General features: G+C 67.1%; 52 protein-coding genes and 1 tRNA gene (2 of these 53 only partly in view). 21 read left to right on the top strand and 32 right to left on the bottom strand.

Translation table 11 applies throughout. The annotated features are described in order from the left end of the window. On the bottom strand, positions 1–86 hold the beginning of the coding sequence (locus tag C5B90_RS07840; RefSeq protein ID WP_115880392.1) for a methyl-accepting chemotaxis protein. Its footprint begins 1,429 nt before the window's first position; 86 of the gene's 1,515 nt are visible here — the first part of the coding sequence; its start codon is at positions 84–86; the stop codon falls past the left edge of the window. Positions 87–229: 143 nt separating this feature from the next. Here C5B90_RS07840 and C5B90_RS07835 point away from each other — a divergent pair, with 143 nt between their 5' ends. Beyond that, the gene (locus tag C5B90_RS07835) at positions 230–1,969 is read left to right on the top strand and encodes an excinuclease ABC subunit C (RefSeq protein WP_115880390.1); all 1,740 of its coding nucleotides are present in this window, start codon (positions 230–232) and stop codon (positions 1,967–1,969) included. A 64-nt stretch (positions 1,970–2,033) separates the two neighbouring features. Here C5B90_RS07835 and mdh read toward each other — a convergent pair whose 3' ends face one another. Then, positions 2,034–2,948, bottom strand: a complete 915-nt coding sequence (gene mdh, locus C5B90_RS07830) for a malate dehydrogenase (protein ID WP_115880388.1) — start codon at positions 2,946–2,948, stop codon at positions 2,034–2,036. Positions 2,949–3,154: 206 nt separating this feature from the next. Between mdh and C5B90_RS07825 the strand changes: the two genes are divergently transcribed. After that, the gene (locus C5B90_RS07825) at positions 3,155–3,841 is read left to right on the top strand and encodes an Sjogren's syndrome/scleroderma autoantigen 1 family protein (RefSeq protein ID WP_115880386.1); all 687 of its coding nucleotides are present in this window, start codon (positions 3,155–3,157) and stop codon (positions 3,839–3,841) included. A 113-nt stretch (positions 3,842–3,954) separates the two neighbouring features. Here C5B90_RS07825 and C5B90_RS07820 read toward each other — a convergent pair whose 3' ends face one another. From C5B90_RS07820 to C5B90_RS07805, 4 genes are all read right to left on the bottom strand, one after another. Then, positions 3,955–6,558, bottom strand: coding sequence for a DEAD/DEAH box helicase (locus C5B90_RS07820; RefSeq protein ID WP_115880384.1), 2,604 nt, complete (start codon positions 6,556–6,558; stop codon positions 3,955–3,957). Between the two features lie 344 nt (positions 6,559–6,902). Further along, on the bottom strand, positions 6,903–7,901 hold the full coding sequence (locus tag C5B90_RS07815; RefSeq protein WP_115880382.1) for a Zn-ribbon containing protein: 999 nt from the start codon (positions 7,899–7,901) through the stop codon (positions 6,903–6,905). A gap of 48 nt (positions 7,902–7,949) precedes the next feature. Further along, entirely contained in the window at positions 7,950–8,342 is a 393-nt protein-coding gene (locus tag C5B90_RS07810; protein ID WP_004044951.1) for a DUF2073 domain-containing protein, read from the bottom strand. Positions 8,343–8,348: 6 nt separating this feature from the next. Then, entirely contained in the window at positions 8,349–8,990 is a 642-nt protein-coding gene (locus C5B90_RS07805) for an Era-like GTP-binding protein (protein WP_004974066.1), read from the bottom strand. A gap of 1,626 nt (positions 8,991–10,616) precedes the next feature. Between C5B90_RS07805 and C5B90_RS07800 the strand changes: the two genes are divergently transcribed. Then, on the top strand, positions 10,617–12,308 hold the full coding sequence (locus C5B90_RS07800; RefSeq protein WP_115880380.1) for a Cdc6/Cdc18 family protein: 1,692 nt from the start codon (positions 10,617–10,619) through the stop codon (positions 12,306–12,308). A 44-nt stretch (positions 12,309–12,352) separates the two neighbouring features. Here the strand turns inward: C5B90_RS07800 and C5B90_RS07795 are convergent, their stop codons facing one another. Further along, a complete protein-coding gene (locus C5B90_RS07795) occupies positions 12,353–13,288 on the bottom strand; it encodes a S26 family signal peptidase (protein ID WP_199517447.1) in 936 nt (311 codons plus the stop codon). Positions 13,289–13,366: 78 nt separating this feature from the next. Here C5B90_RS07795 and C5B90_RS07790 point away from each other — a divergent pair, with 78 nt between their 5' ends. Together C5B90_RS07790 and C5B90_RS07785 are read left to right on the top strand one after the other, a co-directional pair. Further along, entirely contained in the window at positions 13,367–14,959 is a 1,593-nt protein-coding gene (locus C5B90_RS07790; protein ID WP_115880378.1) for a DNA-directed DNA polymerase II small subunit, read from the top strand. A gap of 157 nt (positions 14,960–15,116) precedes the next feature. Then, positions 15,117–16,244 (top strand): NADH:flavin oxidoreductase, encoded by a 1,128-nt coding sequence (locus C5B90_RS07785; protein WP_115880376.1) that lies wholly within the window; start codon positions 15,117–15,119, stop codon positions 16,242–16,244. Between the two features lie 125 nt (positions 16,245–16,369). Here the strand turns inward: C5B90_RS07785 and C5B90_RS07780 are convergent, their stop codons facing one another. Together C5B90_RS07780 and C5B90_RS07775 are read right to left on the bottom strand one after the other, a co-directional pair. Next, complete coding sequence (locus C5B90_RS07780) at positions 16,370–17,179, bottom strand: ZIP family metal transporter (protein ID WP_115880627.1); 810 nt, start codon at positions 17,177–17,179, stop codon at positions 16,370–16,372. A gap of 153 nt (positions 17,180–17,332) precedes the next feature. After that, on the bottom strand, positions 17,333–17,761 hold the full coding sequence (locus C5B90_RS07775) for a hypothetical protein (RefSeq protein ID WP_115880375.1): 429 nt from the start codon (positions 17,759–17,761) through the stop codon (positions 17,333–17,335). A 187-nt stretch (positions 17,762–17,948) separates the two neighbouring features. Between C5B90_RS07775 and C5B90_RS07770 the strand changes: the two genes are divergently transcribed. After that, on the top strand, positions 17,949–19,127 hold the full coding sequence (locus C5B90_RS07770) for an aspartate kinase (RefSeq protein WP_115880373.1): 1,179 nt from the start codon (positions 17,949–17,951) through the stop codon (positions 19,125–19,127). Positions 19,128–19,373: 246 nt separating this feature from the next. Beyond that, positions 19,374–20,720 carry a tryptophanase gene (locus C5B90_RS07765; protein ID WP_115880371.1) on the top strand — a complete coding sequence of 449 codons (1,347 nt, stop codon included), beginning with the start codon at positions 19,374–19,376 and terminating at the stop codon, positions 20,718–20,720. A gap of 30 nt (positions 20,721–20,750) precedes the next feature. On the opposite strand, the gene C5B90_RS07760 is transcribed toward C5B90_RS07765, so the two are convergent. After that, positions 20,751–21,410: a metallophosphoesterase gene (locus C5B90_RS07760; RefSeq protein ID WP_115880369.1), complete on the bottom strand. Its 660-nt coding sequence runs from the start codon at positions 21,408–21,410 to the stop codon at positions 20,751–20,753. A 48-nt stretch (positions 21,411–21,458) separates the two neighbouring features. After that, on the bottom strand, positions 21,459–22,031 hold the full coding sequence (locus C5B90_RS07755; protein ID WP_115880367.1) for an IMP cyclohydrolase: 573 nt from the start codon (positions 22,029–22,031) through the stop codon (positions 21,459–21,461). A gap of 132 nt (positions 22,032–22,163) precedes the next feature. Here C5B90_RS07755 and C5B90_RS07750 point away from each other — a divergent pair. Beyond that, a tRNA-Gln gene (locus tag C5B90_RS07750) sits at positions 22,164–22,236 on the top strand. Positions 22,237–22,397: 161 nt separating this feature from the next. Here the strand turns inward: C5B90_RS07750 and cgi121 are convergent. Continuing rightward, positions 22,398–22,892: a KEOPS complex subunit Cgi121 gene (cgi121, locus tag C5B90_RS07745; protein ID WP_115880365.1), complete on the bottom strand. Its 495-nt coding sequence runs from the start codon at positions 22,890–22,892 to the stop codon at positions 22,398–22,400. Further along, positions 22,889–25,360: an ATP-dependent DNA helicase gene (locus C5B90_RS07740; protein ID WP_115880363.1), complete on the bottom strand. Its 2,472-nt coding sequence runs from the start codon at positions 25,358–25,360 to the stop codon at positions 22,889–22,891. The genes cgi121 and C5B90_RS07740 overlap by 4 nt, the downstream gene beginning before the upstream one ends. Before the next feature lie 160 nt (positions 25,361–25,520). Between C5B90_RS07740 and C5B90_RS07735 the strand changes: the two genes are divergently transcribed. Both C5B90_RS07735 and C5B90_RS07730 read left to right on the top strand, forming a co-directional pair. After that, the gene (locus C5B90_RS07735; protein ID WP_004968753.1) at positions 25,521–25,766 is read left to right on the top strand and encodes a ferredoxin; all 246 of its coding nucleotides are present in this window, start codon (positions 25,521–25,523) and stop codon (positions 25,764–25,766) included. A 253-nt stretch (positions 25,767–26,019) separates the two neighbouring features. After that, positions 26,020–26,874 carry a hypothetical protein gene (locus C5B90_RS07730; protein WP_115880361.1) on the top strand — a complete coding sequence of 285 codons (855 nt, stop codon included), beginning with the start codon at positions 26,020–26,022 and terminating at the stop codon, positions 26,872–26,874. A 31-nt stretch (positions 26,875–26,905) separates the two neighbouring features. On the opposite strand, the gene C5B90_RS07725 is transcribed toward C5B90_RS07730, so the two are convergent. Further along, a complete protein-coding gene (locus C5B90_RS07725; protein ID WP_050458408.1) occupies positions 26,906–27,484 on the bottom strand; it encodes an ATPase involved in flagella biogenesis in 579 nt (192 codons plus the stop codon). A 95-nt stretch (positions 27,485–27,579) separates the two neighbouring features. After that, positions 27,580–28,038 (bottom strand): DUF2391 family protein, encoded by a 459-nt coding sequence (locus C5B90_RS07720; protein ID WP_058568804.1) that lies wholly within the window; start codon positions 28,036–28,038, stop codon positions 27,580–27,582. Between the two features lie 125 nt (positions 28,039–28,163). Between C5B90_RS07720 and C5B90_RS07715 the strand changes: the two genes are divergently transcribed. Then, complete coding sequence (locus C5B90_RS07715) at positions 28,164–28,844, top strand: class I SAM-dependent methyltransferase (RefSeq protein ID WP_115880359.1); 681 nt, start codon at positions 28,164–28,166, stop codon at positions 28,842–28,844. Positions 28,845–28,872: 28 nt separating this feature from the next. Here the strand turns inward: C5B90_RS07715 and C5B90_RS07710 are convergent, their stop codons facing one another. From C5B90_RS07710 to C5B90_RS07700, 3 genes are all read right to left on the bottom strand, one after another. Continuing rightward, positions 28,873–30,009 (bottom strand): ABC transporter ATP-binding protein, encoded by a 1,137-nt coding sequence (locus C5B90_RS07710; RefSeq protein ID WP_115880357.1) that lies wholly within the window; start codon positions 30,007–30,009, stop codon positions 28,873–28,875. A gap of 94 nt (positions 30,010–30,103) precedes the next feature. Then, positions 30,104–31,819 carry an iron ABC transporter permease gene (locus C5B90_RS07705; RefSeq protein ID WP_115880355.1) on the bottom strand — a complete coding sequence of 572 codons (1,716 nt, stop codon included), beginning with the start codon at positions 31,817–31,819 and terminating at the stop codon, positions 30,104–30,106. Between the two features lie 9 nt (positions 31,820–31,828). After that, positions 31,829–32,968, bottom strand: a complete 1,140-nt coding sequence (locus C5B90_RS07700; protein WP_115880353.1) for a thiamine ABC transporter substrate binding subunit — start codon at positions 32,966–32,968, stop codon at positions 31,829–31,831. A gap of 129 nt (positions 32,969–33,097) precedes the next feature. Here C5B90_RS07700 and C5B90_RS07695 point away from each other — a divergent pair, with 129 nt between their 5' ends. Next, on the top strand, positions 33,098–34,153 hold the full coding sequence (locus tag C5B90_RS07695; protein WP_115880351.1) for an AI-2E family transporter: 1,056 nt from the start codon (positions 33,098–33,100) through the stop codon (positions 34,151–34,153). A gap of 9 nt (positions 34,154–34,162) precedes the next feature. On the opposite strand, the gene C5B90_RS07690 is transcribed toward C5B90_RS07695, so the two are convergent. Next, entirely contained in the window at positions 34,163–34,939 is a 777-nt protein-coding gene (locus C5B90_RS07690) for a sulfurtransferase (RefSeq protein ID WP_058568798.1), read from the bottom strand. Between the two features lie 251 nt (positions 34,940–35,190). On the opposite strand from C5B90_RS07690, the gene C5B90_RS07685 reads away from it, so the two are divergent. Further along, the gene (locus C5B90_RS07685; protein ID WP_004065861.1) at positions 35,191–36,051 is read left to right on the top strand and encodes a sulfurtransferase; all 861 of its coding nucleotides are present in this window, start codon (positions 35,191–35,193) and stop codon (positions 36,049–36,051) included. 53 nt (positions 36,052–36,104) lie between these two features. On the opposite strand, the gene C5B90_RS07680 is transcribed toward C5B90_RS07685, so the two are convergent. Further along, entirely contained in the window at positions 36,105–37,547 is a 1,443-nt protein-coding gene (locus C5B90_RS07680; RefSeq protein ID WP_115880349.1) for a short-chain fatty acid transporter, read from the bottom strand. A 184-nt stretch (positions 37,548–37,731) separates the two neighbouring features. On the opposite strand from C5B90_RS07680, the gene C5B90_RS07675 reads away from it, so the two are divergent. After that, positions 37,732–38,331 carry a transcription antitermination protein gene (locus C5B90_RS07675; protein ID WP_115880625.1) on the top strand — a complete coding sequence of 200 codons (600 nt, stop codon included), beginning with the start codon at positions 37,732–37,734 and terminating at the stop codon, positions 38,329–38,331. A 140-nt stretch (positions 38,332–38,471) separates the two neighbouring features. On the opposite strand, the gene C5B90_RS07670 is transcribed toward C5B90_RS07675, so the two are convergent. Next, complete coding sequence (locus C5B90_RS07670; protein WP_115880347.1) at positions 38,472–38,741, bottom strand: hypothetical protein; 270 nt, start codon at positions 38,739–38,741, stop codon at positions 38,472–38,474. Between the two features lie 88 nt (positions 38,742–38,829). On the opposite strand from C5B90_RS07670, the gene uvrB reads away from it, so the two are divergent. The 4 genes from uvrB (at position 38,830) to C5B90_RS07645 (ending at position 43,356) form a co-directional block, all read left to right on the top strand. After that, on the top strand, positions 38,830–40,932 hold the full coding sequence (gene uvrB, locus C5B90_RS07665) for an excinuclease ABC subunit UvrB (RefSeq protein ID WP_115880345.1): 2,103 nt from the start codon (positions 38,830–38,832) through the stop codon (positions 40,930–40,932). 6 nt (positions 40,933–40,938) lie between these two features. Continuing rightward, positions 40,939–41,358, top strand: coding sequence for an NUDIX hydrolase (locus tag C5B90_RS07660; protein WP_115880343.1), 420 nt, complete (start codon positions 40,939–40,941; stop codon positions 41,356–41,358). 408 nt (positions 41,359–41,766) lie between these two features. After that, positions 41,767–42,852: a sulfite exporter TauE/SafE family protein gene (locus tag C5B90_RS07650; RefSeq protein ID WP_115880341.1), complete on the top strand. Its 1,086-nt coding sequence runs from the start codon at positions 41,767–41,769 to the stop codon at positions 42,850–42,852. Between the two features lie 63 nt (positions 42,853–42,915). Continuing rightward, complete coding sequence (locus C5B90_RS07645; RefSeq protein WP_058827473.1) at positions 42,916–43,356, top strand: universal stress protein; 441 nt, start codon at positions 42,916–42,918, stop codon at positions 43,354–43,356. Positions 43,357–43,383: 27 nt separating this feature from the next. Here C5B90_RS07645 and C5B90_RS07640 read toward each other — a convergent pair whose 3' ends face one another. Both C5B90_RS07640 and C5B90_RS07635 read right to left on the bottom strand, forming a co-directional pair. After that, on the bottom strand, positions 43,384–43,878 hold the full coding sequence (locus C5B90_RS07640; RefSeq protein ID WP_004974008.1) for an acyl-CoA thioesterase: 495 nt from the start codon (positions 43,876–43,878) through the stop codon (positions 43,384–43,386). Between the two features lie 452 nt (positions 43,879–44,330). Continuing rightward, entirely contained in the window at positions 44,331–45,533 is a 1,203-nt protein-coding gene (locus C5B90_RS07635; protein ID WP_115880339.1) for an SPFH domain-containing protein, read from the bottom strand. 92 nt (positions 45,534–45,625) lie between these two features. On the opposite strand from C5B90_RS07635, the gene C5B90_RS07630 reads away from it, so the two are divergent. Both C5B90_RS07630 and C5B90_RS07625 read left to right on the top strand, forming a co-directional pair. After that, positions 45,626–45,820: a hypothetical protein gene (locus C5B90_RS07630; RefSeq protein ID WP_004974006.1), complete on the top strand. Its 195-nt coding sequence runs from the start codon at positions 45,626–45,628 to the stop codon at positions 45,818–45,820. A 57-nt stretch (positions 45,821–45,877) separates the two neighbouring features. Further along, positions 45,878–46,375, top strand: coding sequence for a 2'-5' RNA ligase family protein (locus tag C5B90_RS07625; protein ID WP_115880337.1), 498 nt, complete (start codon positions 45,878–45,880; stop codon positions 46,373–46,375). 80 nt (positions 46,376–46,455) lie between these two features. On the opposite strand, the gene C5B90_RS07620 is transcribed toward C5B90_RS07625, so the two are convergent. Both C5B90_RS07620 and C5B90_RS07615 read right to left on the bottom strand, forming a co-directional pair. After that, positions 46,456–47,832: a cytochrome P450 gene (locus tag C5B90_RS07620; protein ID WP_115880335.1), complete on the bottom strand. Its 1,377-nt coding sequence runs from the start codon at positions 47,830–47,832 to the stop codon at positions 46,456–46,458. A gap of 75 nt (positions 47,833–47,907) precedes the next feature. Next, positions 47,908–50,112, bottom strand: a complete 2,205-nt coding sequence (locus tag C5B90_RS07615; protein WP_115880333.1) for an ATP-dependent DNA helicase — start codon at positions 50,110–50,112, stop codon at positions 47,908–47,910. Positions 50,113–50,259: 147 nt separating this feature from the next. On the opposite strand from C5B90_RS07615, the gene C5B90_RS20530 reads away from it, so the two are divergent. Beyond that, positions 50,260–50,730 (top strand): DUF6789 family protein, encoded by a 471-nt coding sequence (locus C5B90_RS20530; RefSeq protein ID WP_158547217.1) that lies wholly within the window; start codon positions 50,260–50,262, stop codon positions 50,728–50,730. Between the two features lie 35 nt (positions 50,731–50,765). On the opposite strand, the gene argF is transcribed toward C5B90_RS20530, so the two are convergent. The 7 genes from argF to lysW all read right to left on the bottom strand — a co-directional run. Continuing rightward, entirely contained in the window at positions 50,766–51,665 is a 900-nt protein-coding gene (gene argF / locus C5B90_RS07610) for an ornithine carbamoyltransferase (RefSeq protein ID WP_115880331.1), read from the bottom strand. Between the two features lie 69 nt (positions 51,666–51,734). Then, a complete protein-coding gene (locus tag C5B90_RS07605; protein ID WP_115880329.1) occupies positions 51,735–52,874 on the bottom strand; it encodes a [LysW]-lysine hydrolase in 1,140 nt (379 codons plus the stop codon). After that, positions 52,871–54,007 (bottom strand): aspartate aminotransferase family protein, encoded by a 1,137-nt coding sequence (locus C5B90_RS07600; RefSeq protein WP_115880327.1) that lies wholly within the window; start codon positions 54,005–54,007, stop codon positions 52,871–52,873. Before C5B90_RS07600 ends, C5B90_RS07605 begins: the two co-directional genes overlap by 4 nt. Then, positions 54,004–54,936, bottom strand: coding sequence for an acetylglutamate/acetylaminoadipate kinase (locus C5B90_RS07595; protein ID WP_115880325.1), 933 nt, complete (start codon positions 54,934–54,936; stop codon positions 54,004–54,006). The genes C5B90_RS07600 and C5B90_RS07595 overlap by 4 nt, the downstream gene beginning before the upstream one ends. 54 nt (positions 54,937–54,990) lie before the next feature. Continuing rightward, entirely contained in the window at positions 54,991–56,034 is a 1,044-nt protein-coding gene (gene argC, locus C5B90_RS07590) for an N-acetyl-gamma-glutamyl-phosphate reductase (protein ID WP_058827975.1), read from the bottom strand. Further along, complete coding sequence (lysX, locus tag C5B90_RS07585; RefSeq protein WP_115880323.1) at positions 56,031–56,906, bottom strand: lysine biosynthesis protein LysX; 876 nt, start codon at positions 56,904–56,906, stop codon at positions 56,031–56,033. The genes argC and lysX overlap by 4 nt, the downstream gene beginning before the upstream one ends. A gap of 1 nt (position 56,907) precedes the next feature. Further along, on the bottom strand, positions 56,908–57,002 hold the 3' portion of the coding sequence (lysW, locus tag C5B90_RS07580; RefSeq protein ID WP_004045057.1) for a lysine biosynthesis protein LysW. It continues 85 nt past the right edge of the window; the window shows 95 of its 180 coding nt (coding positions 86–180); its start codon lies off the right edge, out of view — the gene reads right to left on this strand; the stop codon is at positions 56,908–56,910.

The following is a 57,002-nucleotide window of genomic DNA, read 5'->3' as shown; positions in this document are numbered from 1 at the left end:
GCGGAACCGGCGACGATTCCGCCGTCTGGTAACGGAGTCTCCTCACCGAACCACGAACGGACGCGGGATAGTATACCAAGTGACATTAGAGGCCACGTTTCAGAGCATCACAGGAGTATCTTTCGAGCAGATTATCAAGTTAGATAATGTCACGGCGGACGGGATGGCCGAGTCGGCCGTCCCGGTCGACGCGTCAGCCTCAAGCCCTTCGCGCGGTAAGCCACCCCAGATGGACCCTGCCGCGGTCAGCGAACGAGCCAGCGCGCTTCCGTCGGACCCCGGCGTGTACCAGTTCGTCGCCGGCGACGCGGTGCTCTACGTCGGGAAAGCGGTCGACATCCGCGCCCGCGTCCGGTCGTACGCGGACCCTCGCTCGGAGCGCATCTCCCGGATGGTCGACCGGGCGGAGGACATCGACTTCGCCGTTACCGACACTGAGACGCAGGCGCTCCTCCTCGAAGCCAACCTCATCAAGCGCCACCAACCGCGCTACAACGTCCGCCTGAAGGACGACAAGTCCTACCCGCTCGTCCAGCTGACGGCCCACGCGGTCCCGCGCATCGAGGTCACCCGCGACCCCGAGGACTCGGCGACCGTCTTCGGGCCGTACACCGACAAGGGCCGCGTCGAGACGGTCGTGAAGGCGATTCGAGAGACCTACGGCCTCCGCGGCTGTTCGGACCACAAGTACTCGAACCGCTCGCGGCCGTGTCTCGACTACGAGATGGGCCTGTGTACGGCCCCCTGTACCGGCGAAATCTCGGAGCGAGACTACCGCGAGGACGTGGAGTCGGCGGTCCGCTTCTTCGAGGGCGAGACGGGCGCCCTCGCCGACCCGCTCCGCCGAGAGATGGAAGCGGCCGCGCAGGACGCGGAGTTCGAGCGCGCCGCCAACCTCCGCGACCGACTGGAAGTCGTCGAGTCGTTCCACGGCGCGGGCGAAGACGCCGTCTCGTCGGAGTCCGACGAGCGCGCCATCGACGTGCTCGGCGTCTCGCTCCGCGGCGATTCGGCGACGGTCGCCAGACTCCACGCCGAGCGCGGGCAACTGGTCGACCGGACCCGCCACAACCTCGACGCACCGGAGGGCGAGGACCGCACGGCCGCCGTCCTCTCGGCGTTCCTCGCGCAGTTCTACGCCGAGCGCGAACTCCCCGACGCGGTCGTCCTCTCGGAGCATCCCGACGACGAGGACGTGGTCGCGTGGCTCGAATCGGAGGGCGTGGGCGTCCGCGTCCCCGGCGCGGGCCGCGAGGCGAAACTGGTCGAACTCGCGCTGAAGAACGCCCGCCGGCGCGCCGGCCGCGACGACGGCCTCGCCACGCTCGCCCGCGAACTCGACCTCGACGTGCGCCGCGTCTCCCGCATCGAGGGCTTCGACGTGAGCCACGCGCAGGGCAAGGCCGTCGTCGGCAGCGACGTGTGCTTCGTCGAGGGGAGCGCCGAGACCGCGGACTACCGCCGGCGGCGACTCCCCGAGCGCAACGACGACTACGCGAACATGCGCGAACTCGTCCGCTGGCGGGCGACCCGCGCGCTGGAAGGCCGCGACGACCGCCCGGACCCCGACTTACTCCTCATCGACGGCGGCAAGGGGCAGTTGAACGCCGCGCTCGACGCCCTCGACGAGACGGGTTGGGACGTGCCCGCCGTCGGCATCGCCAAGGACCGCGAACTGGTCGTCACGCCCGACCGGACGTTCGACTGGCCGGACGACGCGCCGCACCTGCACGTCCTCCAGCGCGTCCGCGACGAGGCCCACCGCTTCGCCGTCCAGTACCACCAGACGCTCCGCGACGAGGTGAAGACCGTCCTCGACGACGTGCCCGGCGTCGGCGAGAAGACCCGCCGGGCGCTCCTCACGCGGTTCGGGAGCGTCGACGGGGTGCGCGAGGCGTCGGTCGAGGACCTGACTGACGTGCCCGGCGTCGGCGAGAAGACGGCCGACGAACTGAAGCGGCGGCTCTGAGCGGCGTCAGATGCTCGGGTGAAAAAGACGGATTGGATTCGTCGCGCGAGCGAGCCGAAGCGGCTTACGCGATTTTGTTGTACTGGTCGCGGAGCTTCTCGGCCGCGTCGTCCATGAGGTCGGCCTCGTAGTCGTCGAGGTCCCACTCGACGACCTCTTCGATGCCGTTCGAGCCGAGTTTGACGGGGACGCCGAAGGCGGTGTCCTCGTAGCCGAACTCGCCGTCGAGGACGAGCGAACCGGGGAGCACTTCGCCGGTGTCGTGCAGGACGGCCTCGACCATGTGGGCGACGCCGGTCGCCGGGCCCCACTGGGTCGCGCCCTTGCGCTCGATGACGTCCATGGCGGACTCCTGGAGGTCGCCGAGAATCTCTTCTTTCTCGTCGGCGGAGAAGTCGGGGTCGTTGCCGTCGACGCGGACCTTCGAGAAGACCGGAACCTGCGCGTCGCCGTGCTCGCCGAGGATGGTCGCGTCGACGTTCTTGACCGGCACGTCGAAGCGCTGGCTCAGCACGTAGCGGAAGCGGGCGGAGTCGAGGCGGCCGCCGAAGCCGATGACTTTGTGGCGGTCGCGGTCGCCCGTCTCGTAGAGGTGACGGTTGAGCAGGTCCACGGGGTTCGACGTGGTGATGGAGACGAAGTCGTCGTTGTGCTCCGCGAGCGAGGAGCCGATATCGTCCATGATGGGGGCGTTGTCGCCCGCGAGGTCGATACGGGTCTGTCCCGGCTGCCGCGGGATGCCCGCCGTGATGACGACCACGTCGGAGCCGGCGGTGTCCTCGTAGCCGCCCTGCGTCACGACCGTGTTGGAGTCGTACGCGATGCCGTGGTTCGTGTCCGCCGCCTGTCCGACCGTCTTGTCTTCCATCTTCGGGATGTCGACGAACACGAGTTCGTCACAGACATCGCGAAGCGCGAGGTTGTACCCAGCCGCGGCGCCGACCGTCCCGGCCGCACCAATCACGCTAACTTTCGTCATACCACATTAACCAGGCTGTGGATTCCGAGTAAACGTTTCGGAACGGACACCGAAGCGCCGTCTGTCGATTATCTGTTCGTCAGTCGTCGAATTTCGACCGACAGCGGCGGGGTGGCGTCGGGCGCGAGAGCCGGTGAAACCGCCGGTGACGGAACCACCCGAACGACGCCGTGGGGTTTTTCGACGCACGTCGCGTCCACACGCACATGAGCGACTTCGATAAGGAAGCAGAGCGGCAGCGACTTCGCGAGAAGTACGAGCGAGACGAGAAGAAGCGCCAGTCGACCCAGCGCATGAGCGAGTTGCTCCTCAAGGGCGCGACGATGACGAACAAGCACTGCGACAACTGCGGCGACCCCCTGTTCCGCTACGAGGACCAGGTGTTCTGCCCGACCTGTCAGGCCGAGGGGCAGGTTGCGTCGAACGCGGACCAAGACGCCGAGCAGGCCGCCGAGGCGGCCGTCGAAGCCGATGCGAGCGAGGCCGGGGTCGAGGCCTCGTCTGGCAGGGCAACCGAGTCCGCAGAAACGGCCGACGCAGCCGACGCGACGAGCGCCGACGCCGGAACACCGGGAACTGAGCGACCGCAGGCCGGAGCGCGGCAACCGGAGCAGGTCGGAGGAAACCGCGTCGCCGACGAGGCACGCCACGACCCCACCGGAACGAACGGACGCGCCGCAGCACCACAGTCCCGAACTTCGGGCGAGCAGGGGACCGAGCGGCGTGCGCGCCGTGAGGTCGCCGGCGACGTCACCGACGCGCGCGAGTCGCTCGTGCGGACGCTGACGTGGGCCGCCGAGCGCGCCGAGTCGACCGACGACCCGCGCCGTGCGACCGAGTATCTGACCGCCGCGCGCGAAGCCGCCGAGGCTATCTCCGCGCTCGACCGATAAGCGACCGGCGACCGGCGACCGGCGACCGGCGTACCGCCATCGCTCTCGGCGGTGAAACTCGCCACACTGCGGCCCCTCTGTTTTGAGGCGGCGCACTCGTTCTCATCGGCGCTTCAGCGGTACTCCGAGCCGACGACCTCGCGGATTCGCTCGGCGGTGACTTGACCGACGCCGCGGACCTCTTTGAGGTCGTCCTCGTTGGCAGTCATCACCGCCTCGACGCTCCCGAACGCTTCGAGCAGCGTCCGCGCCGTGACCGGGCCGATGTCCGCGATGGCGGAGACGACGTACTCCTGTTGTTCGTCGAGCGTCTTCGCGCTCTTGCCGCCGTGGACGCTCACGGTGCGCTCGCGGTCCGTCTGCTCGCGGGTGGCGATGGTCGCCAGCATCTCCGCGGTGTCGTCTTCGTCCTCGGTGAACAGCACGCTCACGTTGAAATCGACCGCGACCGACGACAGCGCCCCACGAATCGCGCCGGGGTGGATGTTGCGCTCCTCGTAGAGGTCGCGGCCCTCGATGATGAGAAGCGGCCGGGCGTAGTGGCGCGTGAGGTCCGCGACCTGTTCGAATATCGAACGGTCGCCGCCCGTGAGCGTGTCGAGGAAGTCGGAGACGCTCTTTCGCTCGACCGCGACGCGGTCCGAGAGGACGTAGTCGCCGACCGCGAGCGTCTCCAGTCTGGTCGTCAGGTCCTCGCGCTTCGAGAGGGTGCGGGCGATGTTGGAATCGAGTTCGCGCTGGTCGACGACGATTTCGACGGTGTCCTCGTCGTCCGTTCCCGCCGTGGCGATGGTCGCCGGTTCGCCCGTCTCGTCACCTTCGGATGCCGACGAGGGGTCCGCATCCGAATCGGCCACCCCGTCTCCATCAGCGGACTCCTCGTCGCCGTCTCCATCAGCGGACCCCTCGTCGCCGTCCTCCGCCCGCGCCAACTCCTCGTCCGAGGGACCGAAGTCGGCGAGGCCGGACTGCCCGTCCGAGTCGGTCGTCGCGGCGGCCGCGGTCTGTCCGTTCGAGGCGGACGACGCGGCGGCCGATGTCCCGTTTGCACCGTTCTCGGTCGCGGCGTCAACCCCCTCGTTTCCGGTGGAACTCCCCGCGTTGCCGGCGGAACTGCCGTCGTCTCCCGCGAACGCCGAGAGGTCGCGCTGGGAGGGGTCGAGTTCGGCTTCGAGGTCGTCGGCCGCGCCCTTGAGGTCGCGAAGTTCGTTTTGCATCGTCTTCTCGCGGCGGCGCGATATCCAGAAATACGCCTCGTCGCGGGTGTCCTCCGCGAGGAGGACGACCACCCGGCCGTCGGCCTGCCGGCCGGTCCGCCCCTTCCGCTGGATGGACCGGATGGCGGTCGGCACGGGTTCGAAAAAGAGCACGAGGTCGACCTCGGGCACGTCGAGTCCCTCCTCCGCGACGGAAGTCGAGACCAACACCTCGAACTCGCCGTTTCGGAACTTGTCGAGGGTCTCCTGCTGTTCGTTCTGGGTCATCCCGTCGGAGCCCTCGCGGTCGCCCTGTCCGACGAACCGCCGGACGGAGAAGCTCTCCGAGAGGAACTCCGTGAGCGCCTCGGCCGTGTCGCGGGACTCGGTGAAGACGATGACCCGCTCGCCGTCCTGAATGCCGAGCGTCTCCGCGAGGAGGATTCGCGTCTTCCTGAACTTCGGGTGGAGGCCGTCGAACGACTCGGCTTTCCGCATCGCCTCGCGGACCTTCGGTTCGGCGACGAGTCGCTGGCTGGCCTTCGACGCGCCCGACGACCGGGCGGCGTTGCGCTGGCGTTCGAAGTACCGCCGGACCGACTCGACCGACTGGGTCTCGACGAGTTCGACCGCCCGGCGGAGCTTCATCACCTCCGCGTGCGTGGACATGCCCTTGTAGCCCTCCGACTTGTCGGCGTTCATCAGTCGCTGTAGCTCCGCGCGCATCCGGTTGAGCTTCTTCTGCGAGATGTCGGGCTTCGTCGATTTGGTGACGCCCAACTGCTTGAGTTTCTCCAGGCGGTCGGTGATGACCTCGTTGAGGGCGTCGCGTATCTCCAGAATCTCGTCTGGGAGTTGGATGCGGTTCCACTCCACGTCCGTGTCGTGGGTGTACTCCGACACGTCGGCGTCCTCCTCGGTCATCACCTCCACGTCGACGATACCGAGGTTCTCACAGACTTCGAGGATGGCCTCCTCGTCGCCGCCGGGCGAGGCGCTCATCCCCGTGACGAGCGGGTCTTCGGCGTCGGCGTGGTAGCGCTCGGCGATGTAGACGTAGGCGTAGTCGCCGCTCGCGCGGTGGCACTCGTCGAAGGTGAGGTGCGTCACGTCCCGAAGCGAGATGCGGTTGCCGATGAGGTCGTTTTCGATGACCTGCGGCGTGGCGATAACGATCTGGGCCTCCTGCCAGAGCGCGGCCCGGTCGTCGGGCCGAACGTCCCCGGTGAAGACGACGATTTCGTCGTCGGGGACGTTCAGCGCCTCGCGGTAGAAGTCGGCGTGCTGTTGGACCAGCGGCTTCGTCGGCGCGAGAAACAGCGACTTCCCGCCCACGTCGTAGAGTCGCTGGGCCGTGACGAGCAGGCTGACGGTCGTCTTCCCGAGACCGGTGGGGAGACAGACCAGCGTGTGGCCGTTGCGCGCGGTACCGGCGAGGCGAATTTGATAGAGCCGTCGCTCAATGAACGACGGCGCGAGTAACGGATGGTCCACGTACGCAACGTCCTCGGAGGCCGACATCGGTGACGATTACTCGTCCTCGCCGATAAGGGTTCGCAGAGCGGGGTGAAAGTAAAGCAGTCCGCCGGTGGAAACCGCGGCGGTCGTTACCCCGCGCTGTCGGCGGTGTCGAGTTCGGGGTCGTCTGGTCGCGCGGACGGGAGCGACGCTCCGAGGAGCGACGCCCACTCGGCGACCTTTTCGTTGTGCGGATTGGACATAGCGCTTCCCCAAGGAGATATACTCTCAACTATTGTATATAACGATTGTGCCGATTCGACGGACGAACTCGTACGCGAGACCGGGCGGTCGGCGTTCCACCGGAAACAACGGGGTGAGAAGTCGGGCGGGCGCGGAACGCGCGCTCAGTCTTCGCGGTTGCCGGGACCCCACGAGTCCGGGACTTCGATGACGTAGCGGCCGTCTTCGCGGAGCGAGATGATGTACTCGTCGCGGTCGTACAGCTCCATGAGATTGAGCTCGTACTGACCGGGATTGACGATTTTGATGCTCTCGAACTGGTCGTTGAGCTCCTCGCGGAGCTGGTCCAGGTTGGGTCGCTCGTCGGACGACGGCTCGATGACCGTGCCGTCCGCGTCAGTGGGCGTGGCGTCGGCGGGCTGGTCGGCCGCCGCGTCGGGGGCGGGGGGCGCTTCGGACGGCGTCTCGGCCGCCGGGCCGCGTCGGTTCGCGTCGGCGGCCGCGAGTTCTTCGGGCGTGACGACGTCGCTTCGGGCGCTCTTCTGGGAGTTGTCCTCGTCCGTCTCGCGCGCGTTGATTTTACCGGGCGCGCGGTCCGGAGGCGAAGCCGAGTCCGCCGGGCCACTAGGTCGCTCCGTCGCGGACTCACCTCGGGATTCGTTCCGCGACGCTGGGGGCTCCTGCGGGTCTGCTCCCGGAGACTCGCCGGGCGCAGACGGCCACTCGCCCCAACCGCGGGGTTTGTCTTCGGGTTCGCCACCCGCGTCGGCCGCGTCAGCCGCGTCACTTGCGTCGGCCACGTCGGTCGGCGATGGCTCGTTCTGCGTCGAGTCGGCGGCGTCGCCGGTCTCGGTTCGCTGTGGGGCGTCCGGGTTCGCATTCGCGTTTGCCCAGTCGCTGACGGTCATCGACTCCTCGTCGGTCGCGTCGGGGTGGGACTGCTGCTGCGCGCGGTCTCGGACGGCGTCGGCCGCCGAGGAAGTCAGGTCCCGCGTTCCGGCGCCGCCCGTCGACGGCGTGTCGTCGCTGGCGCTCGCGGGAGCGCTCCCGCTCGACGCGGGCTTGAACTGAAACTTGTTGCCGCCGCAGCTCGGGCACCCCGAGAGCATCTCCTTCGAGCCGTCGGGGAACACCTTACCGCACGTGGTGCATTGATGTGGCATTGATGGATGTTGGCGCCGGATGGCGCGTGAGGGCGTTCGTGGGGCCCCCTACTTTCGCGAGACGAGCGCGCTGATGAGATTCTCGTCCTTGTGAAGCGTCTGAATCTGGTTCGCGGGACCGATGACGGTGAGCTTCTGGGTCGACTGTCGGCCCATGAGCCGGTCGAGGAAGCTCTGGTCTGCGGTCTGCGAACGCGGATACGTCTCGATTTCGATTCCGTTGAACTCGTCGGGGCTTATCTCGGCCATCGTGACCTCGATGAGCTTCGACTCCTCGTCGGGCGAAAGGCCCTCCTCGAGGATGACGATGTTGCCGTCGCGGACGCCGTCGAGGATGAGCCGAATCTTCTCCATGCTGGTGAGGTTTGCCATCCGATTCCCGCTGAAGAGGTCTATCTGGACCCCATCGGAGCCGTTGTCGGAGGCGGTTGCTTCAGGCATGGTGAATCACGCGAAGTACTCCGCGATTTTGGCGTACACTTCGTCCATGTTCTCCCCTTCGAGCGCTGACAACTCGACTGTTTCGTGCTGTGGGTACGCATTCGCGATGCGCTCGACGTTCGAATCTTCGAGGTCGATCTTGTTCGCGAAGATGAGCACGGGCAGGTCCTGGCTCTCGATGATGCCGATGAGCATCGTGTTGACCTGCGATATCGGGTCCTTCGTGCTGTCGAGCACGTAGATGACGCCGTCGACGTCCTCGCGGAGCCAGTGCATGGCCTCGGCGACGCCCTCGGTCGCCTCGCGGGACCGGCGAACGGCGTCGTCTTTCTCCATGTCGTGTTCGAGGAACTCTTTGTAATCGACCTTCGTCGTGACACCCGGCGTGTCGACGATGTCGATGGTGACTTTCTTGCCATTCCGCTCGATTTCGACGTTCTCCTTCCGCCTGGCGCGGCGAGTCTCGTGAGGGATGTGGCTCTCGGGACCGATGGCGTCACCGGTCCAGTCACGGGCGATACGGTTTGCGAGAGTCGTCTTCCCGGCGTTGGGCGGGCCATATATACCGATCCGCTTCGGCTCGCTCTCCGAAAAGAGCCGGTCGACGACTCGTGAGATGCTGTCTCTTAAATCTGTGAGCAGTCCCATCCTGGGCCTCCCGCACCTCCCGAACGCGTCGTGGAGGGCGTATGGAGGTATCACCCAACCGGACTCACTTAAGCACTACGTCAGACACCAGTCACGTGGGAGACAGGACGACAGAAAGGAACGTCGTGGACAGCGGTCGCGACGAACCGACGCGAGCGGTCCAGAGACGAACGACGAATGAGCGTTCAGCCGCAGCGTGCCGAACGGTCGAACGCGGCCGACTGACCGCCGACAGAGTTCGCACGCCGGGACACCCGCTCTCCAAATTGCTACTTCGGGCGTACACGTGCGCGAGCTGATGAGATCCGTCTCGGGAAGTCCACCTATCTCGCGAAGTCTGTGCCTCGTAACCCCGTCCGTTTCGTCTGCGGACCGGTCGACACGAACAGTAACCACGCGGTCCGGGGTCGGACTCGTGTTGGGGGTTGAGGTGGAGGCCCGCTTCGACGGAAGTGAACATCTCGTCTCGGGACACCCCCACCCCTTCGTTTCGGGTGGAACGGTCCGAAGGGGTGGGTGGGGGGAGACCGCTAGACGGCGGTCGGACGTTAATTCTATTCTAGGGGAGTACAATAATATCTCTTTTTGCCCCAGTACGGTTACGGTATGTGAATATGACTGATAAAGATATCCCTATCTAAATGCCACCGAGACCCCCTCCCCACCCTCTCACGGCTCCACCCGAAACAAAGGGGTGTGGGGCATTCGAGTCCCAGGGGCTTCCCGTCGAACTGGAGATCGACCACTTAATTGCATAGGAAACGGAGGGGTTAGACCGGCCACAAAATCACTCACACCCCAGATTTCACCGAAAGCGTGTTTCGGCCGTTTCCACACGAAACAAGGGGGTCTCCCGGACCAATTTTTCTCGTCGGACACCTACTCGACTCCGACTTCCACTCCACCGACGCGGACCAGTGGGGGTTTCGTGCCGACTGGAGACATGGTGTAGAGCCGACCGTGTCCGGTGTGCGACTGTCGTTCGTCCAAACCTACCGCCGCCGTTCGGTGTCGCGACACGGCCCGCGGTTCGACTCGACAGAGCGCGATTGTTCGACCGACGCGTTTCAACTCGACTGACTGGACCGTGGCTAGTCCTCGCCGTCCAGCCGCCCGACCGTCCAGCCGTCCGGCCGTCCAACAGTCCGACCGACTCTGCCCGCTGACTGCTCGCCGGCTCTGTCCGATTGCGCTCTCCAATCGACTCGAACTACTCCCCTTCATCCGAACCTCCTCCCACCCGTTCCTGACTTTCGCCCCTGGTTTCGACTCCGAGACGCTCCACTTTCGGTGTCGATACGGCCGCCAACCACCATCGACTGACCACTCCGGTCACCATCGACTGACTACTCCGACCCCGTTTTCGAACTGCAGTCACGGAATCTTCGCTTCCGACCGAGGCGGGGTCGTTCGTGTTGAAACGGTCCCGTCCGGCCGAGTTCGGGTCGAACGACGGTAGACAAGTCGGAGAAGTAAGATTTTTGTACCGACTGTTCGTTTGGTTCCTTTGCATCATCTGGAATCGCCTTCTTCGGCGTGATGCGTAGATGCCGGCTATCACCGGCTTCACGCACCTTATGCGCCGCTGCGGGCGACTATTCCACTTGAAACAAAGGGGTATTCACGATGGACGAGGAAGAGAATCCGCGAGGCGGCACACGAGGGGAAGTCGGGAACAGCACGTCGGACGACAGCGCCATCGACGGCGACTCCGGCGGCGACTCCAGCGATGCGTCCAGTACCGACGCGTCCGCTGACGATGGGTCCTCCGGAGCACCGACAGCCGCCGAGGAAGACGTCTCCCCCGAAGACATCGACATTCAGGCGAGCATCGGCCCCGACGCCGACGCCCCCGACGCGTCCGACGAAGACCTCGACCAGCACAAAGACCCCGACGTCGGTCTCGACAAGGTCGTTCTCAACGACGACGAGGAGTCCAAGGGCCTGTTCGACGACCTCCTCGCCGGCGAGCCGATTTTCGAGAACAAGGAAGTCCTTCGTCCGTCGTACACGCCACACGAACTCCCCCACCGGACCGACCAGATAAATCAGATGGCGACGATTCTCGTCTCCGCCCTGCGCGGGGAGACGCCGTCGAACATCCTCATCTACGGGAAGACGGGGACCGGGAAGACCGCGAGCGCGAAGTTCGTCAGCCAGGAACTCGAATCCACCTCTCAGAAGTACGACGTGCCCTGCGAGGTCGAGTACATCAACTGCGAGGTGACGGACACGCAGTATCGCGTGCTCGCGCAGTTGGCGAACAAGTTCATCGAGAAGAACGTCGAGCGCATCGAGGCCGAACAGGAACGCCTCGACGAGATGCGCACGCGGGCGACAGAAGACCCTAACGCCCTCGAAGACACGCCCTACGACTCCATCGCCGAGATAGACGAGCGCGCGGCGGAACTCGATGACGACGCCGACGAGATGGAGACGGTACCGATGACCGGGTGGCCGACCGACCGCGTCTACACGACGTTCTTCGACGCCGTCGACTACAAGGAGCGCGTGGTCGTCATCATGCTCGACGAAATCGACAAACTGGTCGAGAAGTCGGGTGACGACACGCTCTACAACCTCTCGCGGATGAACTCCGAACTCGACAACTCCCGCATCTCCATCATGGGTATCTCGAACGACCTGAAGTTCACCGACTTCCTCGACCCCCGGGTCAAGTCGAGCCTCGGCGAGGAGGAAATCGTCTTCCCGCCGTACGACGCGAACCAACTCCGCGACATCCTCCAGCACCGCGCCGACGTGGCGTTCAAGCCCGGCGCGCTCACCGACGACGTGATTCCGCTGTGCGCCGCGTTCGCCGCGCAGGAACACGGCGACGCCCGGCGCGCACTCGACCTGCTCCGCACGGCCGGCGAACTCGCGGAGCGCGGGCAGGCCGACACCGTCGAGGAGGCCCACGTCCGGCAGGCGCAGGACAAAATCGAACTCGACCGCGTGGTCGAGGTCGTCCGTACCCTCCCCACGCAGTCGAAAATCGTCCTCTTCGCCATCATCCTCTTGGAGAAAAACGGCGTCCGCAACATCAACACCGGCGAGGTGTTCAACATCTACAAGCGCCTCTGCGAGGAGATCGACGCCGACGTACTGACTCAGCGCCGCGTCACCGACCTCATCTCGGAACTCGACATGCTCGGCATCGTCAACGCCGTCGTCGTCTCGAAGGGGCGCTACGGCCGGACCAAGGAAATCAGCCTCTCTGTCCCCATCGACGAGACCGAGGCCGTCCTGCTGACGGACTCCCGTCTCGGCGACATCGAGAGCGCACAGCCGTTCGTACAGGCGCGGTTCGACAACTGAAGGACAACTGAAGAACGAAGTTCGACTCTGTTACTGCACTCGCGTCACGCCGCGAGCGCGCCGGCTCGCATCGGTGTCACCGTCACCGATGGTTCCGATAGCTCCGATGGCTCGACCTGAAGCGGTGCCGTCGGTGCGTCGGCGACCGTCGCCTCAATCGTCGTCACGTCGTTAGTCGCCGCGTCATCAGTCGCCGCGGCGTCAGGCATGACGTCAACAGACTCGACGGACTCGACGGACTCAACGGACTCGACGGACTCGACAGACTCGACGGAGTCGAGAGAGACGGGCGCGACCGGCGTCGTCGTCGCCATCGAGTTGGCGAGCGTCAGGCGGACCCAGCCGAGAAGCGGAATCCGGACCCGCGCGACGCCTTGAACCCATTCGGGTCGGACCGGGTCGGCGATGCCGCTCACCTGGTCGTACCGCGGGTTGTTGTCGCCTTTCGTGATGAAGCCGGCGTACTCGGCGGGGCAGTTGGCGAGTTCTCGACAGTTGTCTGCTGACATGTACTCGGGGTTCGCCCGGTCGTACCAATTTTCTCCTTCGTCGACCCAGAACATCGCCCGGTGGATAATCGGAGGCCCTGCCGACCCGGGGTCGTCGTAGACGATGACGCTGCCGGGGCCGCCGAACTTCCGATAGTCGACCTCCGCGCCCGTCTCGGCCGTGACGACGGCGGTTCCCTCGACGGACGCGTCCGGGGCGAATCGTTCCGGTCCCGTGATGAACACGAGGTCGCCTTTGTGCATGTGCGGTTCCATGCTCCCGCTTTCGACGGCGACCATCGGTGGCCACACGCCGCTCACCGCGAACAGGAGCAACCCGACAGCCAACACGGCAAGCGCGCTCGTCAGGACTTCGCGGACGAACAGAAGCGGCCCCTCCTCTGCCGTCCGGAGCCGAGTTAGTACGCCTTCGTCGGAGGCGGGACCGCGCCGTGGGTCGGGGGAGGGCGGGCGGCCGTCGTCGTCACTCATCACTCCCAGTTTACCCGGACTGGGTTTCAACGTTCTGGGTTTCGGCATCCTTTTTGCCGCGTGTCGCACACTCCGGGTGTGCCACTGGAGACGCCGGCGCGCATCGTCCGGGCGCTCGTCGGTCGCGGCTACAACGCCGAACGCGAGGCCGTGACCCTCATCGCCAGCTCCGACGACCCCGGCCGCACCCTCGCCCGCGTCGTCGAAGCCGTCCCGGACGACGCGCTTCGCATCACCGCCGACCACGTCCGCGAGGTGCTCGCGTCCGCCCCCGCCGCGGACCCGCCGGGAACGGAATCGACCGGCCCGGCCGCCGCGCAGGCTGCCGACGCCGACGCGTCTGCCACCGCCGAGCCAGACCCCCCTGTTTCCGCTGCAACATCGCACGACAACGCGGACCACACCGCTCAATCATCTCCAGCCGAAGCGGAGGGGAAATCGGGCGGCCGGAACGTCGACCCGGCGCTTCGCTCTCTCGAAATCGCCAACGACATGACCGGCCAGTCGACGGGCACCGGCGAGTACGACGACTTCGTGAAGGTGTTCCGCGACCGCTACGAGAAGCTCTCGAAGATGCTCCGCGGGCGCGTCAACCACCGTCCCGCGAAGGCCATCTCGAACATGTCCGGCGGCGAGGACGCGGAGCTCATCGGCCTCGTCGACGACGTTCGCTCCACCAAGAGCGGCCACTGGATTATCGAACTCGAAGACACGACGGGGACGTTCCCCTGTCTCGTGATGAAGGACAAGGACATCGCGAGCTACGTCGACGAACTCCTCATGGACGAGTGCATCGCGGTGCAGGGGACGCTCTCGGGCGACGCGGGCATCCTCTTCGTCGACTCGATGCACTTCCCCGACGTGCCGCGGAGCCACCGCCCCAACACCGCCGACAGGGACGTGCAGGCGGCGCTCATCTCGGACGTGCACGTCGGCAGTCAGGAGTTCATGGCCGGCGCGTGGAACCGATTTGCGGACTGGCTCCACACCGAGGAGGCGGAGCGCATCGAGTACCTCCTCATCGCCGGCGACATGGTCGAGGGCGTCGGCGTCTACCCGAATCAGGACGAGGAACTCGACGTCATCGACATCTACGAGCAGTACGAGGCGTTCTCGGAGCACCTCAAATCGGTGCCCGGCGACCTCGACATCGTGATGATTCCGGGCAACCACGACGCGGTCCGACTCGCGGAGCCACAACCCGGCTTCGACGACGAACTCCGCGACATCATGTCGGCCCACGACGCCCGCATCACGAGCAACCCCTCGATGGTCACGCTCGAAGGCGTCAACGTCCTCATGTACCACGGCGTCTCGCTCGACGAGGTCATCGCCGAGCTACCGGCCGATAAGGCGAGCTACGACGAGCCGCACAAGGCGATGTACCAGCTCCTGAAGAAGCGCCACGTCGCGCCGCAGTTCGGGGGTCACACCCGCCTCGCCCCCGAGGAGCTCGACTACCTCGTCATGGAGGACGTGCCCGACATCTTCCACACCGGCCACGTCCACAAGCTCGGCTGGGGCAAGTACCACAACGTCCTCGCGGTCAACTCCGGTTGCTGGCAGGCCCAGACCGACTTCCAGAAGTCCGTCAACATCGACCCCGACGCCGGATACGCGCCCATCGTCGACCTCGACACGCTGAACATGACCGTCCGGAAGTTCTCCTGAGTCGGCGACCGTTTCACGACTGCCGGCCGTTCGTCCGGCGACCGTTCGCCCGGCGACTGTCCTCCTGCCCAGTATGCGCCCTGATAGCACGCCGGATGTGCGACGGTCGGGACCATTCCGCCGTCGCTTTTTATCCGCGACGCGCGCAGAATCGGTGATGACTGACGACGCGCTGTTCGACGCGACGAGCCTGAACGACCTGTCGCTCGCTAACCGGGCCGGATTGGCACCGATGACGCGAATCAGCGCCACCGACGAGGGCCTGGCGACCAACGAGATGGCCCACTACTACCGGAAGTTTGCCGACGGCGGCTTCGGCTTTCTCGTCACCGAGGGCGTCTACACGGACGACGCGTACAGTCAGGGCTACCTGAACCAGCCGGGGCTCGTCACCGACGACCACGTCGAGGCGTGGACGACCGTCACGGACGCCGTCCACGAGGTCGACACGCCGATTTTCGCGCAGTTGATGCACGCCGGGGCGCAGTCGCAGGGGAACCCCCACCTCGACGACGACCGGACGCTCGCGCCTTCCGCGGTCCAACCCGACGGCCAGAAGGCCGAATCCTATGGCGGAAGCGGCGAGTTCGCGGTCCCGAAGGCGGCCGACGAGGCCGACCTCGAAACCGCCCGCGAGGGGTTCGTACAGGCGGCGAGGAACGCGGCCGAAGCCGGCTTCGATGGCGTGGAACTCCACGGCGCGAACGGCTACCTCCTCAACGAGTTCCTCGCGGCGGACGCGAACCTGCGCGACGACGAGTACGGCGGCGGTCCCGAGTCCCGCGTCAAATTCCCCGCGGAGGTCCTTTCGGCAGTCGCCGACGCGGTCCCCGAGGAGTTCGTCGTCGGTATCCGAATCTCGCAGGAGAAAGTGACCGACGGCGACTACGAGTGGCCAGAAGGCGAGGACGCGGCCGCGGTCTTCTTCGAGGAGCTGTCGGCGGCCGGAGCCGACTACGTCCACACGACCGAGACCGACGCGACGAGTCCGACCTTCGGCGCGGACGGCCCGTCGCTCGCCGAGGCTGCCGCCGAGTACGTTGTGGACGACACAGTCGTCATCGCTAACGGCGGTCTCGGCGACCCCGACGCGGCGCGTGCCGCTGTCGACGCCGGCGCGGACCTGTTCACGTTGGGGACGAGCGCGCTCGCCAACCCGGACTGGCCGTCGCGCGTGGCCGCCGGCGACGATCTCGAGGCGTTCGACCCGGCGAAGTTCCTCGCGCCGACCGCCGGGCTCTCGGACCACGAGGTCCCGTCTGAACCGCCGCTCGCGGACGACTGACGCGCCCTCGACACGGGTCTCTCTGACGCCGAACCGGCGGCTGAACCCCTTCACTTCCACTCGAACTTCTGTTTTTTGCGGCGTTTCCTGGCGTTCGCTTTTTCGACACCGCGATGCCGACTCGGCTACCCGAGCGTCACGTCGAGATAGAGCATCACGATGACGCCGACCATCGTCCCGAACGTCGCCACGCGCTCGTGGCCGTTCGAGTGCGTCTCGGGGACGATTTCGTCGGAGATGACGAACAGCATCGCGCCGGCGGCGAAGCCCATCGCGTAGGGAAGCAGCGCCGATGCGTACTGGATGGCCCACGCGCCGAAGACGGCGAGCGGAATCTCCACGAGGCCGGCGCGGATGCCCGCGAACGTCGCGTAGGTCGTGTTCCGGAGGCCGGCGTTGACGGCGGCGATGGAGACGGCCAGCCCCTCGGGGATGTTCTGGATGCCGATGGCGAGCATCAGCGGGATTGCCGTCCCGAGGTCGCCGGAGCCGAAGCCGACCCCGACGGCGAGGCCCTCGGGCATGTTGTGGATGGTGATGGCAATGATAAACAGGACAACCGAGGCCATCTTCGTCTCCGTTTCCGGGGCGTCCAGCCGCGTCTTTCCGGTCACGAGGATGTGGACGTGCGGAATCCACAGGTCCGCTTGGTCGAGGACGACGACCCCGATGACGAAGCCGACGAGGACGGGAATCGGACTCCCGCCCGCCGCCTCGATGCCGGGGAGGATGAGGCTCGTGAAACTCGCGGCGAGCATCACACCGGCCGCGAAGCCGAGGAGCGTGTCGAGCGAGCGCTTCGAGGGGTCGCGCCAGACGAGAATGAGAAGCGCGCCGAGCATGTTCATCCCGGCGATGACGATGCCGCCGAGGAGACCCTGCATCACCGGACTCGACCCGGCGAGCGAGACGAACAGTTCTTCGACCGCGGTCACGGTCGTCTCACTCCAGGCGGTCGGTTTCCGTGTCGGTCGGTCATGGGCCACCAAACGAGAGGGAGGTATGTATGCCCTCTGTCGGTTTTCGCCGACCGCTCCCTCGTTGCGCGCGACGGGAGCGAACTGGGTGGCCGCGACCCGCAGGCAGGACTATCCCGTCTCGTCGAGGACGTACCGGACCGTCGGCGATCCCTCGAACCGGGGCCCGTGGCCGACCCGGTCGAACCCGACGTGCTCGACCGCCTCGCACAGCGGGGCCTCGGATTCGAGGACGAGCACCTCGACCGGCAGGCTCTCGGCGCTGGCGAAGCGGAGCGGCTCTTCGAGCAGCCGCCGCACCGCCGCCTCGGTGCCGCCGAGTCGAGTGACGTGGAGGACGCCGTCGCGGACGTCGAAGCCGACGAAGCCGAGCACCGGTTCGTCGTCCGCCGGCGCGTCGACGTTCGGGTCGGAGCCCGTGTCCGCGGTGGCGAGGCGGACCGTCCGGTCGCGTATCAGCCGCCGCATCGCCCGTATCGGCGCGTCGGCGACGGCGGCGAGCGCCTCGGCGTCGGTGTCCACGGCGTCTCTGACATCCATGCCCGAACGTTCCGCGGCTTCGGTGATAAATCTCCGCACGTGAGGTGGCGGTACGGGCCGTCTCGGCGCCGGATTCGAGAGTGACGGCAACGGTTGAATCGGAGGACATAGTTATACGTCCCCCCGCGTTAGCCCCTCGCATGTTTACCAACGAAGCCCCGAAGCGACGCGACGCACCGGAGGGACGATGCGCGTAGTCGCGAAGTTCGGCGGCACCTCGCTCGGTAGCGGCGACCGAATCAACCGCGCTGCCGACTCTATCGCCGCAGCCGTCGAGCACGGCCACGAAATCGCCGTCGTCGCCTCCGCGATGGGTTCGACGACCGACGACCTCCTCGACGAAATCAAGTTCGAGGCCGACGACCGCGACCGCGCGGAAATCGTCTCGATGGGCGAGCGGACCAGCGTGCGCATGCTCAAAGCGGCGCTGGCCGCCCGCGGCGTCAACGCCCTGTTCGTCGAACCCGGCACCGACGAGTGGCCGGTCATCACGAACGACCTCGGTGAGGTCGACGTCGAGGCGACCCGAGAGCGGGCCGCGAAGCTCGCCGCCGAACTCGACGGCGTCGTCCCGGTCATCACCGGCTTCCTCGCGCAGAACCACGACGGCGAAATCACGACGCTCGGCCGCGGCGGCTCCGACACCTCCGCCGTGATGCTCGGCAACTACATGGACGCCGACGAGGTCGTCATCGTGACCGACGTGGAGGGCGTCATGACCGGCGACCCCCGCGTCGTCGAAGGCGCGCGCAACGTCGGCCGCATCACCGTCGACGAACTCCGGAACCTCTCGTTCCGCGGAGCAGAAGTCGTCGCGCCGTCCGCGCTCTCGTACAAGGACGCGGCGCTCGACGTTCGCGTCGTCCACTACCAGCACGGCGACCTGCTCACCGGCGGGACGCTCATCGAAGGGGAGTTCCACAACCTCATCGACATGCAGGAAGAGCCCCTCGCGTGTCTCACCGTCGCCGGGCGGGCGATTCGTAACCGACCGGGCATCCTCGCGGACCTCTCGACGGCGCTCCGAGACGAGGACATCAACGTCGACTCGGTCGCCTCCGGGATGGACTCTATCACGTTCTACATCCTCGAAGACGACTCCGACCGGGCCGAGGCCGTCCTCCACGACCGCGTCGTCGCCGACGACGCGCTGTCGTCGGTCACCGTCGAAGACGACATCGCCGTCATCCGCGTCACCGGCGGCGAACTCCCGAACCGCCCCGGAGTCATCTTCGACATCGTCCAGCCGCTGTCCGATGCTGGCATCAACATCCACGACGCCATCACCTCCGCAACCTCCGTCGCCATCTTCGTGGCGTGGGACGACCGCGAGGAGACCCTCGGCATCATTCAAAACGAGTTCTGAGTTCGGTTTCAGTTCCTCACGACGCTGTTTTCGTGCGATCACACTCCCGCCAGCGGCGGCCAACGGCCGGTGGCTCGTGACGCCCGTCAGCCGGTGGTACGCGACGGTCGCCGAGGTCGCTTCGTGGCGAGAGCAGAGCAGCTGGCGACACCGATGTACACTCCCGTCCACGAGCGCCGAAAACCGGTCGTCGTCCCTCGATTTTCCGCCTGCCGATTACTTCACATTCGCGGGCCTATTGCGGGCATGAAATCGTACAAGGCGAAGATGGTCGAGCCCATCGAACTCCCCTCGCGCGAGGAGCGCGAGGCCGCCCTCGAACGGGCCGGCTACAACGCGTTCAACCTCGACGCCCGCGACGTGTATATCGACCTCTTGACTGACTCGGGGACAGGCACCATGTCCGCAGAGCAGTGGGCGGCGATGATTCGCGGCGACGAGGCCTACGCCGGCAGCGAGTCGTTCGCCCGACTCGCGGAGTCGGTCCGCGACGTGATGGGCTTCGAGCACGTCGTGCCGACCCATCAGGGCCGCGGGGCGGAGAACGTCCTCTACGGCGTCCTCTTGGAAGACGGCGACGTGGTGCCGAACAACTCGCACTTCGATACGACCCGCGCCCACATCGTCAATCAGGGTGCGGAACCGGTCGACTGCCCGTCGCCAGCCTCTCGGGACCCCAACTCGACGGAGACGTTCAAGGGTAACTTCGATATCGACGCGGGCTACGCGCTCGTCGAGGAGGTCGGCGCCGACGCGATTCCCGTCGTCGTCCTCACCATCACGAACAACTCCGTCGCCGGTCAGCCGGTCTCGATGGCGAACATCCGCGCCACCGCCGAGTTCGCCCGCGACATCGACGCCATGTTCGTCATCGACGCCTGCCGGTTCGCCGAGAACGCCCACTTCATCAAGACCCACGAGGCGGGCTACGAGAACCACTCGGTCGCCGAAATCGCCCGCGCGCAGTTCGAACACGCCGACGCCATCACGATGTCCGGCAAGAAGGACGCGCTCGTCAACATCGGCGGCTTCGCCGCGATGCGCGACGAAACGGTGTTCGAGCACGCGAAACAGCGCGCCATCCTCTACGAGGGCTTTCCCACCTACGGCGGCCTCTCGGGCCGCGACATCGAGGCGATGGCCGTCGGCCTCCGCGAGGCCGTCACGCCGCCGTACGTGTCCGACCGCGTCGAGCAGGTGGCCGAACTGGGTGACCTCCTCATCGAGGCCGGCGTCCCCGTCTACCAGCCGACCGGCGGGCACGCGGTCTATCTCGACGCCGGCGAGGTGTTCCCGCACATCCCGAAAGACGAGTTCCCGGGGCAGGAGCTCGTCTGCGCGCTCTACCTCGAAGGCGGCGTCCGCGGCGTCGAACTCGGCGGCTTCGCGTTCCCCGGCACCGACCGCCCGGACCTCGTGCGCCTCGCGCTCCCCCGGCGCACCTACAGCCGCGAACACCTCGAACACGTCGCCGAGACGGCCGCGAAGGTGATGGACACCGCCGGCGAGTACGGCGGCCTCGAAATCGTCGAGGAGCCGCCGATGAAGGAGCTTCGGCACTTCTCGGCGCGGCTCGAACCGGTGTCGAACTGACGGCCTCAGGATAGCTACTCGCTCTTTTCCCTACTTCCCCTCGTACAGCCGACTCGCCAGTCGCTCCGGCAGGCCGACCTCGCGCACGCGCTCTGCGACGCGGTCGATGTCGTAGGCAACGCGCTCCGTTTCGATTTCCATCGCGTCGAGATCGGCGACCGCGTAGGCCGCCCGCGGGTCGCCGTCGCGGGGCTGACCGACGCTCCCGGGATTCAGGACGATTCCGTCGTCGTAGATTCGGTGACCCTGCACGTGGGTATGACCCAACACCAGCAGGTCCTCGCCGTCGAGGAGCGACGGCGAGAAGTCGTCGGGATAGGTGTAGCGGTCGGGATGGTCGGGGTGGCCGTGGGCGAGTTTGACCCGGCCGTCGGCAAGGGTGCGGGTCTTCGGAAGCCCGGAGAGCCACTCCATCGACGCCGGCGACAGCGCGTCGCGGGCGTAGTCGACTCCCGCGGCCGCCATACTGTTGAAGCGGAAGCCGGTCCCCGACGTGACCGCGCGGTCGTGGTTCCCCGAGACCGTCGGCACGTCCCGCTCGGCGAGTTCGGACACGCACTCCTCGGGCCACGGATTGTAGCCGACCACGTCGCCGGCACAGACCAGACCGTCGACCGGCGGCATCGATTCGAGTACCGCGTCGAGTGCAGGGAGGTTCCCGTGCACGTCCGAGATGACGCCCAGACGCATGGCTCGGTGTACGGTGTCGCGGCTGAAAAATCTCGGGCCGAGGCGGCGTTACTCGCCGTTGTAGAAGGCGGTCTCGACCGCGTCGCCGACGGTCGCGGCGGCGGCGCAGACGGCGTGTTCGAACTCGTGGTCGTACAGTTCGCGGGCCGCGTCGGCGGCGGTCTCCGCATCGAGGTCGAACGCGCGCGGGTCGTCTTCCTCGTAGGTCGCCACGAGCGTGGGTTCGGTGACGGCTTCCACGACGAGGGCGTCCTTGCGGACGATGCCGATGAACGCCTCGTCGTCACCGACGATGCCCGCGATTCGGGGCGTGTCGTAGTCGTCCTTCTCGTAGTCGAGCGCGAGCAGAATCTCGGCGAGGGCGTCGCGCGGCGGGTAGCCGAGGTCGAGTTTCTCCGCGATGGGGTCGACCTGCGAGCCGTTGCCGACGACGACGTAGTCGCCGCCCTCGCGGACGCAGTTGTAGGCGATGTAGGGGTTGTCGGTCTCGGGGGCGTCGGGCGTCGGCCCGACGGTCAGGGCGTCGTCCCGGTCGACGACCTGTCGGTTCGGGAAGGACCGAGAGGAGACGCGATACGCACCGATTCCGGGGCCAACGACGACGAAACGTCCGACGTACATACACGAGAGTGGATAGAATAGGGGCAAATAGTTGGCGGTTTATGCACGTCTGTCCGTTGCCGTGCGACGAAATCCCACGGCGGAATCGACACGCAACGTTTACAAATACCCGCGAAGTACGAACTGATGCGAAGTCCCATGGGGTAGTGGCCAATCCTGTTGCCTTCTGGGGGCAACGACCCAGGTTCGAATCCTGGTGGGACTACTTCTCCGATTCTCACGCGCTTCGAGGCCGCGCCGTCCCCTGTTCTCCAGTTGAAACGAAGGGGTAGGTTTCAGAAACCAAAGGGGTGCGTTTCGAGTGGAGTTTTCCAGTACGAGTTCTCAAACCCTCGAATACGGACGATACGGGCCGCGAAAAACCGCTTAGCGTTCGACCGCGAGCAGCGCCACTCGTTCTTTGACCAGCGCGGGGAGGTCGCCGTCGGCGACCTTCAACTCCGTCTCGCCCACGTCGAACACGTCGCGGACGAGCGCTTCGTCGTAGTCGCCGAGGGTCTCTGCGGGTTCGAGGTCGAGTCGGTCGAACAGCGCGGCCTCGGCGTCGGCCTCGTCGCCGCCGTCGACGAGAATCACGACGGGGAGCGTTCCCTCCGAGACGCCGATTTCGAACGCGCGGTTAATCTGCCGGCGGCCGCTCGCGTAGAGGAGGATTTCGACGGCGCGGTCGCGGGCGATTTCGTTGCCGCGGGCGATGGCCCGGTCGGCGAGTTCGGTCGCCTGTTCGAGGTGCTCGCGGTCCACGACGTACCGGGCGTCGAACGCCTGCACCGTCGCGCCCGTCTCGTCGGCCACGTCGCTGACGACCGCGATGAACGAATCGAGGTCCGAGACGGTCGCCTCGGCTTCGACGAGTCTCATTCGAAATCACCCAGACTGGCCTGCTGGTCGGCGCGCTCTTTGGCCGTCTCGAAGCCGGCGTCGTCGGGGACGGCGTCGTCCGGCGCGTCGCCCTCGTCTACCTCGTCCATCGACGGGTCCTTCCGACCCGCGGCTTCGAGGATGTTCTCCGCGGTTTTCCTTCGACCCCGGAGGGCCGCGAGAATGCGCGACTTGTCGGCCTCGCGGAGGTCGGCCCGGCTCTCGACGCCAGCCTCGAACAGCCGACGGGCGCGCTTTCGGCCGACGCCGCGGACGCCGGCGAGGTCGAGCAGTTCCTCGCGGACGCCGTACTCGACGCGCTTTTTCGCCTCGCGGACCGCGTACACCGAATCGAGGTCGAGTTCGGAGGCGAGTCGCTCGGCCGCGCCGAGGAGCCATTCGGCGGTCTCGACTTTCCCGCGGATGTCGCCGGGGCCGACGCCGTAGCGCTCGGTGATGCGGTCCTCGTCCACCTCGCCGACCCAGTCTTCGAGGAGTTTCGCGGTCTTCAGCGCCGACAGCCAGTCTTCGAACGCCACGTCCTCGTACTCGGAGGGGACGCGACCGAGGAACTCCGGTTCGCGCTCGTAGCAGAGTTCGGTGTACGTCTCGCGGTCGCCGGACTTCAGGTAGAGCTGATACATGTCCGGCGTCCGGCAGACGAGGTGATAGAGGCCGAGCGGCGTCGGATACGTCCGGTCCGTCTCGAACTCGTCGGTGTCGTCGTCTCCCTCGCCCCCGTCCGCGCCGTCGTCTCCTTCGCCACCTGCGGCGACCATCTCGCTCGCCCGCTGGAAGCCGCCGGGCCGGTCGTCGGATTCGCTCCGGTCTCGTTTCGGCTTCTCGGGCCTCTCGTCCGCGAGCGCCCGGAGCTTCTCGTTCCGGTGGTCAGCGGCCCATTCGAGGCCGTCGATGATTTCGGCAGCGCTCATCGGGTCGAGGTAGAGCCGCGAGACGGTGTGGCCGACGGGTGTCGCCCGAATCGTCTCGCCTTCGAACTCGACGAACCCGTTCACTTCGAGGTAATCGAGCACGCGGTCCGTCACCTGTCCGAGTCGCTCGGGGTCGTCGGTCTGGGTCGCATACAGCGTCTGGTCGAGGAACTCGAGCAATCCCTCGCGGGTGTGGGCGAAGCCGGAAGCAACCGTGGCGAGCAGGTGCGTCCGCAGGGCGGGCTCGGCCGCGAGCTTCGACCGCACGTCCTCGGCGTCGGCCCAGATGTACCGCTCGAACAGTTCGTCGCGGGCGTCCGCGTCCTTCGCGAGCAGCACCGCCTCGCCGTAGGGGTCGAGGCCGGGTCGGCCGGCCCGACCCATCATCTGGTGGACTTCGAGCACGTCCAGCGGTTTCATCCCGCCGTAGTCGCCGTCGTAGCGCTGCCAGTCGCGGACGACGACGCGGCGGCTCGGGGTGTTGACGCCGGCGGCGAGCGTCGGCGTCGCGCAGATGCACTTGATGAGTCTGTCGCGGAAGGCGTCTTCCACGAGCGTTCGGTGCTCTGCGGCGAGTCCCGCGTGGTGGAACGCCGCGCCCTTGGCGACCGCGTTGGCGAGGTCCTCGGAGGTCTCGGTGTCGGACACGTCGCGTATCTCGGCGGCGAGTTCCGCGAGGTCGCTCCGCTCGTCGCCGGTGACGTACCGCTCCGTCACGTCGGCCATGCGGCGGGCCGCGGACTCCGCGTTGCGCCGCGAGTTCACGAAGACGAGCGAGGAGCCCTGGTCGCCCTCGCCGTCGCCCTCCAGCGCGTCGGCGACGAGCGCGGGCGTCTGTCTTTCCCCGCGGCCGACCGGCACCTCGCGTTGGCTCCCGTCGGCGAAGGAGACGGCGTTGCCGTAGTGGACGCCCATCTTGAGGTCGATGGGTCGCCAGTCGGACTTGACGAGTTCCGCGTCGAGCCAGTCGGCGACGACGCCCGCGTTGCCGACGGTCGCCGAGAGCGCGACGACCTGCAGGTTCGGGTTGAGCCGGCGGAGCTTCGCCAGCGTGACCTCAAGCGTCGGCCCGCGATGTCTGTCGTCGACGAGGTGGACCTCGTCGGCGACGACGCAGGTGAGTTGGTCCATCCACGCCGCGTTGTTCCGGACGAGCGAGTCGACCTTCTCGGAGGTGGCGACGATGATGTCGCGCGAGGAGAGCCACTCGCCGTCGGACTCGTAGTTGCCGGTCGAGACGCCCACGTCGATGCCGTACTCCTCCCAGCGCTCGAACTCGGCTTTCTTCTCGGAGGCGAGCGCCCGGAGCGGGACGATGTACAGCGCCTTCCCGCCGCGCGCGACGCTCGACAGCATCGCCAGTTCGGCGATGAGCGTCTTCCCGCTCGCCGTCGGGACGGCGGCCACGAGGCTCTCGCCGTCTGTCAGCCCGGCCTCGACGGCCTCGGCCTGCGGCGGGTACAACTCCTCGATGCCCTCGTCGCGGAGGGCCTCGGGAACCCCCGTCGGCAGGCCCGTCAGGTCCGCAGTTCGCATTGCATCTCCCTTGGACCGTCCCCCGGTTTAAGCCATCGGGTCGGTTCGGACGCGGGTGCGTCGCCGCCCGCGGCGTCGGTCGCACGCCCGCGACGCGAGGCGACGCCGACCCACGCCCCGCGTCGGCAGGGCTTTGTACGGCCCGGCGGTACGATTGCCCATGAAAGTCGAGTACGACCGCGACACCTGCATCGGCATGTTCCAGTGTGTCGACGAGTGGGAGGGCTTCGAGAAGAACGTCGACGACGGCAAGGCCGACCTCGTCGACGCCGAGGAGACCGACGACGGCGTCTTCGTCCGCGAGGTTCCGGAGGACGCCGAGTTCGACGCGAAGTTCGCCGCCCGCGTCTGCCCCGTCGAGGCCATCCGCATCCTCGACGACGACGGCGAACAGCTCGTTCCCTGACCGCGACGCCGACGACGCCACCGATTTCTCCCGCTTTTCCGGCGCGACCGGACCGTGTGACCATCGACCGTGGGGCGCGTCCTCGAACCCCTCCGTTTCGACTGGAGATTCGACCAACGATAGAGTGTAAAGGTTAAGCGGCGGGCCCCTAATCGTGCCACTATGAGCCAAGCGACGAAAATCGTGCTCGGTACCGTCGGCGTGTCGGCCCTGCTGGCCGTCGTGTTCGTCGGGATGAGCATCGCCTGAGCGGATGTTCGAGACGCGCACCCTGCCGTCGGACCTCGAATCGGTCCGCGACGAGTACGCCTCCGGCGCGCTCGTCTTGGACGTGGCCGGCGACTTCGACACCATCCCCCCCGAGGCCGCGGAGAATCTCGGGCTGGTGGTCGAGTCGCTCTCCCCGGCGGCGTACCCCACGGAGTGGCTACCAGACGACGCGCCCCAACAGCTTCGGCGCTACGCGTCGTCCGATTTCACCATCGGAATGCCCGGCGACGGCACCGTGACGTGGTCCCGACAGACCGACCCGCCGGTCGTGCTGGTGAAGTACCGCGCGAAGGGGACGCCCGACGACTTCCTTGACTTCCTCATCGCCGAGGCGTTCGTGCAGGCCGGGAACGACGAGATTCCGGAGCACTTTCTGCCCTTCTTCGGCGAGCGCTACCGCGACCTCGCGGCCGCGACACCCCTCGGCCCGAGCGAGACGTATCAGGTCGCCGCCGCCCTCTACGAGGGCTGGGTCGGTCTCCACACCCGCGAGGCGTTCGCGTCGTGGGAGGGCGACCACGAGCGCCTCCACGACGCCTGGGTCGACGCCGGCGGCCGACTCGACGACCGCCTGTCGAACCTCCCGCGGCTCGTCGCGCTCGGCAGACTCTCGTTCGCCGAGGCGACCGAGTTCGCGTGTTCGGCCGTCAAACACGGCCGGGACCTCCCCGCGCCGTTTTCGGCGCTGGACACCGCGGCGTACCGCGACCACGGGCCGAGCTACGCGGTCAAGTGGGCCGAAAAGACGTTCGCGCAACTCGCAGCGGACGACGACGCGGAACCGGGCGACGGCGCGGCCACCGATGATTCGGCCGACGCCAACGCCGACTCGGCGTAGCCGGTCGCGTCCGAGCGCGTCGCGTGCCGCTTCAGAACTCGGTCGTGACGGTGCCGTCCTCTTCGAGGTCGACGACGCCGTCGAACAGTTCGCGGAAGCGGTCGAGCGTCTCCTGGTCGTGGACTTCCTTCGAGAGGTGGAACAGTCCCACCGCGTCGAACTCGTCGAGGAGTTCGAGAATCTGCTTCGTCGCTTCGAAGGCGCGGTCCTCGTCGGCGTAGTACGCCATCTCCGTGACGGAATCGACGCTGAGCCGGAGCTTTCCGTCGTGGCGTTCGAGGAACTGCCGGGTCTTCTCGACGATGGCGTCGAGGTCGTCGGGGGCCGCGACGTAGTAGATGTTGTCCGAACTGCGCCGGGAGTAGCCCCGCTCGATAGAGAGCGTGTCGAGGATGGTGGCGCTGGACTCGTCGACCTCGTAGTGTTCCAGTTTCTGCTCGACTTCGCGCGCGGTCGTCCGCGTCGAGATGACGAGGAAGCGGTCGGTGTCGACCTTGAAGAAGTCGGTGTCGATGCGGTCGGTCTCGCCGATGCTCGGATGAAGGAGCAAGATACCTGTGCCGCCCGGAATCGTCTCGGGCGCGTCTTCGATGGCGAGCTCGTAATCCATACCCCAAGCAGTTACCCTGCCGACTTAATCCTTCATGCCGCTCGGGCGGCGGCGTCCTCGAATCGTGGCGTGTGTTCACACCAGACGAATCTGGGTCAGAACAGCGAGTCGGCCGTGGCCGCGCCGATGACGCTGAACACCGCGCCGACGCTCGTCGCCTTGAGCGTGATGCGGAGCACCGCGAGGTCGAGTTCGTACCCCAGCACGGTGACGAGGACCTCTCCCGACACGTCCGAGAGGAACGTCCCCGGCGCGTCGAACGCGAGCGCGAGGATGAACACGGAGAGGTACGAGACGGAGATGAGCGAGATGAACCGGACGGGAATCCCGCCGACCTCGCGCTCTCTGTCGGGGTCGCGGTCGTCGGCCTTGTAGAGCGCGCCGTAGCCGACCGCGAGCACAATAAAGAGCGTGAGCAGCGCCTGCGCGAACGACATGCTCCGCGCGAGCACCCACACCTCCTCGGTGACGACGAACGGTCCCGCGAGGAGGAACCCGCCGACGACCTGCTGGGCGGTGTCGGCGAGCGCGAACCGGCGGCGGACTCCGACCATACCCCGTCGTCGTGACGGCGGCAATTAAAAGGCGCGACGGGGGACGCGACCGAGTCGTCACCGGATTCGCCGTCTCCGCGCCCCCGGTCCGAACGCATTTTCACCCCGGCGCGCGAGGCTCCGGTATGAGCGTCCGCGACGAGTTCGACGCCTGGGCGGCCGACGGCCGCGACAAGGGCATGGAGGACCGACACTGGCACACCGCGAAGCACGCGCTCGCACGGATGCCCGTTGAGGAAGGCGACACAGTCGTCGACCTCGGAACCGGAAGCGGCTACGCCCTGCGCGCGCTCCGCGACACGAAGGGCATCGGCCGCGGCTTCGGCCTCGACGGCTCGCCCGAGATGGTCCAGAACGCCCGCGAGTACACCGACACCGACGACCTCTCGTTTCTCGTCGGCGACTTCGACGACCTCCCGTTCGAGGACGACAGCGTCGACCACGTCTGGTCGATGGAGGCGTTCTACTACGCCGCCGACCCGCACCACACCCTCGAAGAAATCGCCCGTATCCTCAAGCCGGGCGGCACGTTCTACTGCGCGGTCAATTATTACGAGGAGAACGTCCACTCCCACGAGTGGCAGGACCTCATCTCCATCGACATGACCCGCTGGTCCCACGCGGAGTACCGCGAGGCGTTCCGCGACGCCGGCCTCCACGTCGCCGAACAGGACTCCATCGCCGACCTCGACATCGACATCCCGGCGGCCTCGGAGTTCCCGACCGACGACTGGGAGACCCGCGAGGAGATGGTCGAGCGCTACCGGACGTTCGGCACGCTTCTGACCGTCGGCGTCGCGCCCTGACGCGGCGCGGAAAAACGACCGTCTCGGCCTACTCGACGATGTGGGCCGACGCCGGGGCGAACCCGACTTCCAGCGTCGTCCCGACCTCGAACGCCGCGTCCGACTTCTCGCCGCCGTCTTCGACCGCCACGACGAGTTCCGTCCCGCCCCAGTCGAGTCTGACCCGCGTCGTCGCCCCCTGAAACTCGGTGTCGACGACGGTCCCGAGAATCTGGTTCGTCCCCGCGCCAACCCGGAGCTGTTCGGGCCGGACGCAGAAGGTGAGATCGTCGCCGGGCGCAGGACGTGCGGGTCGGTCCCCGGCTTTCTCATCGGTTTCAGCACGTTCGCCGGAGACCTCCCCCGCCCGCCCGAGGACGCGTCGCCCCTCGGCCAGCGTGAACACCGCGTCGCCGACACCGACGCGAATCCCCCCCGTTTCTGGTCGAGACTCGACGACTGCGTCGAGGACGTTGTTCTCGCCGAGGAACTCCGCGACGAACCGCGTCCGCGGGCGGTGGTAGAGTTCGCGGGGTCGGCCGACCTGCTCGACGCGGCCGCGGTTGAGGACGGCCACCCGGTCTGAGACCGCGAGCGCCTCCGACTGGTCGTGGGTGACGTAGACGGTCGTCACGCCGAGCTCCGACTGGATGCGTTTTACCTGCCGGCGGAGTCGGTCCCTGAGTCGGGCGTCCAGCGCCGACATCGGCTCGTCGAGGAGCAGCAGGTCCGGGCCGGGTGCGAGGGCGCGGGCGAGCGCGACTCGCTGTTGCTGCCCGCCCGAAAGCGAGTCGGGGTCGCGGTCTTCGAACCCCGAGAGGTCGACGAGGTCCAGCAGTTCCGCGACGCGCCCGTCGCGGGAGCCGCCGCCCGGCGGGTCGGTAAAGCGGAGGCCGTAGGCGACGTTCTCGCCGACGCTGAGATGCGGGAACAGCGCGTAGTTCTGGAACACGACGCCGACGCCCCGCGACTCGGGCGCGACGCCGGCCATCGACTCGCCGTCGAAGCGGACGGTCCCCTCGGTCGGGGACTCGAAGCCGGCGATACAGCGGAGCGTGGTCGTCTTGCCGCAGCCAGAGGGGCCGACGAGCGTGAAGAACTCGCCGTCGTCGACCGACAGCGAGACGGAATCGAGCGCCGTCGCCGAGCCGTAGCGCTTGGACACCGCGTCGAGTTCGAGTCTCACGGGTTCGCCTCCGAAGTCACGTGCTCACCTCGCCGGCGGACGGTCATAATTCTCACTTCCCGCGGCTCGCCCTCGGTTCGCTCGCTTCGCTCCCTCATAGCTCGCCCCACCGGCCGCCGAAGCGGTCCACGACGAGGAAACTGGCGGACGTGACGAGAAGGAGGAGACAGCCCATGGCCGTCGCGGGGCCGAGCCGTCTGCCGAGGAATCGCTCGACTGCGACGGGCATCGTGTAGCTTCCCGCCCCCTCCGCGAGGATGATGGTCGAATCGAACTCGCCGATGCTGATGGCGACGGCGAACGCCGCGCCCGCGACGACGCCGGTCCAGACGAGCGGGAGTTCGATGTCCACGAGCGCGCGGGTTCTGGTCGCGCCGAGCGACCGCGCGGACTCTACGAGCCGACCGTCCAGTCGGGCGAAAAGCGGCGCGACGTTCCGGGTGACGAAGGGGTACGCGCCGACGGCGTGGGCCGCGACGATGGCGAGCGCGCCGGTGACGCGGATTCGCGTCCCTAGCACGTCGACGCCGAACACCAGTCCGCGGAGCAGGCCGAGGCCGACGACGATGCCCGAGACGGCGAAGGGAGCCATCGAGAGCACGTCGATGAGCCCGCGCCCGCGGTATCGTCGGGTCGTGAGGACGGCCATCGTCACGCCCATCGGGACGGCCACGACGAGCGTCCCCGCGGCGAAGGCCAGCGAGTTCAGGATGGCCGGGAGGGGCTTGACCTGAAAGCTCGCGCCGGTCGCCTGCCGCTCGGCGAGGAAGGCGTAGTTGGCGAGGGTGAAGCCGCCGTCGCCGCCGGTGACGCTCGCCAGAATCATGCTGGCGATGGGGACGACGAACACCAGTCCGACGACGAGGGTGTAGCCGGCGATGCCGACCGTCCGGAGCGTCGATTTCGGCGTCCAGCTGGCGGGGAGCACAGACCGGCGAGGAAGCGGATTCGCCGCGCCGCCGGCCGACCGCTGGCTCGCCTCGTACCGGAGGTAGACGGCGGTCAGCGTGATGGAGATGACCGTCTCGATGACCGCGAGACTGGCGGCCTCGGCGTACGCGAGGTCTCGCACCCGCGAGTAGACGAACACCTCGATGGTCGCCAGTTGGAAGCCGCCGAGCGCGAGGACGATGGGGAACGACGCGAAGGTGAAGATGAACGTCAGGGTCGCGCCGACGCCGATAGAGGGCAGGAGCTGTGGGAGGACCACGTCGCGGAAGGCCCGCCGCGGGTTCGCGCCGAGCGAGCGGGCGGTCTCGACGGTTCGGGCGTCCACGCTCTCCCACGCGGCGGTGACGACGCGGGCGACGAGCGGGGCGTTGTAGAACGCGTGGGCGACGATGATGGCTTCGAGCGTGAACAGCAGCTCGACCGGCGGGAGGCCGAGGGCGGAGAGCGCGCGGTTCAGCGTCCCGTTGCGGCCGAACGTCGCCACGAAGCCGATGGCGACCATGATGGAGGGCATGACGAACGGGAGGATGGTGAGCGAGCGGAGCGTCTCGCGGCCGCGGAACTCGAAGCGCGAGAACAGCCACGCGGCGGGGAGGCCGAGCGCGAGGCTGGCGAGCGTCGAGTAGAACGCCTGTTTCGCGGTGAACCAGATGATGTCGACGAGGTAGAACTCGCTCGTCAGCACCGCCGTGATTGGTTCGATGGTGAGCCGGCCGTCGGCGAGGACGGCGTCGGCGAAGACGGTGGCGACGGGGTAGTAAAACAGGACGAGGAGGACGACGGCGGTGAGCGCCGCGACGAGGGTGAGCAGTCGCTGTTCGAGGGCGCGGGCGACCCGGCGAACCGACACGCGGCTCACCGACTCACCTCACTTGCTGGCGAACTCGCGGGCCCACGCGTCGGTCCAGTCACTCAGGTTGTTCTGAAGCCGGTCGTAGGAGAACGTGACGGCTTCCGGCGGCTCCTGTGCGTACTGCGCGAAGTCCTCGGGGAGTTCCGCGGTGGTCGTCGCCGGGAACTGGACGTTGCGGACGGCGATTTCGGCCTGCACCTCGGGCCGGAGCATGAAGTCCATGAACTCGGCCGCGAGGTCGGGGCTCGACGCGTCGGCGAAGGGCGCCATCCCCTCGGGGTTGGCGTAGCCCTGGTCGTTCAGGAAGCGAATCTGGTGTTTCGCCATGTCCTCGCCGGATTCGGCGGCGAACACCTGGTCGGTCGAGTACGAGACGACCATCGGGGCTTCCCCGTTCGAGTAGGCGTTGTAGGAGTCTTCCCAGTTGCCGAGGACGCGGACGTCGTTTTCCTTCAGGCTCGCCCAGTAGTCGAGGTAGCCGTCTTCGCCCTTGGCGTCGATGGTGTGGAGCAAGAACGCCTGTCCCGTCGCCGACGACGTGGGGTTCTGCGCGAGGAGCGCGCCCGCGTACTCGGACTCCAGTAGGCCGTCGAACGTCTCGGGGGCGACGAAGTCGCCGTCGCCGTAGGTCTCGTCGTAGACGAGCGAGATGTAGCCCGTGTCGTAGGGGACCGCGCGACCCTGCGGGTCGAAGTTCAGTTGCTCGTTCACGTCGCCGAGTCGGGACAGCCCCTCGGCGGGCGAAAACAGCGCCTCGTCGAGGTTCTGGTCGATGCGGACGAGCATCTGCGCGTCGAGGCCGACGTAGAGGTCCGCGCCGGACTCGACACCCTGGAGGGCGCGCTCGATGTAGTAGTTCACGCCCGAATCGGGCGTCTGCCACTCCAGCGTCGCGTCGAACTCGGACTCGAACGTCTCTTTCAGCCACGGGCCGGGGCTCGAACTCGGCGCGTCGACGAACGAGCCGTAGGTGCCGACGGTGAGCGTCGGCGACTCGCCGCCCGCGGTCGTCCCCTCGGTCGTCGTCGTGGCCGTCTCGGTCGTGTCACCCGAAGCCTCGGTCGTCGTCTGCTCGCCGCCGGTCCCGGTACAGCCGGCGAGGAGCGCGGAGACGCCCCCCGCACCGGCGGCCTTCAGGAAAGTGCGTCGTCTCATTACTCGGTTGTTGCACTCTGTGGTACTTAACGGGAGTGATGTTCTCGGAGCGGATAAACGGCCGAATCCGTCGGATTCGAGGTCCGTATCGGGAGAACGACTTTATCCTCGGCGGGAGTAACTCCGGAGGTGACTACTTCTCGTCCGTACGTCCTCGGCGGTGTGCTCGCCCTGTTCGCGCTGCTCGCGGCGGTCATACTTGTGGACGTGTTGGCGACGGTGTTTTTCGCCATCACTGTCGCTTATCTGCTCGTTCCCCTCAGGCGACGCCTCGAAGCGCGCGGGGCTTCCCGATGGGTCGCCAGCCTCGCCGCCACCGTCGTCGCGGCGGTCGGCGTCGGCGTCGTGCTCGCGCCGCTCGTCGTCATCGTCTTCCTCCGACTGAGCGACATCCTCGAACTCGCGGCACTCCTGCCCGACGTGGTGACCGTCGAGTTCCTCGGAATGGTCGAGACGGTGACGCTCGACGACGTGGTTGCTGTCGGCCTCAACCTGCTCCAGTCGCTCGGCCGCGCCGCCGCAACCGCCGCGCCCGTGGTCCTCATCAAACTCACGCTGTTCGGCTTCCTCGTGTTCTCGCTGCTCCTCAGCGGCGACGCCGTCGGGCGGACGCTCCTCGCGCTGGTCCCCGCCGACTACCGGGAGGCCGCCACCTCGCTCGACACGCGGGCCCGCGAGACGCTGTTCGCCATCTACGTCCTGCAGGCGGCGACCGCCGTCGGCACGTTCGCCATCGGCCTCGTCGTCTTCTGGGCGCTCGGCTACGACTACGTCGTCACGCTCGCCACGGTTGCGGCCGTCCTCCAGTTCATCCCCATCGTCGGGCCGAGCGTCCTGCTCGCGGCGATGGCCGTCTACCACGTCGCGGTCGGCGACCTCGTCGCCGCTGCGCTCGTCGTCACGGTCGGCGGGTTCGCGGTCGCGTGGCTCCCGGACATCCTGATTCGCCCGCGACTCGCCAAGGAGACCGCCGACCTGCCGGGGAGCCTCTACTTCGTCGGCTTCGTCGGCGGCCTGCTCAGCCTCGGCCCGGTCGGCATCATCGCCGGCCCGCTCGTCGTCGCCCTCCTCGCGGAGTCGGTCGACCTGCTCGGCGCGGAGTTACGCGTCGATGACGGCGAGGTCGGCAAGACTGCGGACGGTGACGGCACCGGCGACGACGCGGCCGAGTCGCATTCTCCGTAGTCTCGCCTGTCAGCCCTCGACGACCGCGCCGTCGCGTTCCTCCCACTCGGTGAGACTGCCCTCGTAGAACGCCACGTCGTCGTAGCCGAGGTGCGAGAGCACGACGTAGGTGTGGCTGATGCGCCGGGCGGTGTTGCAGTAGAGGACGACCCGCCGGTCCGGGGTGACGCCCGCGGCGTCCAGAATCGAGTCGAGTTCGTCCCGCGGTTTCAGCCCGCGCGTCTCGTCGTCGACGAGTTCGCGCCAGTCCAAGTTGACCGCGCCGGGGAGGTGACCCTCGTCGTACTCCGCGGGGTCGCGGGTGTCCACGATGACGGTCTCCGGGTCGTCGAGCGCGGCCTCGACGGCCTCGAAGTCCACGAGCGGCGTCTCGGCCGGCTCGGTTATCTCGTAGACCGTTCCCTCGACCTCGGTCGCCTCGGTCGTCGTCTCGCGCTCGCGGTTCCACGCGCTGAAGTCGCCGTCGAGGAGGTGGAGTCGCTCGGGGTCGTGCCCGTAGAGGAGCGCGGTCACGAGAAAGCGGGCCGCGAAGACGCCGTGGGTATCGTCGTAGGCCACCACGTCGTCGTCGGCCGCGACGCCCGCGCCCGACAGGAGGTCGGTCCACGCGTCGCGGCCGGGGAGCATCCCCACGTCGCCGTCGGCGCTCCGGAACTTGTCAAACGGTATCGACACCGCGCCGGGGAGGTGCCCGATGCCGTCGAACTCCCAGCCGTCGCGCACGTCCACCACGCGCACGTCGCCGAGTCGGTCCGCGAGCCACGTCGAAGAGACCACGTCTACCATGTCCCCACGTTTCCGGGCCGCGGATTTAGGTCCGCCCCTCCTCGCACCCCTCGCCACGTGTCCTGGGTAGCGGATGTTGTTGCTGGTTCCGTCGGATACCGGGTTGAAATCGCCCGAGACGGCCGTTCTCCGAGCCACTTTCGCCGTCTCCCCCGCCATATTTGGGATAATATTGCCGCATCACCCGAGGTCAGGCCGTACATGCCGTCGCTGTGAGAGTTATGGGCCTCCCTGTTGTACGGAGAAACGCGATGTCAAACTCCGATTACGCGAAGGACGTACTCGTCTCTGCGGACTGGGTGGAGAGCCACCTCGACGAGTTCCAGAGCGATGACGCGGCGTACCGACTCGTCGAAGTGGACGTGGACACCGAGGCGTACGACGAGAGTCACGCCCCCGGTGCCATCGGGTTCAACTGGGAGTCCCAGCTGCAGGACCAGACGACCCGCGACGTGCTGACCAAGGAGGACTTCGAGGACCTCCTCGGCTCGCACGGCATCTCCGAGGACTCCACGGTCGTTCTCTACGGCGACAACTCCAACTGGTTCGCCGCCTACACCTATTGGCAGTTCAAGTACTACGGCCACGAGGACGTTCACCTGATGAACGGTGGCCGCGACTACTGGGTCGACAACGACTATCCGACGACCGACGAAGTCCCGTCCTTCCCGGAGCAAGACTACACCGCCAAGGGTCCCTTCGAGGACATCCGCGCGTACCGCGACGACGTCGAGAAGGCGGTCGACAAGGGCCTTCCCCTCGTCGACGTTCGCTCGCCCGAAGAGTTCTCCGGCGAGATTCTCGCGCCCCCGGGACTGCAGGAGACCGCCCAGCGCGGCGGCCACATCCCCGGCGCGAGCAACATCTCGTGGGCCGCGACCGTCAACGACGACGGCACCTTCAAGTCCGCCGACGAACTCCGCGACCTCTACGCGGACCAGGGCATCGAAGGCGACGAGTCCACCATCGCCTACTGCCGCATCGGCGAGCGCTCCTCTATCGCGTGGTTCGCCCTTCACGAACTCCTCGGCTACGAGAACGTCACCAACTACGACGGCTCGTGGACGGAGTGGGGCAACCTCGTCGGCGCGCCCGTCGAAAAGGGTAACTGAGCCGCCTCGTCTCGGTTCGAGTCGGACCCGACTGTACGGTTTCTTTTTGCGGGTTACATCGGTAGGACGCTGATACCGACGGCGACGAGCACGCCCGCGCCGAGAAGCACCATCACGCAGTAGCCCATGATGTCGCGGACCGACAGGCCGCTGATGGAGAGCAGCGGGATGGCCCAGAAGGGCTGAATCATGTTGGTCCACGCGTCACCCCACGAGGCGGCGACGGCGACCCGCGGGATGGACTCGCCGGACGTCTTCGCGGCCGTGACGAGCGTCTCGCCGATGACGGCCCACTCGCCCCCACCGGAGGGGACGAAGAAGTTCACGAGACCGGCCGTGAAGAAGGCGAAGGCCGGAAGCGTCCCGTCGGGCGCGACGGCGACCATACCCTGTGCGATTTGCGTGGCGAGGCTGACGGAGCCCTCCGGCGCGTAGGCCATGATGCCCATAATGCCCGCGTAGAAGGGGAACTGGAGGATGATGCCCCAGACGTTCTCGACGGCCTCGACGATGGCCTCGATGTACGCCTTAGGCGTCCCGTGGAACAGCAGGCCGAGGAAGAGGAAGCCGAAGTTGACGATGTTCAGGTTGAGGTTGTTCCACGGCATCGTCCCGTTCTGGATTCCCTCGAAGAAGTACAGGCCGACCGCGAGCAGGCCGACGAGACCGATTGCCACGCCGATACCGAGCGAGTGCTCGATGCGCGTCGCGAGCGAGGCGTCCTCGGGGACGGCCGTGGAGGCCCACCCGCTCGTCGCCTGCTCGCCGCCGTCGGTCGCCGTCTCGAACTCGGCGGGGTCGATGGGCGTCTTCTTCGCGTCGTCACTCGGGTACATGAGCGCGAACAGCGCCGGCAGGAAGAGGAAGCCGACCGCGACGACCAACACGAGGTTGGCGACGGTGAAGATGGTCCCGCCGGTGCCGAACGTCGTGTCGAGGATGCCCGCCTCGATGAGGAAGTTCCCCTCGGTGTTCAACAACAGCGGAATCGACCCCGCGAGGCCGCCGTGCCAGACGACGAACCCGGAGTACGCGCCGGCGACGACGATGGGGAAGTCGATGCCGCGCATCTCGGTCGCTATCTTCCGGGCGAACAGCGCCCCGACGACGAGGCCGAGGCCCCAGTGGACGAACGACGCCCCGGCGGCGACGACCGGCACCATCGCGGCCGCCCCCCGCTCGGTGTTCGGGACGCCTGCGAGTCGCGTCAGGAGCCAGTCTACCGGCTTCGTCTGTGCGAGCGCGTAGCCCGTCATCAGGATGAGCGTCATCTGCATCCCGAACGAAAGCAGATTCCAGAAGCCGCCGTACCAGCCGTCGAGGAGCAGGTTTCCGGCGTGCCCCACCATGCCGACATTCTCGGCCGGCGCGACCGACACCAGCGCCAGCACGAACGCCACTCCGGTCAGGATGATGGCGAACAGGAACGCGTCGGGGAGGTACTGTTCGACCAGTTTCGAACTGCGCTCCGCCGCCTGCCTGATAGCGTTTGTCATAGCTCGGATTACTTCATGATAATACAATATATAATGTTTAATATTCGGACGGGTTCGGCTCGGTTGAATGTCACGAATCGGCGGCTCGTCGGCCGTCGAACCGAGCGACTCCCGGCCGTCGCAGACTCGCGCCGGACTCGCCGCCGCCGATGGGTACAAACCCGAGACGGACATACGGGGGCGTATGACCGAACTCCTCGACACCCTCCGCGACGACCACGAGACGCCGCTTTCCCGACTCGGTTCCTCGAAGGCGCTGTACGCCGTCACCGACGGCGAGATGGACGGCGACGCGGTTCGCACGGCCGCCGCGTCCGAGGCCGCCGCCGCCGCCGACCTGTTCGACTGGTGGGCAGACGACGAACCGAACGACGAGGCGGCCGTGCTCTTCTCCGACCTCGCCGACACCGCCCGCGAGCACGCCGACGCCGTCGATGCGGAGTCCGACGGCTCGAAGCCGAACGTCTACGACGTGCTCGCCGAGTTCGAGACGACCGACGGCCGCCTCGGTGGCGCGCTCGCCCGCGCGCTCGTGTCGCTGAAGACCGTCGAGCAGATGGTCGGCTTCTTCGTCGGCGACGCGGACCCGATGGCCGCCAACGACTTCCGCACGCTCAAGTCCGACCTTAACGACCAACTCGACACGCTCGAAGCCGCCATCGACGACCTCGTCGAAGACGACGCCGTCGCCCGTGAGGCCGCCGACGCGGTGGTCGAAGCCGCCTACGACGAGTACGTCGAGACGCTCGAAGGCATGGGCGTCAAGCCGAAGAACGTCTGCTAACTCACTTTCCTCACACTCGGGGTCACGGAGCGACCCACTCGACGTAAAATCTGAGCCTCCGTTCCCCGAGTGCCGACAGCGCCGACGCGCGGCGTAACGGGAGAGTTCCAGTAGAAACGAGGGGGTTTGTCAGACGGTAGTCAGACGCCGGGGACGCCCTTGCGGTATTCGAGGACCTCGCTTCGGGCCTCGCGGACCGTCTCGGCGACGTCGCCGTCGAGGTCCTCGGCGAGTTCGTGGAGCACCGTCATGTGACGGGCCAGTCGTCCGTGGTCCGGTCCCTGCTCGCGCGTCGCCAGCTTCGCGAGCTGGTCGGACTGTTCGTAGAGTCGCTCCTGCACGTCGCCCTCGGTCGCCTCGGCGGCTTCCTTGAGCAGGTTGCTCGCGCGTTCGAGTTCGTCTCGGCTCATAGCGGACAGTTTGACACCCCGGCCCAAAACCGTTCCTCCGGCGACAAGCACCGCCTCGCTCAAGTACGCCGCGACCCAAGGACGGACAATGAGCGAGTCCGGTCCCCTGTCCGCCGACAGACCCGACGCAGACCGCGAATTCCGCGTCGACGCCCCCTTCGACCCCGCGGGCGACCAACCCGAGGCAATCGAGGCGCTGGCCCGCGGCTTCCGCGAGGGGGCCGACGTGCAGACCCTGCTCGGTGTCACCGGTTCCGGCAAGACCAACACCGTCTCGTGGGTGGTCGAAGAGATTCAGAAGCCGACGCTCGTCCTCGCGCACAACAAGACGCTCGCCGCCCAGTTGTACGAGGAGTTCAAGGGACTGTTCCCCGACAACGCGGTCGAGTACTTCGTCTCCTACTACGACTACTACCAGCCCGAGGCGTACATCGAACAGACCGACACCTACATCGACAAGGACATGTCGATAAACGAGGAAATCGACCGGCTCCGCCACTCCGCGACCCGGTCACTTCTCACCCGTGACGACGTCATCGTCGTCGCCTCCGTGTCGGCTATCTACGGCCTCGGCGACCCGAAGAACTACACCGACATGTCCCTCCGACTGGAGGTCGGCCAGCAGATAGACCGCGACGAACTGCTCGGCGCGCTCGTCGACCTCAACTACGAGCGCAACGACGTGGACTTCCGGCAGGGCACGTTCCGCGTCCGCGGCGACACTGTCGAGGTGTTCCCGATGTACGGCCGCTACGCCGTCCGCATCGAGTTCTGGGGCGACGAAATCGACCGGATGCTGAAGCTCGACCCGCTGGAGGGCGAGGTCAAGTCGTCGGAACCGGCCGTGCTCGTCCACCCGGCGGAACACTACTCCATCCCGGAAGAACAGCTCGAAGGCGCAATCTCGGAAATCGAGGAGCTGATGGAACAGCGGGTGAAGCACTTCCAGCGACAGGGTGACCTCGTGGCCGCCCAGCGCATCGAAGAGCGCACCACCTTCGACATCGAGATGCTCCGCGAGACGGGCCATTGCTCCGGCATCGAGAACTACTCGGTCCACCTCTCGGACCGCGAACCCGGCGACGCACCCTACACGCTCCTCGACTACTTCCCCGACGACTTCCTCACGGTCATCGACGAGTCACACGTCACGCTCCCGCAGATTAAGGGCCAGTACGCCGGCGACAAGTCCCGAAAGGACTCGCTCGTCGAGAACGGCTTCCGCCTGCCGACGGCCTACGACAACCGCCCGCTCACTTTCGAGGAGTTCGAAGAGACCGTCGGACAGGCGCTTTTCGTCTCCGCGACGCCCGGCGATTACGAGCGCGAACACTCCGACCAAATCGTCGAACAAATCGTCCGGCCGACCCACCTCGTGGACCCGAAAGTCGAGGTGACGGAGGCGACCGGGCAGGTCGACGACCTGATGGCCCGCATCGACGAGCGCATCGACCGCGACGAGCGCGTGCTCGTCACGACGCTCACGAAGCGGATGGCCGAGGACCTCACCGAGTACCTCGAAGAGGCCGGCGTCGACGTGGCCTACATGCACGACGAGACCGACACGCTCGAACGCCACGAACTCATCCGGTCGCTCCGCCTCGGCGACATCGACGTGCTCGTCGGCATCAACCTCCTCCGGGAGGGCCTCGACATCCCCGAGGTCTCGCTGGTCGCCATCCTCGACGCCGACCAGCAGGGCTTCCTGCGCTCCGAGACCACGCTCGTCCAGACGATGGGCCGGGCCGCCCGCAACGTCAACGGCGAGGTCGTGCTCTACGCCGACGAGATGACGGACGCGATGGAGGCCGCCATCTCCGAGACCCAGCGCCGCCGCCGCATCCAACAGGAGTTCAACGAGGAACACGGCTACACCCCGACGACCATCGAAAAGGAGGTCGGCGAGACGAACCTGCCGGGGAGCAAGACCGACACCCGCGGCGTCTCCGGCGACGCCCCCGCCGACGCCGACGAGGCGGTCGAACAGATAGCCTTCCTCGAAGACCGGATGCAGGAGGCCGCCGACAACCTCGAGTTCGAACTCGCCGCCGACATCCGCGACCGCATCCAGAACCTCCGCCGCGAGTTCGACGTGGACGCGCTCGAAGACGGCGTCGCGCCCGAGTACCCCGACGAACACGACGGCGACGGCGAGGGCGACGACGGTCTGACGCCGCCGGACGAGTTCTGACCGGCCGTGTCTCAACCGCCAACCCTGACGTTCGCGGCCGGCGGCCTCCTCCGCCGCGACGACGGCCGACTCTGTCTCGTCCACCGGCCGCACTACGACGACTGGTCGCTCCCGAAGGGGAAACTCGAACCCGGCGAGACGCTGGTCGAGACCGCCGTCAGAGAGGTCCGCGAGGAGACGCGCTGTGCGGTCGATTGCGGCCGGTTCGCCGGGCGCTACGAGTACCGCGTCCCGGACGACGCAGGCACGTCGAGCGGGCCGAAGGGCGTGTTCGTCTGGCACATGCACGTCACCGACGAGCGCCCGTTCGAACCCGACGGCGAAGTCGACGCGCACCAGTGGGTCACCCCGGTTGAGGCCCTCGAACGGCTCACTTACGAGACCGAACGGGCGCTTGTCAGACGGGCGTTCGAACTCAACGAGTGAACACAGATTTTGGATAGAAACACATGTTACTGGTTTTTCGACGCGCGTCGGTGTGTGGACTGTACCCAAAATGCCGGGGCGACATCAAGACTTATTAGCCCGACCTCGCTATGCCCGTTCCACCGTGATCCGCACCTCGGCGGACGAGCCTGCAACCCACACCGTTCACCACGCCTACCCTAACGGAGGCATTACCTGAATGGTCCGCGGATTCGAGCACTCCGTGCTCGACAGTTCGGGCGACCACCGCACGCCGGTCCACCCGGTGTGCGACGCGGTCGCATCCTCGGGAGACGGTGAACGCGCGCGGGTCGGTGCCGCTGATGACTCGGCAAACGGGCTGTTTTCGACGCGTCACTCCACGCGAGTGCACGCGAACGCTACTGCGAACTGACAACAACGAGAACCATGAGCTCTCAGTCTCTCAGTCACGTTCAGAAGTCGTTCCTGAAGTACCAACACATCCTCGTGTTCATCGCTCCCCTGCTGTTCCTCGTCTCGGTGTTCACCATGGCACCGACGCCGTCGGGTGCAGGCATGGAGTACTGGCTCCAGTACTGGTGGCTGTTCCCGGTGTTCCTCACCGGCGCGACCATCGTGAACACGGTCGGCATCAGCGGGTCGGCGCTCTTCGTCCCGTTCCTCATCTTCATCTTCCCCATCTTCGCGCACCCGCTCGACTCGTCGACGCTGGTCAAGGTGGGCCTCATCAGCGAGGCGTTCGGTCTCTCCAGTTCGGCCGTCGCCTTCATCCAGTACGGTCTCGTCGACCGGCGACTGGCGTTGACGCTCGTCGGCGGGTCGATTCCGTTCGTCGTCGGCGGCGCGCTCCTGTCGTTCGTCATCCCCGACGTGGTGTTCCACGCGCTGCTCGGCATCGCGCTGCTCGCCGCGTCGTACCTGCTGTTCAACGCCGACCTCGGCCACGACGAACCCGGCTCGTCGGACTCCGACCACACCGCGGCCACCGACGGCGGCACCGTCTCCACGGACCTCCCCAACGACCCCGGTAAGCTCGGTCCCGCGGGCGTCCACACGGCCGACGACGGGACCGTCACCCGCGTCGACCGCGAGGGCGACGACTACACGTACACCCGCGGCGGCTACCTGCGCCGCTTCGCCAACTACAGCGTCGGCGGGATGTTCCAGGGACTCGCCGGCTTCGGCGTCGGCGAACTCGGTATCATCTCGATGCTCGGCACGAAAGTCCCCGTCCGCGTCGCCATCGGTACGAACCACATCGTGGTCGCGCTGACCGCCATCCTGGCGTCGCTCGTCCACGTCTTCGGCGGCGGCATCGTCGGCGGTCACTCGCTGAGTCTCGCCACGACGCCGTGGAACATGGTCGTGTTCACCGTCCCCGCGACGGTTCTCGGCGGCCAAATCGCGCCCTACGTGTCGAACGCGCTGGAGACTGACGTCATCAAGAACTTCGTCGGCGTCCTCTTCGCGGTCATCTCGCTCGCGCTGTTCCTGATGGCGCTGGGCATCTAACGACCCACTCGAACCGTTTTTACCGGCACCACTTTCACAGTCCTCGATTCTGAACCCTCACCCATGTACGACCACATCCTGCTTCCGACCGATGGTAGCGACGCGACCGACGCGACAATCGAACACGCGGCGACCCTCGCCGAAACGTACGGCGCGACGGTCCACGTGCTGTCCGTGGCCGACTCGCGCAACCGCTTCGAGTCGCCCTCGGCCGGCATCGCGCCGGACGTGTGGGAGAAGTCCGAACTCGACCGCGCGGAGTCGGCCGCCGACGCCGCGGTCGAGGCGCTCCCAGACAGCGTCGAGACCGAACGCATCGTCGAGGAGGGCGTGCCTCACTCGACTATCGTCGACTACGCCGCCGACGCCGAGGTCGACCTCGTCGTGATGGCGACCCACGGCCGAACCGGCCTCGACCACTACCTCGTCGGCTCCGTCACGGAGCGCGTCGTCCGGCAGTCGGACGCGCCGGTGTTGACCGTCCGCGCGGCGGACGAAGAATAAGGACCCGCGACCCGCTCGCGGTCCGCGTTACTCGAACTCTTCTGCCAGCGCGGCGCGGTGCTCGCGGCGCTTCTGGAGCGCCGCGTCGCGCAGTTCGCGCTCTTCTTGGGAGTCGCAGACGAGGTCGGGGACCGGACTCGGCTTCTCGTCGTCGTCGAGCGCGACGAAGGTGAAAAAGGAGGTGATGGTCTCGCGGCGGTCGCCCTCGCTCGGTCGCTCGGCGGTCACGTCGACCTTGATGTCCATACTGGTGCGACCGGTGTCGAAGACGTACGCCTCGACGGTCACCACGTCGCCCACGTCGATGGGCGCGAGAAAGTCCACGTGGTCCATCGACGCCGTGACCACCTGCCGCTCGGCGAAGCGCCGCCCGGCGATGGCCCCGCAGACGTCCATCCACTCTAAAATCCGCCCCCCGAGAGCGCGTCCGAGGTTGTTCGTGTCGTTGGGCATCAAAATCTCGCTCATCTCGGCGCGGGACGCCGACAGCGACCGCGTGCCGACCGACGACTGCTGTTGCATACCACACGGTCGGTGTCGGACGTGGTTAAATTATTCTACATCGCGAAAGATAGAAATAAAGGTGATTAATCGCTCGGGTTGTCGATTGGTCGGCAAACGCACCGCACGTTTCAACAACCTAGACAATTAATAGTGTTTATTACGTACCGAATAGTGTCTGCGTGAACCGCAGACCGGTGGTGGGACGCCGACGCCCGTCTCTCGCCCGTGTTCGGGGAAACGTTCCCGAGGGTTCCGACCCTCGTTCGACTGGACGACGACGGGGAATCAGTCGCGACCCCGAAGCCGACGTACCGAGCGGCCTCCCGTCTCAGGTCCGCCTCGCGCCTCGCCGAACCGCGACGGCCGGACGACGGGGCTCGCGCCGGTCGCCCCGCAGACCGGACACGACGCTGCACCGGCCCCTCGCGCGTCGGTGGAATCGCGACTGCTTCGCGTATCTGATTTTTCGCTCACTCGACCCGCTCAGCCTCGACGCCGCCGTCTTCGATTTCGATGTCGACCGCGTCCGCGGAGATGTCGGCCGTCTCGACGCCGTCCAACTCGCCGAGTATCTCGCCGATGTCGTCGAGGCCGAGGAGTTCGCGGGTCTCCTCGTCGAACGCCTTGCTTTCGAGGCCCGCGGCCTGCTGTATATCGGACCCGGACAGCCCCTTCCCGTAGCGACCGAGAAGCGACGTGAGTTCCTGCGGCAGGACGTACGTCGTCGACGGCGAGGTACCGATGTTCCCCAGCGTCTCCATGCCCTTGTCGATGATGGCGCGCTCGCCCATCGACTCCGCCGCGCGGGCCCGCAGAACCGTCGAGATGGCGTCACCCTGCGCTTCGAGAATCTGCGACTGCTTTTCGCCCTGCGCGCGGATGATGTTCGACTGCTTGTCACCCTGCGCCTTCTCGACGGCGGAGCGGCGCTCACCCTGCGCTTCGAGAATCATGGCGCGGCGGCGGCGCTCGGCGGAGGTCTGCTGTTCCATCGCGTTCTCGACGTCCTTCGAGGGCTTGACCTCGCGGACCTCGACGGACTCGACGCGGACGCCCCACTCGTCTGTCGGTTCGTCGAGTTCCCGGCGGATGCGCGCGTTGATGTGGTCCCGGCGGGCCAGCGTGTCGTCGAGTTCCATGTCGCCGAGCGCGGCCCGCAGCGTCGTCTGTGCGAGCAGCGAGACGGCCCGGCGGTAGTTGTCGACCTGCAGGAAGGCGCGTTCGGGGTCCATCACGCGGATGTAGACGACGGCGTCGGCCGTGACGGGTGAGTTGTCCTCCGTGATGGCCTCTTGGGAGGGCACGTCGAGCGTCTGGGTTCGCATGTCGAAGCGGTAGGTCTTCGAGACGAACGGCGGGACGACGTTCAGCCCCGGTTCGAGGATACCCTTGTAGTCGCCGAACACCGTCAGCGTCCGCTTTTCGTACGCCTGCACGATTTCGACCGCGTCGTACACCGCGGCGACGGCGAGCGCGAGGACGACGTAGCCCGCGAGCGTCAGCGGCGTGACGGGGAAGACGACGACGGCGATGCCGAAGACGACCACCGCGACCGCGAGGGGACCGAGCCAACGCGGGATTCGGCCGGGCTCGCTGTCGACCCGCCCCGCGCTCGACGACGAATCCGACGAGGACGCCGAGAGCTTCCCGAGTTGGTAGAACAGGCTGTCCATGGTGGAGAGTGACACCGAGGCGAAATAAAGCTAGCCGGCTACTCGGCCACCCGGCCACCAACTATTTGTCCGCGAACGCCCCACCGCCCGATATGAGAACCAACCGCGGCCGAATCGACGTGGAGGACCTGCTGAAAATCATCCTCCTGCTCGTCCTCGTCTGGCTCGTCCTCGAAATTATCGGCGAGGTGCTCGGGCTGTTCGGCGCGTTGCTCGGCCCGCTCCAGCCGATTCTGGGACTCGTCGTCGCGGCGCTCATCGTCCTCTGGCTGCTCGACCGAATCTGAGACGCTGATTCTCCCCCGCGACGATACGCCTTTGTGTCTCTCGCGTGACTCACGGGCGTGTACAGTCTGAACGTCCCGGTTCCGGGGCGGGTCGCCCGCCTCGCGTCCGACCTGTTTCCGTACCTCGCCCCGTTCGACCGGGTTCGCGACCGACACACGCTCGTCTGCAAGCGGTTCGAAGAAACCGAGTTCGACCGCTTGCACGAACAGTTGCGGCGCGCGCTCGCCGGTCAGCCGGCGTTCGAAGCCCGCGTGACCGACATCCGGTTCTTCGAGTCGCCGCCGCGCGGAGCCGCCCCGGTCGTCTATCTCGCTGTCGAGAGCCCCGGCCTCGCCGACCTGCACCGCGCGCTCACCGACGAGTTCGGCGCTGTCGACGGACTGGAGGGCGACGAGTACGTCCCGCACGTCACGCTCGCCCGCGGCGGCAGTCTCGCCGACGCCCGCGCGGTCGCGAGCCAGTCCATCGAGCCCGTCGAGTGGACCGTCTCGCAGCTCGACATCTACGACTCGTCGTTCCGCGAGACCGCGGCCTCGATTTCGCTTCCGGCTTGACGGCGGGGATTCGACCGCCGTCACCGTCGGCGGAGCGACGACCCTCGGTGTGCCGCCCCGTCCCGTCTCGCCCCGTCCCGTCAGTCGCGCGCCCGGAGCCGCATCCCCATCGGCTCTTCGGGGTGCATCGTCAGCGACCCGCGAAGCGAGAACGGCTCGTCGCGGACGTAGTCGAGTTCGTACTGCTGGGCGACGGTGCCGAGGATGAGTCGGCCTTCGAGGAGCGAGAGGTGCTTGCCGATACAGTGGCGCGGCCCCCCGCCGAACGGGAAGTACGCGAAGCGCGGGCGGTCGCCGGCCCGTTCGGGTGCCCAGCGGTCCGGGTCGAACGAAAGCGGGTCGTCCCACCAGCGCTCCGACCGGTGGACGACCCACTGCGGGAGCATGATGGCTGACCCCTCCGGGACGCGGTAGCCGCCGAGACGAACGTCCACCTTCGGCTCGCGGAACATGACGTACACCGGCGGGTACAGCCGCATCGCCTCGTTCAGCACGCGCTCGGTGTACTCCAGTTCTCGCACGTCTTCGAACGTCGGCGTCCGCCCGCCGAGCACCTCGTCCAGTTCGCGGTGGAGCTTCGCCTCCGCCTCGGGGTGTTGCGAGAGCAGATACCACGCGTACGTCAGCGTCAGCGCCGTCGTGTCGTGGCCCGCGAGGAGCATCGTCATCAGCTCGTCGCGGAGGTTCTTCTCCGTCTGCTCGCCCTCGTCGTAGGCGCGGAGCAGAATCGAAAGCAGGTCCATCGGTCGGTCGTCACCCGTCGCCTCGGCCGGCACCGACGACGCCGGCGTCTCGCCGTACTCGGTCCTGCGGCGCTCCTCGACGATGTCCCAGACGAGCGATTCGAGTTCGGACAGCGCCTCCTTGTACTGGCGGTTCTCCCGCGTCGGGGCCCAGTCGGGCGTCAGGAACCGAAACGGGTCGGGTTCGAACCGTGCCCCGAGCGGTTCGAGGTTCTCCTGTACCCGCCGGATACGCTCGTCGTCGAGGTCGGTGCCGAACATGGCGTCGACGATTATCTCGACGGTCAGCCGCGCCATCTCCAGTTGCACGTCGACCACGTCGCCGTCGCCCCACGACGACAGCATCGACTCCGTCCGGTCGGTCATCATGCCGGCCATCGTCGAGATGCGCCGCACGTCGAACGCCGGCTGGGCGAGTTGGCGCTGTTTCTTCCACGTCGCGCCCTCGCTCATCAGCAGGCCGTCGCCCAGCAGGTCGCCGATGGCGCGGTCTTGGAACTGCGGCTTTCTGAACTTCGACGCCTCGCTCACGAGCACCGTCTCGATATCCGCCGGATTCGTGAGCATGTAGGTGTCGAGCGGGCCGAGGTCGAAGTGGACCACGTCGCCGTAGGCGTCCGCGACGGCCGTCAGGAACGTAAACGGGTCGCGGGCGTACTGTCTGCTCGCGCCGAACAACGGGAGGCCCTTCGGTCCGGGAGGGGTCGCACTCATCACCCTGTGTTGGTTCGAACAGGTAAGAATTGCACGGCGGTCGCGACCGACGTGTCCGTGCCGACCGCGACCCGCTCAGGGCCGCGGCGGGTCGCCGTCGTAGGCGTCGTGGTCGTTGTAGAAGTTCAGCATCGCGAACTTGAGTTTGTTCGGCGCGATGTCGACCATCTCCGCGCGCTCTTCGACCGGGAACGACCCGCGGACGCCGTACTTCCCCATGGAGGAGCTCTCGCGGGTGTAGCGCTTGTCGGCCAGCACGCGGACGCCGAAGTCGTCGGGCGCGCGGATGACCCGCCCGAGCGCCTGTCTGGTCTTCCGAATCGTCGGAATCTCGACGGCGTAGCGCCAGCCGGCGTCCTTCTTGCCGCGGTAGGCGCGGTCGTAGGCGGCCTGTACTGCCTCCAACCGCTCGGAGAGGTGAGGATAGGGAACGCCGACGACCACGACGGTTCGGGCGTCGTCGCCGTCGAAGCTCACGCCCTCGGCGAGCGTCCCCCACAGCGAGGTGAGAAGCACCGCGCCGTCCTTGCCGACGAACTCCCGGCGCATCTCTTCGGCGCGGACGCCCGGCTCGTCCAAGAACAGTTCCGCGTCGACGTCCGGGTTCGCACGCAGACGCTCGTGGTAGCGCTCCGCCTCGGCGTACGACGGGAAGAACACGAGCGTGTTGCCCGGCGTGAAGGCGGCCGCGTCCGCGAGCATCCCTTCGATTGTCTCCTGCGTGCCCGGGTCGTCGCGCTCGGAGGAGAACAGCGCGGGCAGCGACACCGAAAACGTCCGGCGGTTCTCCTCGGGGTATTCGAGGCCGTAGGCCATCGTCACCGGTTTTTCGAGGCCGAGCGTGCCCTCCGTCACGTCGAACGGCCGGAGCGTCGCCGACATCAGGATGCTCGCGTGGACCTCCTCGAACAGTTCCTTCGTGACCTCTCGCGGGATGCAGGTGTACAGTTCGGCGCGGCCGTAAATCTCGTCGGTGCCGCCGTCGCGGCGGACCGACAGCATCGGGTGGCGGCCGAGTTCGCCGCCCATCTCCGTCCAGTCGGCGATGAAGTTCGCGGCCTGTAGCGTCTGGCACTCCTTGCGCGTCGTCGCCTCGCCGTTCTTGTACGCGTCTTCGTACTGCTCGTCTAACTGCTTGCCCAACTGGAGGGCGAGTTCGACCTCCACGTCGATGCCGCGGCCCTCGTAGGACTGCAGGAAGTCCATCGTCAGGTCGTCGCGGCGGCCCTGATTGGCGATAGAGAGGTCGTACCAGTTCTCGCCGACCTGCTCGCGCTCGCCGAAGCCGAACGCCTCCTCGTAGCTGTCGCGCAACGAGTCGAGGAACGTCCCGATGACGTTGCGGGCGCTCTCGGCCCGCGAGTCGTCTTCGTCTTCCAACTCGTTCATCGCGCTTTCGAGCGTGTTCTCGGTGAGCGCGCGACTCGCGTGGTCGCGGGCCGCGCTCTCGATGTTGTGCGCCTCGTCGAACACCGTAATCACGTCGTCGGGGTCGCGGTCCAGCCACCGGAAGAACTGCTCGCGAATCATCGGGTCGAGCAGGTGGTGGTAGTTGCAGACGACGAGGTCGATGCCCTCCATGCCCTCCTTGAGCAGTTCGTAGCCGCAGAGGTTCTGCTTCCCCGCGTACTCGAAAATCTCGTCGGGCGTCCGCACGTCGTCGAACAGCCACTGGAAGAACTCGTCGGTGTTCCGCGTGAGGTTGTTGTAGTAGTGCTCGCAGTAGTTGCCCTCCTTCAACTCTTCCAGTTCGTCGTCGATGCTGTCGAGTTCGTCCGTGACGGCGCTTCGCGCGTCGGCCGCGCCGGACTCGCCCTCTCGCATCCCGTCGAGGAGCGACTGCGCCTGCTCTGAGAGTTCGGCCTTGTCGGACTCCTTTTCGACGATGCTCCGGGTCGTATCGCGGAGGGTCTGACACTCCTGAAAGCCCACGTCGATGTGGCACATCGAGGACTTCCCGCGGAACACCACCGCGCGGATGGCCTCCTCTCTGGTGATGGCGCGGGCGTCCTCGACGAACTGGCGCATCTGCTGGTGGACGTTCGTCGTGATGACGACCGTCTTGTCGTGCTCGCGGGCGTACGAGAGCGCGGGCACGAGCGCGGAGATGGTCTTCCCGGTCCCGGTCGCCCCTTCGAGGAGGACGTTCCGCTCGTCGTCGAGGGCGTCGGCGATGCCGGACATCGCCGCCTCCTGATTGGGGTACGGCTCGTCGTACGGGAAGAACCGCCACGCTCCGTCCGCGTCGCCGTCGTCGGGTGCGCCGTTGGCGTGGGCCACGGGAGAATCTCGGCCGCCATCCGATTAAAAGGCTCGGAGCACCCGACACCGCCGGAGATGACGGGGACCGTATAAGCGTACCTCCGCGATGCGGCGGCGTCGCCCGTCCGAGAGAGCATTATCATGATAGGCGTTGGCACGCTAGCCATGGCCTCTGAAACAGCCACGACACGACTCGAATCGACGACGACCGCCTCCTGGCGCGCCGGCGTCGCCGCCGGCTCGCTCGCCGCCGTCGTGATGGGTGCGATGATGGTCGTCCAGATGCGGCCGGTCCTCGAAGTCGCCATTCCCTCGATGTACGGCTTGATGGGCGGGGCCGCCGGCTTCACCATCCACGTCGCCCACGGCGCGATTCTCGGCGTCGCGTTCGCCGGCCTCGTGAGCGCCCTCGACTTCGACCTCGACGGTTCGAGCAGGTCGCTCGGGGCGGGCGTCGCCTACGGCGTCGTCCTCTGGGCCGTCCTCGCCGTCTTGGTCATGCCCGTGTGGCTCGGTGCGGTCGGCTCGCCCGCGAACCCGCCGCTCCCGAACGTGAACGTGACGAGCCTCGTCGGCCACGTCGTCTACGGGGCCGTCCTCGGAGCGTCGTACCCCGCGCTCGACGGCGTCCTCTGAGAAGCTGAAAAGAGCGGCGACCGCCGCAGACCCGGCTATTCTTCGAGCAGTTCGACGATGAGTCCCTTCTGGGCGTGCAGGCGGTTCTCCGCCTGGTCCCAGACGAGCGAGCGCTCGCCTTCGAGCACGTCGCCGGTAATCTCCTCGCCGCGGTGGGCCGGCAGGCAGTGCATGACCTTCGCGTCGGTGTCGGACAGCAGGTCCTCGTTGAGTTGGAACCCCTCGAACGCCTGCAGTTTCTCGTGGCGTTGGTCCTCTTGGCCCATCGAAATCCACACGTCGGTGTAGACCACGTCGGCGTCCGCGACGGCCTCCTCGGGGTCGGTCGTAATCGTCGGGGTCGAGCCGAGTTCGTCCGCCTTTTCGAGCACGTCGTCGTCGACGCCGTACTCCGGCGGGGTCGCCACGGTGAGGTCGATGCCGGCCATCGCACAGCCGAGGACGAACGACTGGCCGACGTTGTTGCCGTCGCCGACCCATGCGGCCTGCACCTCGTCGAAGTCGCCGACGTGTTCGCGGATGGTGAGCAGGTCGGCGAGCGTCTGGCAGGGGTGGGCGTCGTCGGTCAGGCCGTTGATGACCGGCGCGTCGGAGTGCTCGGCGATTTCGAGCAGGTCCTCGTGGTCGAACAGGCGGACCATGATGGCGTCGCCGTAGCGACCCAGCACGCGCGCGGTGTCCGAAAGCGGCTCGCCGTGGCCGAGCTGGATGTCCTCGGGGCCGAGGAACAGCGCGTGGCCGCCCAGTTCGGTCATCCCCGTCTCGAAGGAGACACGCGTCCGGGTACTCGGCTTCTCGAAGAGCATCGCCAGCGTCGCTCGGGTGAGCTGCGCCTCGTCGTCGCCGGACTTGATGTCGGCGGCGCGGGTGAGAACGCGGTCTAACTCCGATGCGCTGATGTCGTCGATGTCGGTGAAGTGGGTGGTTTCGAGCATTGTGTCGTGTGTCGTGTCTCCGTGTCGGTTCGTCGTCTCGGTCGTTCGGTCGCCGCCGCTCGTCTCGCCTCAGTCGTCGGCGAGGCGCTCGCACACGTCGACGAGCACGTCGATGGCGCTGTCGAACTCGGCGAGGTCGAGGTGTTCGTTCGGGGCGTGGTCGAGGTCCGAGTCGCCGGGGCCGTAGGTCGCCATCGGGCAGTCCCACGTCCCGGCGAAGATGTTCATGTCGCTGGTTCCGGTCTTCCGGAGGAGCCGGGGCTTTACGCCGCCGACGTTGCGGATGGCGACGCGGAACGCCCGCGCCACGTCGGTGCGGGGGCTCATCATGACCGGCGGGATGGGTTTGTTCCAGTGGACGCCGCCGCGGGTGAGTTCGCTCTCGGCGACCTCGCGCACGTCGTCGATGGTGAGCCGCGGCGGGACGCGGAACTGCACGTCAACCGTCGCCTCGACCGCGAGGCCGTCCTCGGTCGGGCCGCCGTCGAACGTCACGGGCTTGGTCGTCACCGTGTCGAAGACGCCGTCGCGCTCCTCGTCGAAGAAGTCGGCCACGCGGGACCACCACGCGACCGCGGACTGGATGGCGTTCTCCTCGGGACGCGAGGAGTGACCGAGTTCGCTCGTCGAGATGTACGTCCCGGAGAGGAACCCGCGGTAGCCGAGCGTGACGCCGTCCCAGCCCGAGGGTTCGCCGTTGACGACCGCGTCGGGTTCCTCGCGGTCCTCCACGAGGTGCCACGCGCCGCGCGAGGAGGTCTCCTCGCCGACGACGCCGACGAACGAGACGCCCGTCTCGACGGCCGCCGCGGCCATCGAACAGAGCGGTCCCGTCGCGTCGACGCTCCCGCGACCCCAGAGGACGCCGTCTTCTATCTTCACCGGCACGTCGCCGGGGACGGTGTCGATGTGGGAGGTGAGAAGCACCGCGTCGTCGGCTGGCGCGCGGACGTTGCCGACCTCGTCTATCCAGACCTCGCGGTCGTGCGCCTCGAAGAACGCTTTCAGGACCTCGGCGGCCGCCTCCTCGTCGCCCGACACCGAGGGCGTCGAGACCATGTCGTAGAGGAGGTGGCGCGCGTCGGCCCACTCGCCCTCGTCGAGGGCGTCGGTGTCGGCGTCGGGCGTCGTCTCTGCCTCTGTCTCCATCTCTGTCTTCGTCGTCGCTTCCGCCTCGCTACCTTCCTCGCGGTCGATTTCGGCGTTCATGATAACACGTTCGCCATGGCGTCGACCGCGCGGTCGGCATGCTCCTCATCGATGACGAGCGGCGGCAGGAACCGGACGACCGTCCGGCCCGCGGGGAGCGCGAGCAACTGCTCGGACAGCGCGAGGTGCTTCAGCGTGCGGTTCGCGCCGCGTTTGACCTCGACGCCGATCATGAGACCGTCGCCGCGGACCTCGCGGACCGGCAGGTCGTGTTCCTCGACGGCGGCTTCGAGTTCCGTCGTGAGGTAGTCGCCCACCGCGGCCGCGTGGCCGGGCAGGTCCTCCTCGACGATGGTGTCGAGGGTGGCGTTCGCCGCCGCGCAGACCACGGGGCCGCCGGAGAACGTCGAGCCGTGGGAGGCCGCACCGTCCGCAATCCAGTCGGCACAGAGCGTCGCGCCGAGGGGCAGGCCGTTGGCGATGCCCTTCGCGCTCGTCAGGATGTCGGGGACGACGCCGGCGTTCTCGCAGGCCCACAGCGACCCGGTGCGACCGATGCCGGTCTGAATCTCGTCGAAGACGAGCGCGGCACCTGCGTCGTCGGTCAGGTCGCGGGCGGTCTGGAGGTACTCAGCCGTGGCGGGGTTGATGCCGCCTTCGCCCTGAATCGGCTCTAAGAAGACCGCAGCCGTCTCGTCGTCGACGGCCTCGGCGAGTTCCTCCTCGTCGCCGTAGCTGACGAACTCGACGCCGCCGGCGACCGGCTCGTAGGGCTTCTTGTACTTCTGTTTCCACGTGAGCGCGAGGCTCCCGAGGGTGCGGCCGTGGAAGGCGCGCTTCGTGGCGACGATTTTCTGGCGGCCGGTCGCGGAGCGGGCGAACTTCATCGCCGCCTCGTTTGCCTCCGTGCCGGAGTTACAGAGCCAGACGTTCGAGATGTCGCCGGGCGCGAGCGTCGCCAGCTTCTCGTAGAGTTCCGTGCGGACCTCGACGGGATACGACGCCTGCACGTAGGTCAGCTTCGCGGCCTGCTCCTGAATCGCGGAGGTGACCGCGGGGTGGGAGTGGCCGAGCGCCGCGACGGCGTAGCTCGCACCGAAGTCGAGGTACTCGGTGCCGTCGTCCGAGTAGAGGTACGGTCCCTCGCCGGACTCGATGGCGATGGGCTTCTCGTTGAAGACGAAGCCGCTCATTGTTCGGCCCCCTCGGCTTCGACCAGCGCGCCGGGCGTCACGTGCGTGCCGCCGCCGTTGAGCGCCGTCACGATGGGGTCGTTCAGGTTCGCGTCGGAGACGATGACCTCGGCGGCCCCGCCGTCGAGCGCCTCCTTCGCGGCCATGACCTTCTTGGTCATGAACCCCTCGGCGGCCGATTCGAGCGCCGAGAACTCCTCGGGCGTGTCGGCCGTCTCGATGAGCGTCGATTCGTCGTCGGGGTCGGCGTAGACGCCCTTCACGTCGGTGAGGACGACGAGTTTCGCGCCGAGCGCGCCCGCGACCGCGGCGGCGGCGCGGTCGGCGTCAGCGTTGACCGGCACGCCGTCGTCGGCGAGCATCGGAACGGTCACGATGGGCGTGTAGCCGCCGTCGAGGAGGGTTTCGAGGAGCGTCGCGTTCACCGAGGTAATCTTCCCGGAGTGGTCGCCGCGCTTGATTTTCTTCTTGCCGTCTTCGACGACGCGGACGGCCGATTTGCGCGGCCCGGTCAGGAGGCCGCCGTCGACGCCCGAGAGGCCGAGCGCGTCGACGCCCGCCTCGCGGAACAGCGCCGTCAGGTCCGTGTTGAGCTTGCCGGGCATCACCATCGAGAAGACCTCCATGGTGCGCTCGTCGGTGAAGCGGCCGGAGACGCCCGAGGGCGACTCGACGTACGTCGGCTCCTCGCCGAGTTCTTCGAGCGTCTCGTCGACGGCGGTCGAACCGCCGTGGACGACGACCACGTCGGTGCCGTTAGCGACGAGGTGGGCCACGTCGGAGACGGCTCCCTTCGGGTCGACGGCCTTCGCGCCGCCGATTTTGACGACGACCGGCGGCTCCTTGCCACCGTCAGCGATGAGGTTGTCTTCGTTATCGACGAGCTGTTCGTGTGCCGCGAGCAGTTCCTCGCGTGTGTATCCTGTCATAGTCGAAATGGTGCGTAAATCGTGGGTCGGGGCGAGCGTTCGGGGGCGGTGCGGTCAGGGCGAGCCGATGGGGTGGAAGCCGGTGAAGTCGAGTCCGGCGGTCTCATCCAGCCCGAGCGCGATGTTGGCGGCGTGGACCGCCTGCCCCGCGGAGCCTTTCATCATGTTGTCGATGGCCGAGAAGACGACGAGTCGTCGGTTTCCGGGGTCGATTTCGAAGCCGACCTCGCCGAAGTTCGTCCCGGCGACCGACTTCGGTTCCGGGTAGCGGTAGACGCCGCCGCCGCCGGCGACGGTTCGCATGAACGGTTCGTCGCCGTAGGACCCGCGGAACGCTTTCCACATGTCGCCCTTCGAGACGGGGCCGTCGGGGAAGACGTGACAGGTCGCCGCCGCGCCGCGAACCATGTCGACCGCGTGGACGGTAAACGAGACCGAGAGGCCGAGGTACTCCTCGATTTCGGCCTCGTGGCGGTGGCCGGTCGGCGCGTAGGGGCGGACGATGCCCGAGCGCTCGGCGTGCGACGACGCCTTGCTCGCGCCCGCGCCGCCCTCCGACGAGCCGACTTTCACGTCCACGACGACCTGCTCGTCGCCGGAGAGGATGCCGGCGTCGAAAAGCGGCTTGAGGCCGAGAATCGTCGCGGTCGCGTTACAGCCGCCCGCGGCGATGAGGTCCGCGCCGGGGAGGTTCTCGCGGTTCAGTTCGGGGAGCGCGTACTCCGACTGTTCGAGGTATTCCGGGCAGACGTGGCCGTCGTACCACTCGTCGTACTGCGCCGCCTCGGAGAGACGGAAGTCCGCAGAGAGGTCGACGACGGTGTCCGCCGCGTCCTGAAAGGCGTCGATGTGCTCCATCGAGACGCCGTGGGGCGTCGCCGTGAACAGCACGTCGACTGATTCGAGGTCCTCCGGCGAGGTGAAACGGAGGTCGAGGTGACGAAGGTTCGGGTGGACATGGCCGACGGTCTTGCGCTCGTAGGAGCGGCTCGTCGCCTGTTCGACGTCGAAGTTCGGGTGGCCGTCGAGCAGGCGGAGCAGTTCGCCGCCGGTGAAGCCGGAGCCGCCGACGACGCCCGCAGTGAGTTGGTCGCTCACGCCGAGACCTCCGCCAGCGACTGCTCGCCGTCGACCTTGGCTTCGAGCCAGTCGACGACTGTCGCGGGAACGTCCGTCTCGACGGCGTCGTTGAGCGCCTTGAACTCGACGGTGTGGTTGACCTCGTGGACGGTGTAGTCATCTCCCGTCTCCATGAGATCGACGCCGAGCAGGCCGCCGCCGACCGCGTCGGACGCCTGCTTCACGAGTTCCTTCGCGCGGTCGTCGAGTTCGAACTCGTCGACGCTCGCGCCCTTCGCGGCGTTCGTGAGCCAGTGGTCCGACGAGCGGACCATCGCGGCCACGGGCTCGCCGTCGGTGGCGAGCACGCGGATGTCGCGGCCCGGCTTCTCGACGAACTCCTGGATGTAGAACACCTTGTGCTCGTAGTTGCCGAGCGTCGACTTGTGTTCGAGGATGGCCTCGGCGGCCGCCTCGGAGTCGATTTTCGCCATCAGGCGACCCCACGAGCCGACGACCGGCTTGAGGACGCAGGGGTAGCCGAACTCCTCGACGATTTCCATCGCCGACTCGACTGTGAAGGCCACCTTCGTGTTCGGCGTGGGTACGCCCGCGTCCACGAGCGCGAGGCTGTTTTTCGCCTTGTCGGCGCAGATGTCGGCGGTCTCGTGGGAGTTGACGACCGGGATTCCGTACGACTGCAGGAAGCGCGTGATGTAGATGCTCCTGCTCGTCGCCAGACAGCGGTCGACCACCACGTCGAGTCCGTCGAACGATTCCGGCGGCTCCGTGAGGTCGAACTGCTCTTTCCGAACGTCTATCTTCGTCACCTCGTGGCCGCGGTCGCGAAGCTCGTTGAGCAGGAGCTTCTCGTCGCGGCGAATCCGGGAATAGAGCAGTCCAACGTGCAATTTACTCTCCCCAGTCCTCTTCGAGTTCGGGCGCTTCTTCGAGTGTCACGGGGTCGAGGGAGACGACTTCCAGCTCTGCGCCCGTGGCGGGGCTGT

The sequence above is a fragment of the Haloferax sp. Atlit-12N genome (assembly GCF_003383095.1).
In the GTDB taxonomy this organism is placed as follows: domain Archaea; phylum Halobacteriota; class Halobacteria; order Halobacteriales; family Haloferacaceae; genus Haloferax.
The sequence above is the reverse complement of the archived record's forward strand: the minus strand, read 5'-3'. Positions and strand labels throughout refer to the sequence as shown.

Bases quoted from the DNA above. Each gene is read 5' to 3' on its own strand.
- C5B90_RS07835 (WP_115880390.1), top strand. From the start codon at position 230: ATGGACCCTGCCGCGGTCAGCGAACGAGCCAGCGCGCTTCCGTCGGAC.
- C5B90_RS07730 (WP_115880361.1), top strand. From the start codon at position 26,020: ATGTTCGAGACGCGCACCCTGCCGTCGGACCTCGAATCGGTCCGCGAC.
- C5B90_RS07810 (WP_004044951.1), bottom strand. From the start codon at position 8,342: ATGCCTGAAGCAACCGCCTCCGACAACGGCTCCGATGGGGTCCAGATA.
- C5B90_RS07685 (WP_004065861.1), top strand. From the start codon at position 35,191: ATGTCAAACTCCGATTACGCGAAGGACGTACTCGTCTCTGCGGACTGG.
- argF (WP_115880331.1), bottom strand. From the start codon at position 51,665: ATGCTCGAAACCACCCACTTCACCGACATCGACGACATCAGCGCATCG.
- C5B90_RS07640 (WP_004974008.1), bottom strand. From the start codon at position 43,878: ATGCAACAGCAGTCGTCGGTCGGCACGCGGTCGCTGTCGGCGTCCCGC.
- C5B90_RS07700 (WP_115880353.1), bottom strand. From the start codon at position 32,968: ATGAGACGACGCACTTTCCTGAAGGCCGCCGGTGCGGGGGGCGTCTCC.
- C5B90_RS07800 (WP_115880380.1), top strand. From the start codon at position 10,617: ATGGACGAGGAAGAGAATCCGCGAGGCGGCACACGAGGGGAAGTCGGG.
- C5B90_RS07815 (WP_115880382.1), bottom strand. From the start codon at position 7,901: ATGCCACATCAATGCACCACGTGCGGTAAGGTGTTCCCCGACGGCTCG.
- C5B90_RS07690 (WP_058568798.1), bottom strand. From the start codon at position 34,939: ATGGTAGACGTGGTCTCTTCGACGTGGCTCGCGGACCGACTCGGCGAC.
- C5B90_RS20530 (WP_158547217.1), top strand. From the start codon at position 50,260: ATGGCCTCTGAAACAGCCACGACACGACTCGAATCGACGACGACCGCC.
- C5B90_RS07630 (WP_004974006.1), top strand. From the start codon at position 45,626: ATGAGAACCAACCGCGGCCGAATCGACGTGGAGGACCTGCTGAAAATC.
- C5B90_RS07680 (WP_115880349.1), bottom strand. From the start codon at position 37,547: ATGACAAACGCTATCAGGCAGGCGGCGGAGCGCAGTTCGAAACTGGTC.
- C5B90_RS07740 (WP_115880363.1), bottom strand. From the start codon at position 25,360: ATGCGAACTGCGGACCTGACGGGCCTGCCGACGGGGGTTCCCGAGGCC.
- C5B90_RS07775 (WP_115880375.1), bottom strand. From the start codon at position 17,761: ATGGATGTCAGAGACGCCGTGGACACCGACGCCGAGGCGCTCGCCGCC.
- C5B90_RS07670 (WP_115880347.1), bottom strand. From the start codon at position 38,741: ATGAGCCGAGACGAACTCGAACGCGCGAGCAACCTGCTCAAGGAAGCC.
- uvrB (WP_115880345.1), top strand. From the start codon at position 38,830: ATGAGCGAGTCCGGTCCCCTGTCCGCCGACAGACCCGACGCAGACCGC.
- C5B90_RS07635 (WP_115880339.1), bottom strand. From the start codon at position 45,533: ATGGACAGCCTGTTCTACCAACTCGGGAAGCTCTCGGCGTCCTCGTCG.
- C5B90_RS07715 (WP_115880359.1), top strand. From the start codon at position 28,164: ATGAGCGTCCGCGACGAGTTCGACGCCTGGGCGGCCGACGGCCGCGAC.
- C5B90_RS07620 (WP_115880335.1), bottom strand. From the start codon at position 47,832: ATGAGTGCGACCCCTCCCGGACCGAAGGGCCTCCCGTTGTTCGGCGCG.
- C5B90_RS07605 (WP_115880329.1), bottom strand. From the start codon at position 52,874: ATGAACGCCGAAATCGACCGCGAGGAAGGTAGCGAGGCGGAAGCGACG.
- C5B90_RS07795 (WP_199517447.1), bottom strand. From the start codon at position 13,288: ATGAGTGACGACGACGGCCGCCCGCCCTCCCCCGACCCACGGCGCGGT.
- mdh (WP_115880388.1), bottom strand. From the start codon at position 2,948: ATGACGAAAGTTAGCGTGATTGGTGCGGCCGGGACGGTCGGCGCCGCG.
- C5B90_RS07650 (WP_115880341.1), top strand. From the start codon at position 41,767: ATGAGCTCTCAGTCTCTCAGTCACGTTCAGAAGTCGTTCCTGAAGTAC.
- C5B90_RS07820 (WP_115880384.1), bottom strand. From the start codon at position 6,558: ATGTCGGCCTCCGAGGACGTTGCGTACGTGGACCATCCGTTACTCGCG.
- C5B90_RS07675 (WP_115880625.1), top strand. From the start codon at position 37,732: ATGACCGAACTCCTCGACACCCTCCGCGACGACCACGAGACGCCGCTT.
- C5B90_RS07595 (WP_115880325.1), bottom strand. From the start codon at position 54,936: ATGACAGGATACACACGCGAGGAACTGCTCGCGGCACACGAACAGCTC.
- C5B90_RS07725 (WP_050458408.1), bottom strand. From the start codon at position 27,484: ATGGATTACGAGCTCGCCATCGAAGACGCGCCCGAGACGATTCCGGGC.
- C5B90_RS07600 (WP_115880327.1), bottom strand. From the start codon at position 54,007: ATGAGCGGCTTCGTCTTCAACGAGAAGCCCATCGCCATCGAGTCCGGC.
- C5B90_RS07765 (WP_115880371.1), top strand. From the start codon at position 19,374: ATGAAATCGTACAAGGCGAAGATGGTCGAGCCCATCGAACTCCCCTCG.
- cgi121 (WP_115880365.1), bottom strand. From the start codon at position 22,892: ATGAGACTCGTCGAAGCCGAGGCGACCGTCTCGGACCTCGATTCGTTC.
- C5B90_RS07755 (WP_115880367.1), bottom strand. From the start codon at position 22,031: ATGTACGTCGGACGTTTCGTCGTCGTTGGCCCCGGAATCGGTGCGTAT.
- C5B90_RS07735 (WP_004968753.1), top strand. From the start codon at position 25,521: ATGAAAGTCGAGTACGACCGCGACACCTGCATCGGCATGTTCCAGTGT.
- C5B90_RS07720 (WP_058568804.1), bottom strand. From the start codon at position 28,038: ATGGTCGGAGTCCGCCGCCGGTTCGCGCTCGCCGACACCGCCCAGCAG.
- C5B90_RS07785 (WP_115880376.1), top strand. From the start codon at position 15,117: ATGACTGACGACGCGCTGTTCGACGCGACGAGCCTGAACGACCTGTCG.
- C5B90_RS07805 (WP_004974066.1), bottom strand. From the start codon at position 8,990: ATGGGACTGCTCACAGATTTAAGAGACAGCATCTCACGAGTCGTCGAC.
- C5B90_RS07645 (WP_058827473.1), top strand. From the start codon at position 42,916: ATGTACGACCACATCCTGCTTCCGACCGATGGTAGCGACGCGACCGAC.
- C5B90_RS07760 (WP_115880369.1), bottom strand. From the start codon at position 21,410: ATGCGTCTGGGCGTCATCTCGGACGTGCACGGGAACCTCCCTGCACTC.
- C5B90_RS07825 (WP_115880386.1), top strand. From the start codon at position 3,155: ATGAGCGACTTCGATAAGGAAGCAGAGCGGCAGCGACTTCGCGAGAAG.
- C5B90_RS07770 (WP_115880373.1), top strand. From the start codon at position 17,949: ATGCGCGTAGTCGCGAAGTTCGGCGGCACCTCGCTCGGTAGCGGCGAC.